The organism is Mesobacillus sp. MER 48 (assembly GCF_023714225.1).
Taxonomy (GTDB): domain Bacteria; phylum Bacillota; class Bacilli; order Bacillales; family Cytobacillaceae; genus Mesobacillus; species Mesobacillus oceanisediminis_A.
In genome coordinates, this window is sequence record NZ_JAMAUR010000012.1 from 1 (window position 1) to 57,671 (window position 57,671).

The 57,671-nt window shown below is 40.4% G+C and carries 53 protein-coding genes, 2 pseudogenes and 2 riboswitches (1 of these 57 running past the window's edge); of the genes and pseudogenes, 17 read left to right on the forward strand and 38 right to left on the reverse strand.

Features of this window, described 5'->3' with window-relative positions; translation table 11 throughout:
- Positions 1-384: 384 nt before the first annotated feature.
- From ptsG to M3593_RS22190, 12 genes are all read right to left on the reverse strand, one after another.
- Positions 385-2,460 (reverse strand): glucose-specific PTS transporter subunit IIBC, encoded by a 2,076-nt coding sequence (ptsG, locus tag M3593_RS22135; RefSeq protein ID WP_251544847.1) that lies wholly within the window; start codon positions 2,458-2,460, stop codon positions 385-387.
- A gap of 184 nt (positions 2,461-2,644) precedes the next feature.
- The gene (gene glcT, locus M3593_RS22140; RefSeq protein WP_251544848.1) at positions 2,645-3,484 is read right to left on the reverse strand and encodes a glucose PTS transporter transcription antiterminator GlcT; all 840 of its coding nucleotides are present in this window, start codon (positions 3,482-3,484) and stop codon (positions 2,645-2,647) included.
- Positions 3,485-3,620: 136 nt separating this feature from the next.
- Entirely contained in the window at positions 3,621-4,952 is a 1,332-nt protein-coding gene (locus tag M3593_RS22145; RefSeq protein ID WP_144481320.1) for an NCS2 family permease, read from the reverse strand.
- Between the two features lie 131 nt (positions 4,953-5,083).
- A riboswitch (purine riboswitch) is annotated at positions 5,084-5,185 on the reverse strand.
- Positions 5,186-5,273: 88 nt separating this feature from the next.
- Positions 5,274-6,821, reverse strand: coding sequence for a glutamine-hydrolyzing GMP synthase (gene guaA, locus M3593_RS22150; protein ID WP_251544849.1), 1,548 nt, complete (start codon positions 6,819-6,821; stop codon positions 5,274-5,276).
- Between the two features lie 136 nt (positions 6,822-6,957).
- A riboswitch (purine riboswitch) is annotated at positions 6,958-7,059 on the reverse strand.
- Between the two features lie 31 nt (positions 7,060-7,090).
- Positions 7,091-9,316, reverse strand: a complete 2,226-nt coding sequence (locus tag M3593_RS22155) for a transglutaminase TgpA family protein (protein WP_144481318.1) — start codon at positions 9,314-9,316, stop codon at positions 7,091-7,093.
- Positions 9,313-10,530, reverse strand: coding sequence for a DUF58 domain-containing protein (locus M3593_RS22160; protein WP_251544850.1), 1,218 nt, complete (start codon positions 10,528-10,530; stop codon positions 9,313-9,315). The genes M3593_RS22155 and M3593_RS22160 overlap by 4 nt, the downstream gene beginning before the upstream one ends.
- 1 nt (position 10,531) lies before the next feature.
- Positions 10,532-11,485 (reverse strand): AAA family ATPase, encoded by a 954-nt coding sequence (locus M3593_RS22165; RefSeq protein WP_251544851.1) that lies wholly within the window; start codon positions 11,483-11,485, stop codon positions 10,532-10,534.
- Positions 11,486-11,700: 215 nt separating this feature from the next.
- Positions 11,701-12,075 carry a hypothetical protein gene (locus M3593_RS22170; protein WP_144481325.1) on the reverse strand — a complete coding sequence of 125 codons (375 nt, stop codon included), beginning with the start codon at positions 12,073-12,075 and terminating at the stop codon, positions 11,701-11,703.
- 192 nt (positions 12,076-12,267) lie between these two features.
- Positions 12,268-13,704 carry an esterase/lipase family protein gene (locus M3593_RS22175; protein ID WP_251544852.1) on the reverse strand — a complete coding sequence of 479 codons (1,437 nt, stop codon included), beginning with the start codon at positions 13,702-13,704 and terminating at the stop codon, positions 12,268-12,270.
- Positions 13,705-13,878: 174 nt separating this feature from the next.
- Positions 13,879-14,874, reverse strand: a complete 996-nt coding sequence (locus tag M3593_RS22180) for an ABC transporter substrate-binding protein (protein ID WP_144481314.1) — start codon at positions 14,872-14,874, stop codon at positions 13,879-13,881.
- A 252-nt stretch (positions 14,875-15,126) separates the two neighbouring features.
- A complete protein-coding gene (locus tag M3593_RS22185; RefSeq protein ID WP_251544853.1) occupies positions 15,127-15,603 on the reverse strand; it encodes a DsrE family protein in 477 nt (158 codons plus the stop codon).
- 34 nt (positions 15,604-15,637) lie between these two features.
- Positions 15,638-17,464, reverse strand: coding sequence for a bifunctional metallophosphatase/5'-nucleotidase (locus M3593_RS22190; protein WP_251544854.1), 1,827 nt, complete (start codon positions 17,462-17,464; stop codon positions 15,638-15,640).
- Between the two features lie 481 nt (positions 17,465-17,945).
- Here M3593_RS22190 and M3593_RS22195 point away from each other — a divergent pair, with 481 nt between their 5' ends.
- The 4 genes from M3593_RS22195 (at position 17,946) to M3593_RS22210 (ending at position 20,439) form a co-directional block, all read left to right on the forward strand.
- Positions 17,946-18,392: a hypothetical protein gene (locus M3593_RS22195; protein ID WP_251544855.1), complete on the forward strand. Its 447-nt coding sequence runs from the start codon at positions 17,946-17,948 to the stop codon at positions 18,390-18,392.
- 37 nt (positions 18,393-18,429) lie between these two features.
- Positions 18,430-18,780: a hypothetical protein gene (locus tag M3593_RS22200; RefSeq protein WP_144481311.1), complete on the forward strand. Its 351-nt coding sequence runs from the start codon at positions 18,430-18,432 to the stop codon at positions 18,778-18,780.
- A 99-nt stretch (positions 18,781-18,879) separates the two neighbouring features.
- Entirely contained in the window at positions 18,880-19,476 is a 597-nt protein-coding gene (locus tag M3593_RS22205) for a hypothetical protein (protein ID WP_251544856.1), read from the forward strand.
- A 438-nt stretch (positions 19,477-19,914) separates the two neighbouring features.
- Positions 19,915-20,439, forward strand: a complete 525-nt coding sequence (locus M3593_RS22210) for an ECF transporter S component (RefSeq protein ID WP_144481309.1) — start codon at positions 19,915-19,917, stop codon at positions 20,437-20,439.
- Positions 20,440-20,740: 301 nt separating this feature from the next.
- Here the strand turns inward: M3593_RS22210 and M3593_RS22215 are convergent, their stop codons facing one another.
- The 13 genes from M3593_RS22215 to M3593_RS22275 all read right to left on the reverse strand — a co-directional run bounded on the left by M3593_RS22215 (position 20,741) and on the right by M3593_RS22275 (position 33,054).
- Entirely contained in the window at positions 20,741-21,442 is a 702-nt protein-coding gene (locus M3593_RS22215; RefSeq protein WP_251544857.1) for an SH3 domain-containing protein, read from the reverse strand.
- 220 nt (positions 21,443-21,662) lie between these two features.
- The gene (locus tag M3593_RS22220) at positions 21,663-22,118 is read right to left on the reverse strand and encodes a hydrogenase maturation protease (protein WP_144481307.1); all 456 of its coding nucleotides are present in this window, start codon (positions 22,116-22,118) and stop codon (positions 21,663-21,665) included.
- Complete coding sequence (locus tag M3593_RS22225; RefSeq protein ID WP_251544858.1) at positions 22,118-23,524, reverse strand: nickel-dependent hydrogenase large subunit; 1,407 nt, start codon at positions 23,522-23,524, stop codon at positions 22,118-22,120. The genes M3593_RS22220 and M3593_RS22225 overlap by 1 nt, the downstream gene beginning before the upstream one ends.
- Positions 23,517-24,422 carry a hydrogenase small subunit gene (locus tag M3593_RS22230; RefSeq protein WP_251544859.1) on the reverse strand — a complete coding sequence of 302 codons (906 nt, stop codon included), beginning with the start codon at positions 24,420-24,422 and terminating at the stop codon, positions 23,517-23,519. The genes M3593_RS22225 and M3593_RS22230 overlap by 8 nt, the downstream gene beginning before the upstream one ends.
- Positions 24,419-24,940 (reverse strand): cytochrome b5 domain-containing protein, encoded by a 522-nt coding sequence (locus M3593_RS22235; protein WP_251544860.1) that lies wholly within the window; start codon positions 24,938-24,940, stop codon positions 24,419-24,421. Before M3593_RS22235 ends, M3593_RS22230 begins: the two co-directional genes overlap by 4 nt.
- Positions 24,941-24,996: 56 nt before the next feature.
- Positions 24,997-26,001, reverse strand: a complete 1,005-nt coding sequence (gene hypE / locus M3593_RS22240) for a hydrogenase expression/formation protein HypE (protein WP_251544861.1) — start codon at positions 25,999-26,001, stop codon at positions 24,997-24,999.
- A gap of 2 nt (positions 26,002-26,003) precedes the next feature.
- On the reverse strand, positions 26,004-27,110 hold the full coding sequence (gene hypD / locus M3593_RS22245) for a hydrogenase formation protein HypD (protein ID WP_144481302.1): 1,107 nt from the start codon (positions 27,108-27,110) through the stop codon (positions 26,004-26,006).
- Positions 27,085-27,318 (reverse strand): HypC/HybG/HupF family hydrogenase formation chaperone, encoded by a 234-nt coding sequence (locus M3593_RS22250; protein ID WP_144481301.1) that lies wholly within the window; start codon positions 27,316-27,318, stop codon positions 27,085-27,087. The genes hypD and M3593_RS22250 overlap by 26 nt, the downstream gene beginning before the upstream one ends.
- Entirely contained in the window at positions 27,281-29,617 is a 2,337-nt protein-coding gene (gene hypF, locus M3593_RS22255) for a carbamoyltransferase HypF (RefSeq protein ID WP_251544862.1), read from the reverse strand. The genes M3593_RS22250 and hypF overlap by 38 nt, the downstream gene beginning before the upstream one ends.
- Positions 29,602-30,261 carry a hydrogenase nickel incorporation protein HypB gene (gene hypB / locus M3593_RS22260; protein ID WP_144481323.1) on the reverse strand — a complete coding sequence of 220 codons (660 nt, stop codon included), beginning with the start codon at positions 30,259-30,261 and terminating at the stop codon, positions 29,602-29,604. Before hypB ends, hypF begins: the two co-directional genes overlap by 16 nt.
- Complete coding sequence (locus M3593_RS22265) at positions 30,251-30,619, reverse strand: hydrogenase maturation nickel metallochaperone HypA/HybF (RefSeq protein WP_251544863.1); 369 nt, start codon at positions 30,617-30,619, stop codon at positions 30,251-30,253. The genes hypB and M3593_RS22265 overlap by 11 nt, the downstream gene beginning before the upstream one ends.
- Positions 30,620-30,760: 141 nt before the next feature.
- A complete protein-coding gene (locus M3593_RS22270; RefSeq protein ID WP_251544864.1) occupies positions 30,761-32,281 on the reverse strand; it encodes a succinyl-CoA:acetate CoA-transferase ScpC in 1,521 nt (506 codons plus the stop codon).
- Positions 32,282-32,409: 128 nt separating this feature from the next.
- Entirely contained in the window at positions 32,410-33,054 is a 645-nt protein-coding gene (locus M3593_RS22275) for a LytTR family DNA-binding domain-containing protein (protein ID WP_251544865.1), read from the reverse strand.
- A gap of 155 nt (positions 33,055-33,209) precedes the next feature.
- Between M3593_RS22275 and M3593_RS22280 the strand changes: the two genes are divergently transcribed.
- Positions 33,210-33,857, forward strand: coding sequence for a hypothetical protein (locus tag M3593_RS22280; protein WP_251544866.1), 648 nt, complete (start codon positions 33,210-33,212; stop codon positions 33,855-33,857).
- Positions 33,858-34,170: 313 nt separating this feature from the next.
- Here M3593_RS22280 and M3593_RS22285 read toward each other — a convergent pair whose 3' ends face one another.
- Both M3593_RS22285 and M3593_RS22290 read right to left on the reverse strand, forming a co-directional pair.
- The gene (locus M3593_RS22285; RefSeq protein ID WP_251544867.1) at positions 34,171-35,196 is read right to left on the reverse strand and encodes an NADP-dependent oxidoreductase; all 1,026 of its coding nucleotides are present in this window, start codon (positions 35,194-35,196) and stop codon (positions 34,171-34,173) included.
- A gap of 788 nt (positions 35,197-35,984) precedes the next feature.
- On the reverse strand, positions 35,985-36,197 hold the full coding sequence (locus tag M3593_RS22290) for a hypothetical protein (protein ID WP_251544868.1): 213 nt from the start codon (positions 36,195-36,197) through the stop codon (positions 35,985-35,987).
- A 151-nt stretch (positions 36,198-36,348) separates the two neighbouring features.
- Between M3593_RS22290 and M3593_RS22295 the strand changes: the two genes are divergently transcribed.
- From M3593_RS22295 to M3593_RS22305, 3 genes are all read left to right on the forward strand, one after another.
- Positions 36,349-37,137, forward strand: a complete 789-nt coding sequence (locus M3593_RS22295) for a hypothetical protein (RefSeq protein WP_251544869.1) — start codon at positions 36,349-36,351, stop codon at positions 37,135-37,137.
- Positions 37,138-37,940: 803 nt separating this feature from the next.
- A complete protein-coding gene (locus M3593_RS22300) occupies positions 37,941-38,414 on the forward strand; it encodes a hypothetical protein (protein ID WP_251544870.1) in 474 nt (157 codons plus the stop codon).
- Positions 38,415-38,425: 11 nt separating this feature from the next.
- Positions 38,426-38,857 (forward strand): terpene synthase, encoded by a 432-nt coding sequence (locus tag M3593_RS22305; protein ID WP_251544871.1) that lies wholly within the window; start codon positions 38,426-38,428, stop codon positions 38,855-38,857.
- 465 nt (positions 38,858-39,322) lie between these two features.
- On the opposite strand, the gene M3593_RS22310 is transcribed toward M3593_RS22305, so the two are convergent.
- Positions 39,323-40,494, reverse strand: a protein-coding gene (locus M3593_RS22310) for an IS3 family transposase (protein ID WP_251544872.1) whose coding sequence is annotated in 2 segments (ribosomal slippage) — positions 39,323-40,206 and positions 40,206-40,494 — 1,173 coding nt in all. Because the reading frame shifts where the segments join, the coding sequence is not laid out codon by codon here.
- 150 nt (positions 40,495-40,644) lie between these two features.
- On the opposite strand from M3593_RS22310, the gene M3593_RS22315 reads away from it, so the two are divergent.
- Both M3593_RS22315 and M3593_RS22320 read left to right on the forward strand, forming a co-directional pair.
- Positions 40,645-41,379 carry a ComEC/Rec2 family competence protein gene (locus M3593_RS22315; RefSeq protein ID WP_251544873.1) on the forward strand — a complete coding sequence of 245 codons (735 nt, stop codon included), beginning with the start codon at positions 40,645-40,647 and terminating at the stop codon, positions 41,377-41,379.
- On the forward strand, positions 41,379-41,591 hold the full coding sequence (locus tag M3593_RS22320) for a DUF3006 domain-containing protein (RefSeq protein ID WP_285848163.1): 213 nt from the start codon (positions 41,379-41,381) through the stop codon (positions 41,589-41,591). Before M3593_RS22315 ends, M3593_RS22320 begins: the two co-directional genes overlap by 1 nt.
- A 778-nt stretch (positions 41,592-42,369) precedes the next feature.
- Here the strand turns inward: M3593_RS22320 and M3593_RS22325 are convergent.
- Positions 42,370-42,615 (reverse strand): hypothetical protein, encoded by a 246-nt coding sequence (locus tag M3593_RS22325; RefSeq protein WP_251665134.1) that lies wholly within the window; start codon positions 42,613-42,615, stop codon positions 42,370-42,372.
- 38 nt (positions 42,616-42,653) lie between these two features.
- On the opposite strand from M3593_RS22325, the gene M3593_RS22330 reads away from it, so the two are divergent.
- Positions 42,654-43,238, forward strand: coding sequence for a site-specific integrase (locus M3593_RS22330; RefSeq protein WP_251665136.1), 585 nt, complete (start codon positions 42,654-42,656; stop codon positions 43,236-43,238).
- 349 nt (positions 43,239-43,587) lie between these two features.
- Entirely contained in the window at positions 43,588-44,991 is a 1,404-nt protein-coding gene (locus tag M3593_RS22335) for a helix-turn-helix domain-containing protein (RefSeq protein ID WP_251544874.1), read from the forward strand.
- A gap of 155 nt (positions 44,992-45,146) precedes the next feature.
- Here M3593_RS22335 and M3593_RS22340 read toward each other — a convergent pair whose 3' ends face one another.
- The 3 genes and pseudogenes from M3593_RS22340 to M3593_RS22350 form a co-directional block, all read right to left on the reverse strand.
- On the reverse strand, positions 45,147-45,395 hold the full coding sequence (locus M3593_RS22340; protein WP_251544875.1) for a hypothetical protein: 249 nt from the start codon (positions 45,393-45,395) through the stop codon (positions 45,147-45,149).
- 495 nt (positions 45,396-45,890) lie between these two features.
- Positions 45,891-47,495: pseudogene (locus tag M3593_RS22345) on the reverse strand (DUF927 domain-containing protein); the annotation flags it as partial.
- 183 nt (positions 47,496-47,678) lie between these two features.
- Positions 47,679-47,981 (reverse strand): annotated as a pseudogene (locus tag M3593_RS22350) (excisionase family DNA-binding protein); the annotation flags it as partial.
- Between the two features lie 235 nt (positions 47,982-48,216).
- Here M3593_RS22350 and M3593_RS22355 point away from each other — a divergent pair.
- Genes M3593_RS22355 through M3593_RS22365 form a run of 3 tightly spaced genes read left to right on the forward strand, consistent with a single transcriptional unit; the run spans position 48,217 to position 50,460 of the window.
- On the forward strand, positions 48,217-48,708 hold the full coding sequence (locus tag M3593_RS22355; protein ID WP_251488221.1) for a helix-turn-helix domain-containing protein: 492 nt from the start codon (positions 48,217-48,219) through the stop codon (positions 48,706-48,708).
- Between the two features lie 8 nt (positions 48,709-48,716).
- Positions 48,717-49,907 carry a site-specific integrase gene (locus M3593_RS22360; RefSeq protein ID WP_251544877.1) on the forward strand — a complete coding sequence of 397 codons (1,191 nt, stop codon included), beginning with the start codon at positions 48,717-48,719 and terminating at the stop codon, positions 49,905-49,907.
- A gap of 43 nt (positions 49,908-49,950) precedes the next feature.
- Complete coding sequence (locus M3593_RS22365; RefSeq protein WP_251544878.1) at positions 49,951-50,460, forward strand: hypothetical protein; 510 nt, start codon at positions 49,951-49,953, stop codon at positions 50,458-50,460.
- Here M3593_RS22365 and M3593_RS22370 read toward each other — a convergent pair.
- The 5 genes from M3593_RS22370 to M3593_RS22390 all read right to left on the reverse strand — a co-directional run bounded on the left by M3593_RS22370 (position 50,457) and on the right by M3593_RS22390 (position 56,005).
- On the reverse strand, positions 50,457-52,562 hold the full coding sequence (locus tag M3593_RS22370; RefSeq protein ID WP_251544879.1) for an AAA family ATPase: 2,106 nt from the start codon (positions 52,560-52,562) through the stop codon (positions 50,457-50,459). The two genes, M3593_RS22365 and M3593_RS22370, sit on opposite strands and share 4 nt — an antisense overlap.
- Before the next feature lie 520 nt (positions 52,563-53,082).
- The gene (gene groL / locus M3593_RS22375) at positions 53,083-54,711 is read right to left on the reverse strand and encodes a chaperonin GroEL (RefSeq protein WP_144481294.1); all 1,629 of its coding nucleotides are present in this window, start codon (positions 54,709-54,711) and stop codon (positions 53,083-53,085) included.
- Between the two features lie 43 nt (positions 54,712-54,754).
- Entirely contained in the window at positions 54,755-54,958 is a 204-nt protein-coding gene (locus tag M3593_RS22380; protein WP_251544880.1) for a hypothetical protein, read from the reverse strand.
- A gap of 50 nt (positions 54,959-55,008) precedes the next feature.
- Positions 55,009-55,293 (reverse strand): co-chaperone GroES, encoded by a 285-nt coding sequence (gene groES / locus M3593_RS22385; RefSeq protein WP_251544881.1) that lies wholly within the window; start codon positions 55,291-55,293, stop codon positions 55,009-55,011.
- A gap of 184 nt (positions 55,294-55,477) precedes the next feature.
- Entirely contained in the window at positions 55,478-56,005 is a 528-nt protein-coding gene (locus M3593_RS22390) for a GNAT family N-acetyltransferase (RefSeq protein ID WP_251544882.1), read from the reverse strand.
- Positions 56,006-56,245: 240 nt separating this feature from the next.
- Between M3593_RS22390 and M3593_RS22395 the strand changes: the two genes are divergently transcribed.
- On the forward strand, positions 56,246-56,977 hold the full coding sequence (locus tag M3593_RS22395; RefSeq protein ID WP_144481292.1) for a CPBP family intramembrane glutamic endopeptidase: 732 nt from the start codon (positions 56,246-56,248) through the stop codon (positions 56,975-56,977).
- A 3-nt stretch (positions 56,978-56,980) separates the two neighbouring features.
- Positions 56,981-57,181: a YdiK family protein gene (locus tag M3593_RS22400; RefSeq protein ID WP_144481291.1), complete on the forward strand. Its 201-nt coding sequence runs from the start codon at positions 56,981-56,983 to the stop codon at positions 57,179-57,181.
- Positions 57,182-57,205: 24 nt separating this feature from the next.
- Here M3593_RS22400 and M3593_RS22405 read toward each other — a convergent pair whose 3' ends face one another.
- Positions 57,206-57,671 carry the 3' portion of a redox-sensing transcriptional repressor Rex gene (locus M3593_RS22405; RefSeq protein ID WP_144481509.1) on the reverse strand. Its footprint extends 191 nt past the window's final position, so only the last 466 of its 657 coding nucleotides appear in the window; the start codon falls outside the window, past its right edge — the gene reads right to left on this strand; the stop codon is at positions 57,206-57,208.

Consider the following 57,671-nt stretch of genomic DNA (forward strand, 5'->3'; position numbering starts at 1 on the left):
ATCAAACTCTCCAAGAAAGAGTTATGAGTTAGCTCATAAGTTAAAACGTTGGCTCATGTCTTCTATTAATAGAAGCATGATAATTTATTGTTTGTTGACGCTTGTTTGTTTAGTTTTCAAAGAGCAAATTGTGTGCGCCGCTCAGAAGCGACTTTAATAATTTATCACATCACAGCGTTGAATGTCAACAGCTTTTTGATTTTATTTTTTCATCACCAAAATGTTGTTAACCTGTTCGCGACTGTTTCTATATACTATCACCCGACATGCGCAGAGTCAATACGATTATACCTTGAAATAATTGGGAAAAGTTTCGATTGTTCACTTTCCTTCTGTATATAAAAACAGCTGATCTCCATCCGGGAGACCAGCTGTTTATTTACCTTATTTAGATATCGTAATGATATTCTCGTCTTTCACATCCACATTACCCTCTTTGTTGATGACAATGCTTTCGCCTTCAGATAGATTAGTGAATACGATTGGAGTAATGATAGACGTTGCGTTTTCCTTGATGTAATCAAGATCCACCTTCAATAACGGCTGTCCTTTTGTGACAGTGTCATTTTCAGAAACAAGTGTTTCGAACCCTTGTCCCTTCAGATTAACCGTATCGATACCCACATGAATAAGGATCTCCCGTCCAGAGTCAGAGAGGATTCCGATTGCATGCTTTGTTGGGAAAAGGTTTACGATCTTTCCGTCGACCGGTGAAACAATTGTACCTTCAGCAGGTACGATTGCAAAACCGTCACCCATCATTTTTCCAGAGAATACCTGGTCAGGGACTTCTGTAATTGGTTTAATCTCCCCTTTAATAGGAGAAACGAATGTTTCAGCTGCGGAATCTGCATCATGATGAGTCTGCAATGCTTCCGGATTCACTTCTTCAATTTGCTGCTCAACCTCTGTTGCCTGGTTCGTTTCTACAGGACGAGGTCTTTTACCGCTCATGATGTCCTTCATCTGACCTTTAATAGTCTCTGAACGCGGTCCGAAAATTGCCTGGATGTTGTTGCCGACTTCAAGGACTCCAGCAGCACCCAGCTTTTTCAAGCGATCTTTATCGACGTTGCCAATATCATTAACAGATACACGAAGTCGTGTGATACATGCATCAAGGTGAGCGATGTTTTCTTTACCGCCCATTGCATCAAGGACTTCATATGGAAGGTCGCTAGCTTGTCCCTTCACTCCGCCTTCTTCCCCATCTTCTTCAACTGCTTCACGGCCTGGTGTCATCAGGTTGAACTTACGGATTGCGAAACGGAACCCGAAGTAGTAGATGACCGCGAAGACTAGGCCTACAGGGATTACAATCCATGCGTTTGTCTGCGGGTTGATCAATCCAAACAGAATGTAGTCAATAAGACCACCAGAGAAAGTCATACCGATTTTTACATTTAATAGATGCATTGTCATGAATGATAGACCAGCAAAAATGGCGTGTACTCCGAAAAGCACTGGTGCTACGAACAAGAATGAGAACTCAAGTGGTTCTGTAATACCTGTTAAGAATGAAGTCAGGGCAGCAGAAACCATTAGACCGCCGACTACCACTTTTCTTTCAGGACGTGCTTCGTGATAAATAGCCAATGCTGCAGCTGGAAGACCGAACATCATGAACGGGAATTTACCTGTCATGAATGTACCTGCAGTAAGATTTTGTACGTTATCAGCAATTTGGGCCATGAAGATACGCTGATCCCCGCGAACAACTTCTCCAGCTTGAGTAGTGTACTGACCAAATTCATACCAGAATGGTGAATAGAAGATATGGTGCAGACCGAAAGGAATTAATGAACGTTCAACCACACCAAAGATAAATGCTGATAAAGTCAAGTTTGCGTGAACCATGTTTTGCGAGAATGCATTCAGGCCGTTTTGGATTGGAGGCCAGATAACCATCATTACCAATCCAAGCAGGATGGCTGTTCCTGCAGTGATAATCGGAACGAAACGCTTTCCTGCGAAGAATCCAAGATAGGATGGCAATTCGATTTCAAAAAACTTATTGTAAAGAGCTGCGGCAATTATACCCACGATGATACCGCCAAATACTCCTGTCTGAAGCGTTGGGACACCTAAGATATTTGCGTAGTTCAGTCCGTTGACATCTTCTGGAGTAATGCCTAAGACAGTACCCATTGTCACGTTCATGATCAGGTATCCGATAATCGCAGCAAGACCGGCAACACCCTCACCGCCCGCTAAACCAACAGCTACACCAACCGCGAATAACAGCGGAAGGTTTCCGAAGACAATATCTCCGGCTTTTTGCATGACAGCAGCAACCAGATCGACGCCGCCGTTATTTAAAAATGGAGCAAGCTCTAACAAAGCAGGGTTTCTAAGCGCAGCACCAAGTGCAAGCAGAATACCAGCTGCCGGGAGAAGTGCAACCGGAAGCATCAGCGCTTTACCTACTTTTTGAAGAACACCAAAAGCTTTCTTAAACATAGGAAGACCTCCTGAAATTTTTTCTCTTAAAGCGGTTACAAACATTAAAAAAACAAATAAAAAAGGCATGAGTAAGGTGTATCGAAAAGAAGCATACGGATATAGTACCCATAAAACTCCAATTCAATTACATTCTTTACTCATGCCTGATCGAATCAGTAACACGTAAGATATAACTGCTTATTTAACTTTTTTTCTGAAGCCTTTGCAGATGCATCGTCAGATACACGGCTTCGGCAACGAATACTTGTTTTTTCAAGGTCTGCTGCATCACTTTAATGAGTTTCCACGAAAGATTGTAACACAGAGGGTATTCCTCTTTCAAGAGGGTTGCAAATTTTTCCGGTTCTTCTACTTTTTCTCCGTTATTGACCCTCTCGATGGTAAAACGTATGTGGCGGACAAGCCTCGTATAGTCTATTCCTTCTTTATCGATTTCGACATCCAGGTTTTCTTCAATCATTTGTACCAGTTTTGTCACAAGCTGTGAGTGTTTGTTCACATCAGACAGATTGCGATTCATGATGGCGCTATGGATATGGAGGGCAACAAAACCGATTTCTCCATCAGGAAGTTCAATTCCGGATCGATCCTTGATAAGCTGAACCACTTCTTTAGCAATCTCAAATTCCATTGGATACAGTGTCTTTGTTTCCACCAAAAATGGATTTTTGAACTCCATCCCCTTTGAAATCCTTGTTACTGCAAACATCAAGTGGTCCGTCAAGGCGACATGGATGTGTTCATTCAGCTGGCCAGCTGTCCGTTTCTTGATTAATTCAATGGAAGATATGATTGCTTCGTGCAGGTCATTTTCAACAAAAGGCAAAAGCTTGATGTAGTTTGCCTGCTCTTTTTCATCCTTGAGGACAAACATTTTCTCCGCCTGGCCCTCTTCGATCAGGTCTCCCTTTTTCCGGTTGAAGCCAATTCCCTTGCCAATCATGATGACTTCCCCGAATGTTGGATGGTCAGCAATCAATACATTATTGTTCAAGCCTTTTTTCACTTCGATTCTGTCCATGCCGTTTCCCCGTTTCAGCTTGTTCTATGGGAATATCGTATATAAGGAGAATTTAGAAGTCAATCTGAAGTGTTTACCTGGCAGTCTTCAAATTTTGCCAAAAAAAGATCCAGCGGCATCCGCTGGACCGAAATGTCTATTCTGTTAAAAACACAAAGTATAGAACGAAGATGACGAAGAACAGGTACATAATCGGATGGACATCTTTTGATTTCCCCTTCACGAGCATGGTGATTGGATAAAAGATGAATCCTGCCGCAATCCCAGTTGCGATGCTGGATGACAATGGCATCGCAATCATTGTAAGGAATGATGGTACTGCGATTTCAAAGCGGCCCCATTCGATTTTCCCAAGTGAAGAAACCATCAGTACACCAACGATGATCAATGCTGGTGCTGTTACGGCTGAAGTGACCACTGAAAGCAGCGGGAAAAAGAATAGCGATAACAGGAAGAATCCTGCTGTTACTAAAGAAGCAAATCCGCTTCGCGCTCCTGAAGCTACACCTGCAGATGATTCAATATACGATGTTGTTGTCGATGTTCCGAAGATGGAACCAACAAGGGATGCGATTGAATCTGCAAATAGCGCACGTCCTGCGCGAGGCAGCTTGTTTTCTTTCATTAAGCCTGCCTGATTGGCAACTGCAACCAGTGTACCTGCATTATCAAAGAAATCGACGAACAGGAAAGTCAAAATGATACCGAGCATCGTTGATGTGTAGAAAGATGGATCGCCGAATGCCGTGAAAACTGCTCCAAAGGTTGGCGCTACGCTTGGTACTGCACCAACTACTTTTTCAGGTGTTTCAATAAGATTAAAAACCATACCAACGATGACGCTGATGATAATTCCGAAGAATACCGCACCGTGAATGCCTCTTGTCAGCATGATGACGGTGATTAACAATCCGAAAAGCGCAAGCAATGTGTTGGCGTTTGTCAGGTCGCCTAACCCAACAAGCGTTGCCGGATTATCGACGATGATACCTGCATTCTTCAATCCGATAAAGGTGATGAACAATCCAATCCCTGCTCCGACTGCGTGCTTTAGTTCAACTGGGATGGCATTGATCAATTTTTCACGCCAGCCTGTAATCGTCAGCAGCAGGAAGAACACACTGGAGATAAACACTGCTGCAAGCGCATGCTGCCATGGTGCACCGTGGCTTAGAACAACTGTGTAAGCAAAGAAGGCATTCAAGCCCATACCCGGCGCCAGGGCAATTGGGTATTTTCCGATCAAACCCATAATGATGGAGCCAATCGCCGCTGCAAGAGCTGTTGCCACGAATACAGCACCAGCATCCATTCTCAATGCTTCCGGAAGATCCTTTATGTCTGACAGTGTGAGTACATTAGGATTTACAATCAGGATATACGCCATTGCAAGGAACGTGGTCATTCCGCCAATGAATTCGCGGCGATAATTCGTGCCAAGCTTATCAAACTCGAAATATTTCTTCATTTTTTCTTTTCCCCCTGAATAGTTTCAGGAAATAAGGCCAAAAAGAAAACGCCACGGGTTACCGGGCGTTGACTAAAGGCAATAGCAGAAATGATGGCCAGGCAATACATTGAAAGTATGACAGATTGCCAGCCATGATTTATATACCTCGTAGTCAAGCCATTTACGGTAGCTCGGTAGAAACTTCTGGGCCATATCCCCAAGATTATACGACGAATTATGACAAATTATTAAGTTCAGTTTCATTCTAACAGGACTTTTGCCCTGAGTCAATAAAAAAAACGAACATTTTCATGTCCGTTTTTAATAATTGTTCGTATTTTATTCCCATTCGATAGTTGCAGGCGGTTTGCTGGTGATATCATAAACGACGCGGTTGACGTGATCGACTTCGTTGACGATCCTTGTGGAGATAATCTCAAGGACATCCCACGGAATCCTTGCCCAATCAGATGTCATTCCATCAATGGATGTTACTGCACGGATGCCAATTGTGTAATCATATGTCCTCGCATCCCCCATGACACCTACGCTGCGAATATCCGGAAGAACGGTGAAATACTGCCAGATTTCACGATCAAGGCCCGCCTTCTTGATTTCGTCCCGAAGAATGGCGTCCGACTCACGGACAATCTCCAATTTTTCTTGAGAAATGGCCCCAAGAACACGGATGCCGAGTCCAGGTCCAGGGAATGGCTGACGCCAGACGATTTCATCAGGAATGCCAAGCTCGGTGCCAAGCGCACGGACTTCATCCTTGAACAATGTATTCAACGGCTCGATCAAACTGAACTGCATATCCTCGGGAAGACCGCCGACATTGTGGTGGGACTTGATTGTCTGTGCCGTTGCAGTGCCGCTTTCGATAATATCGGTATACAATGTTCCCTGTGCCAGGAATTCAATGCCCTTAAGCTTTTCCGCTTCATCATCGAAAACATAGATGAACTCGTTTCCGATGATTTTACGCTTCTGCTCCGGATCGGATACACCCTCGAGCTTACTGAGGAAACGATCCTTGGCATCCACCTTTATAACGTTCATGTTGAAGCCATCAGCAAAAGTCTTCATGACACCTTCTGCTTCATCTTTGCGCAATAATCCATGATCAACGAAAATACATGTCAGCTGATCGCCAATCGCCTTATGGATCAATACGGCCACAACTGAGGAATCAACACCGCCGCTCAATGCGCATAGAACCTTCTTGTCTCCTACCTGCTGGCGGATTTTCTCCATTTCGATTTCAATGAAGTTTTCCATCGACCAGTTGCCTTCGCATCCGCACACCTTGAAGACAAAGTTCTTCAACAGGTCATTCCCATACATGGAGTGGCGAACCTCAGGGTGGAATTGGACCGCGTAAAGCTTACGGCTCTCGTCACTCATTGCTGCAATCGGGCAGGATGGATTGACTCCATCTACAGAAAATCCTGGCGGTGACATGGTGACGAGGTCGCCATGGCTCATCCAGACAACCTGTTCACCCGGAGTCCCTTCGAATAATGTGTTCTGGTTATGGAGAGTCAGCAGGGCTTTTCCGTATTCACGGTTCTTTGCCTTCTCGACCTTCCCGCCGAAATGCATTGTCATAAGCTGCATTCCGTAGCAGATGCCCAAAATCGGCAAGCCCAGCTCGAAAATCTCTTCATCACATCGGAAGGCTCCCTCATCATAAACAGAGTTCGGCCCTCCTGAAAAAATGATTCCCTTTGGGTTCATTTCCTTGATTTCAGCCGCTGTAATCGTGTGCGGATGAAGCTCACTGTAGACGCCAAACTCCCTGATCCGTCTTGTGATCAGCTGGTTATACTGGCTGCCAAAGTCTAATACTATAATCATTTCCTGGTCTTGCAGCTCGTTTTTCATAAATTCACCTCATTTAAAATAGACGCGGTACTTCCATTAGATGGTTATGTAAGTAGTATGGCTTGTTACGCATAAAAAAAGCCAGAATCCTGCCATCCAAAAATAATAGGAAAGCAGAATTCCAGCCCGTTACGAACAAAAAGAAGCCTGCCTTCATAGTCAAATCATTTCCGGTGATTTGGTAGATACTTTCGATCCATATTATCGAGGATATATGAAGGTTGATTCTATATAGTTGCACACATTGTATCAGTATAATATTTTAACGGTCAAGCCCCAGATTTCCGAATCATGTTTTCCCAGTGCTTTTTCACGTCCTGCCACATCTCTTCATTCAATTCGCCGCGATAGAGATATTCTTCATACTTGGAGGTGAGTCTTCTCATATCGCTTGTCGAGAAAAATGAATCCACATAATAGGCGTAATCACGCAATGTCTGGCCATCCTCCCGCCTAAGCCCGTATCGTCCAAGCTGCTTCAACAGGGCAATATAGGCTTTCTCCAGGTACTTGTTTTGCTTTTTATACTTATAGAGAAGGATATACAGTGCCGGAAGCCATTTCCCGCGAAGCCTGTACATGATCGCAGCGAACATAGCAAGAACCAGCATTGTCAGCAGAATTTTCCAGAAATTATCCTTCAGGAACGCACCGGCATTTTTCAGACCTTCTGAAAAGGAAACCTCAGGCTTGCCAACCTGTGCCTGTTCTTCCGGCAGTTCCGGCTTCTTTGGCGCCTCTGGTGCCGTTACGTTTTCATCCTTTTCCTCTGTAGTGGATTCAGTGTTGTTGTCGTTGTTGTATTCGAACTGGACATTATTTGAAAATCCTTGAGTCGGTTCGAATGGAACCCAGCCGACACCGGGAAAATATCCCTCCACCCAGGAGTGGGCGTTATTATTTGTGACCTCGTAAAGCCGGCGGCCGCTATCAAGAGTATCGATATAATCCCCTTCGGTATAGCCTTTTACCCAGCGGGCTGGAATGCCAACAGAACGCATCATGACAACCATCGATGTGGAAAAATTGTCGCAATAGCCCCGCTGTGTATCGAACAGGAACTGATCGACATAGTCCTGGTCATCAGCCGGGACAGCAACATCCGTTTGATCGTAGACAAATTCGTTCGAACGGAAGTATTTTTCAATTGCCTGGGCTTTTTCAAGCCACGTCTGTTTATCCTTCGTAATTTCCTCAGCCAGGTTCACAACCCGCTCTGGAAGCGCTTCTGGCACCTGTGTGTATTTTGCCAGGAAAGCCGCATTCTCCTCTCCTGCAATATCCTCTTTCCCAGCCGCCTTGAGCTTGTCGACACTGTAGACAGGATAATCGAATGTGAGTGAGTACGGGCCGAATGACCCTGATTGTCCATCAGGAAGGGAAGTAATTTTCTCTGTCTCGGGATCGAGCATGAACTGCAATGACGAGTAACCTGCAGAAGCCTTCACTTGTTTCACCCCGAGCGGATAGACAAGGTGTGGGTACCCGATTTTCGGAATGACCCTGCTGTTACGCTCTTCTGTTTTCACACCCGCATCGAAAGGCTGCAGCGGAATTGCCTGTTCTGGTAAAAATTCAACTGGTGTTGCCGCTTCGGATTTTTCTGTGATCCATCCTTTTCCCGTATAGACATCTTTCGTTTCGATCCTCCAGTAATGCCGTCCATCTGCTTCTGAGGTAAAAACAACCCGGTCGTCACCGATGAATGGTCCGCCAAGAGCTGAATCATCTGTTCCATAGCCAACCTTCTTAACGCCGCCGCTGCCTTCCCCGGAATCCTGGTTATAGGAGGTAATGAATGGGACAGGGTCCGGCCAGATCGGGTCAGCTTTAGGGGCGGCATAGCCGATCCCCACACTTAAAACAATCATCGCCACCAAAGGAACCATCCATTTTTTCACGCTGTTGAGGTTCTTCTTCACCACTTCCTTGTCAGCAATCCGGTGGTACGACAGCATTCCCAGCACAGCAAAACCAGCAATGACTGTCCGGACAATCGCCGCATCTGCTTCATATGGAGTGAACGTGTCAAGAACCGTGATGTAAACTAACGTCATGAAGAAAAACACAAAAATCTGTTTTCGGTTGATCAGCCAATATTGAATCAGATAAGCCATCAGCCAGAGCAGAGTAAAGAATAACAATGTCCGAAATACATTAGAAATCTCTGTCCAGTCCGCATTCACTATATAAATGGCATTCGACATCGCCTCGGTGAAAAGCTCGGTGAACCATTTCAAACTGAAAAATGTTCCTTCATAATACATGAAGTGGACTGAGTATAAGATGATGATGATTTTCACAAGTGCTCCCGGAATCACCGGCATGTTGAAGTACGACATCATCAGCGAGACAAATACAAAGCCAAGGAAGACACTCAAATGGCCTGTATCAGTCAGTTCCTTTAATGGCCTCAGCCATTCCCATAACAGCAAAAAGCTGAAGATATACAGCAAGAAGAAGGCTGCATCTTTTTTCGGCTTAGCGATTGTCATCCCTTATTCACCTCCGAGAAGGCTTCCGGGAACTGGCCGTCATGTACCATGACAAGCCGGATTCCCCTTGCATTTGCCGATGACCTTAAGTTTATTTCTGTTTTTGACGGTGATTCCTGGCTATTTTTAATCAGGAAAATACTGACCGCTCCGTTTCTTTGATTGTAGAACGCCGCTTTTTCAATCAACTCTTTCGTGAGTTGGGCGGTAACCAGCATGATTGAATTGTTCTGCTGCGCTAGGAAGGTTTCTGCTTCCAGAACTCGGTCGAATGGGACCGGACTGCCATCCTGGATTTTGGCAAGATGGTAGAGAAGCTGCTGCTGCTGGCTCTCCCCGCCGCGGGCAGGAAAAGCCACACGCTCATTGCTCGATGTCAGCAGTCCGACCTGGGCCCCTTTGCGCAAAATCGCCCTGAGGACGGAAGCGGTAAACGAAACGATCACTTCAAATCGCGGGTCCGGCGCACAGTCCATCAAAAGTGTCACATCATGTGATTGCCTTTGTTCGAATTCCTTTGTCATGATATCATTTCGCCTTGCTGTCGCTTTCCAGTTGATCCAGGAAAACCGATCCCCCGGCTGGTACTCACGAACACCAATGGCCATCGATGTATCTCGCTGGACACGCTCCTTCGAGGCAGTCATGCCCTGGTCAAAATGGTGTGCGACCGGGCGGTAAACCAAATCCTGATAAGCAGGATAGACAAGAATCCGGTTTTCAGCCGGCAGGATTTTTTCTTTTTCAATCAAGCCGAGCAAATCTCCCGTCTTCAGCTTGATACCTGTCAGGACATGTTCGCCCCGGGGCAGGTTCTCGATCGAGTAGTCGAAGCTGAATACCCGATTGAATCCCGGGAATACCATGGTATTCGCCTGTTGCAGATCCCGGTTCCCGGCAAGCGTCTCTCCTGCCTGTTCTTCGGCGATTGCGTAAAACAGCGGGAATGGGATATTTCTTTCAAGGACGATGCTCGCCCTGAACTTTTCGCCAGCGTTGTACTCCTGTTTTGTGTATACTCTCTCCGCCTTTATTTCTTTTAAAGAATATAAAGCAAGACTCAGTGCATACAGCCCGAATGGCACGAAGCTGTAAAAAAGGAACCAGCTGACAAAACCGCCCTGGAACATCGCATACGAAAAAGTAAGCAGAATCAAGAACAGCAAAACGATCAGCTTCCATATTTCTTTGAACTTTTGAAAATATAGTTTCATACTATTTCACGAGCCTTTGGATCGGCACAGGCACTCTCGCCATCACCCTGTTGACGACATCCTCAGCGGTGACCCCTTCAAACCTTGCCTCTGATTTCAAAATGATCCTGTGGGCGAAGACATAGGGTGCCAGATACTGGACATCATCCGGAATGACATAATCCCTTCCGTATATGAAAGCGTACGCCTGGGCCGCCTTCATCAAGGCAATCGATCCACGTGGGCTTACACCAAGATAGACACTTGAATGGCCGCGTGTCCGGCTTGCCAGTTCTACAATATATCGCTTGAGCGTTTCGTCGACGATGACTTCTTTTATGCTCTGCTGCAGGTCGCGTAAATCTTCAAGCGAGACCACCGGCTGCAAATCCTCGATTGGAAGATTGCGCTGCGCCCTGTCAAGCACTTCCATTTCCTCATCAAGCGCCGGGTAGCCCATTTTCATTTTCAGGAGGAAACGGTCCAACTGGGCTTCAGGCAGCGGATACGTTCCCTCATAATCAATCGGGTTCTGTGTCGCCATGACAAAAAACGGCTTGTCGAGAATATGCGTTACGCCATCGACCGTAACGCTATGCTCTTCCATGCCTTCAAGCAGAGCTGATTGAGTTTTCGGAGACGTCCTGTTGATTTCATCAGCCAGGATGATGTTGCCCATGATTGGTCCCGGCCTGAACTCAAATTCCATTTCTTTTGGATTATAAATCGAAACGCCTGTCACATCTGAAGGCAGCAGGTCAGGAGTGAACTGGATCCTTCTGAACTTGGCACTGACAGACTTCGCCAGCGCGCGGACCATCATCGTCTTGCCGACACCCGGCACGTCCTCAAGCAGCACATGTCCTCCAGCGAGCAGCGCAATAAGGCTTAACTCCGCCACGTTCCGCTTGCCTGTCATCACCTTATCGATATTACCCAGAATTCGATCAACCGTTGGATTCATCTGGTCCCTCATTGAAATTTCCCCCTTATATCTATTTATCTACGAAAATACGTTTTATTTTTATTTCCAATAAGTCTATATTCTCTATTTTTCTGTCAAAATCCTGTAATTGCTGTTATGAAAATATTTCTGCTTTGCGATAGACGTGAATTCGTAAAAGAAAGTTTCATAAAAAGAGAAAACGGCCTTCAATTGAGAGGCCGTCAACATTTCATCTATTTATCTATTTAGCTTGCAGCCTTTGGAATCGCACCCATGCCCTCGAGAATGATCCTCGCGTCTGTGTTCAAATACGATTCGATATCGCTCCGCAAAAACAGCAGCGAGTGATCCTTGATGACTACCTTCAAACCTCGCAAGTCAAATTTGGATGCATAGTTGTTCACAGCATTAATGACTGCCATGTCCTTCCTGGTTAGCGGCTGTTGGCCGGCTTCCATGCGTTTTGTCAAAAATTCAAGCAACTCTCTGGCATTCGACTTTAAATGGCTGCGGTTCTCATTAAGGATTTCAATGTTCTCTTCCATATACAATCTCGCAGCAGCAAAATCCAATTCCTCGACACGATTGTTGATCCTGGCAATCAAATCCAAAACGTGCATCACTTTCTCCTCCTGATGTTAAAAACTCTGCTTATCTTCTATATCGGACGGCAACTCCGCCACTCCATCATTTATGTGAAAATTAGTCATTAAGACACAGCATAGATAATGGCAGTAGGCAGAACAGGCTATTAAAAGAATTTCATTCCTGTAAATAAGAAACAGCTGGCCCATGCCAGCCGCCCCCTTTGTTTATCTGTGAATCTTTCCATTTTCGTCAACATAGATCGATTCAACGATCGTCCGTTCGAATGGTTTCCCTTTACTGTCAACTCCGGTGACTTCTGTTGTCAGGTTGTAAACGCCAGGCTGGTCAAAATCCCCATCGGCGATTTTGCCTGCTTTAACACCTTTACCTGCTTCTTTGAGTTTCTTTTCATTGTCATGGTCAAATTTGATCCAGTTTGTTTTATAAGAAGCTTTCATCTTCTGGCTTTGGTCTTTTTTCAATTCAATACTAAGCGGGCTATTGATACCAACTACCATCAAGTAGGCAGCGCCCGGCCCGTTTACCTTCCACATCCCAGCCTTTGGCCGATCGACTTCAAACAGGTGGACCCATGCTCCTTTGAAGAAATCACTGCTGTCCTGCTCGATTTTCATCACGCTGTATTCTTTGCCATCAGGACCTTTCAGCTTGAGTGATGGCAGCTTTTTTTCACTCAGAAAAGCCATCTGGAAACGCTCTGCCCCTTCCTCAATGATGAAGCGGTCATTGATGGCTTTTTCCGATTTCCCGCCTCGGACAATCTGGGTTGTATCAGGCTCCGCCACTGCTTCTTCTGGTGAAAATGTACCGGCAGCGGCTGGCTGTGCTGACATTGTATATGGTTTGAATACTGAAAATGTATATGAGCCTTCCCGGACTGTTGTATGGTTCCAGGCTCCTTCCCGGACGATGGTTCCGCCTGGCAAGCGGGAGCTGGAGACTGTCACAACACCATCATTCGAGCCATAACTGCTTAAATAAAGCCCACCCCAGTACAATGCACTGCCAAAAGAGCCCCATTTATAGCCGCCCAGTGTGTAATAACGGTTCTTGGCTGCATTCGCGTGATTATCGGTAATGCTGCGGAAATAACTCATATTTCCAGTCTGCAGTGACCGTGTAGCATCATTATTGCTTCCAAGCAATGCCGCAAGCCACCAGGCAGAACTGCTGTGAGCCAGGTCTGACAGCTGGGTGCCATGATGCGGCGCGGAGAGGGTGATGACATTTGAAACATACTGGTGGGCGCCATAGTGGACGAGCGCAGTCTGTGTGTCAACCCCGCCTTTACTGTGGCCGACCACGACCAGCTTCTTATTGCCGAAATGCTCATAAATTTGCTTTAGCTTTCCGGCCAGCATCGCTCCATTTTCCCACATGTCCTTTTCGGGGTATAAATCGATAAATGCTGTCTGATAGCCATTGGCCAGTGCATTCTCATACATATCATTGCCGTCCCACCACACGGAGGCCGAACTGTTATATCCATGAATGAAGACGATCGGCGATTTAGCCGGATCAATCCAGGAAGGATCTGCCCCCAGATACCATGTGCCTGGAACCCCGGAGGAACCCCCGCCCAGATCACCTGCTTTAGCGGCAACAGGAACCATCAACAATAAAACCATTAATAATGACATAATCCTTTTGCTCCTTCTCAAACTTTACCCCTCCTCCTTTTTACACACATCATTTAAAAATATTAAAAAGCATGTTGGATTAGAAGGGTACTTTGCTTCATTTTGATTGGGAAGATAGTATTATCTCACTTCTTGAACAAGAAGAACCCGCCAACCCGGCAGGCTCTCAGACTATTATTCTCCTACAACTTTTGCGTCCTTCAGCAACTCATCTGTCAGCGTGATTCCTTCTTCTTCAGCTGCCTTTTTATTAACGACCAACTCAAGCTTTTCAGGGTAACCAACCGGGATGTCAGCCGGCTTTTTTCCTTCAAGGATTTCCACCGCCATTTTTCCAGTGGTATAGCCAAGGTCATGATAATCCAGTCCATAGGATGCGAATGCTCCCCGTTTCACTGAATCACCTTCCCCCGCGAACATAGGAATATCTTTATCATTCGCAACTGTGATTACCGACTCAAGCGCCGCAACGACGGTATTATCCTTTGGAATATACAGGACATCTACACGGCCAACCATCGACTCGGCTGCCTGCTTCACTTCAGAACTTGTCGAAATCGTCGATTCAACGGCTTCCAGTCCTTCAGCCTCCAAAGCTTCCTTAGCGTTTTTAACATTCACCACCGAATTGGGTTCACCATTGTTGTAAATAATTCCGACCTTCTTCGCTCCCGGGACGAACTTTTTGATGGCAGCAATGGTATTCTTGATGGCATCAGGATGTGTGTCAGAGGTTCCAGTCGCATTTCCGCCCGGCTTCTCCATTGACTGGACGAGCTCAGCGCCGACAGGATCCGTGATCGCAGTGAACAGAATCGGGATTTCCTTCGTCGCCTGGACTGCTGCCTGGGCACTCGGTGTCGCAATCGCTAAAATCAGGTCACTTTTATCTGAAACAAACTTTTGGGCAATCGACGCATTGTTATTCATGTCACCCTGGGCATTCTGGTAATCGATCTCCAGGTTCTTGCCTTCTTCATAACCGGCATCCTTAAGGGCAGCGATAAATCCTTCCCTCGCAGCATCAAGAGAAGGGTGCTCCACAATCTGGGTAATCCCGATTTTCACCGTCTTTTCCTTCTTCTCTCCGCTCGCCTGGTTACCACCCCCGCCGCACGCGGCAAGCATCAGCATCGCACCACTCAATAAAACAGCCAAACTCTTTTTCATCCTTCATCCTCCCCAAATTCATAAAAATAGTTATGTATCTTCTTGGTGAATGAAAAAGCTGCCAATCCTCCTTAGGAATGTTTTTCTTATTATTTTTAATATTCTGATATTAACACGTGCTAAAATGTCAGACAATAGTAAATTTAAACTTTATTATTATATAAGCAATAATTTTCGGAAGCAATACAAATTCACTTAACTAAAAGGACCCTCATTGATGAGAGTCCTCCTAATATAAAAAGTTATTAATGATCAAGACTGCATATAAATCCAGCCCTGTCGCTGTTTGCGAATCACTTCTGCTGCTCCTGATGGCACTTGGATTGCTCCCTCGACCATATCTTCCATAACATAGCCGTTTTTCGCCATTGAGTTTGCGCAGGCTGCAAATACCACGCCTCGTTCTTGAAGTTTCCGGATACGCTCTTGAAGCTCTGGAGAACTTTTTTCCTTGCTAAGCATATGGATGCCTGCTCCGAAAGCTACCACTTCAATCTCCATTTTGTCCTCACCGATTTCAGAAAGTGAATTTTCAATATTGTTCAAAACTCCAGCCCAAGTGCTTTCATTTGTTCCAGCAGGATCAGAGACCTGCCAGACAACCTGATAATGTCCCTCCGGCGTCGTACTTGGCCGTCCCGTTTCTCCGTCTGTTTTGGCTGCAGCCCAGGAAAGGCCTGTAGTTAAAAGCAATGCTGTCATTACAATAAAGACTATCTTCTCTCGCATGTTGATCTCTCCTATCTAGTAATGGGTATGAATCTTAGTTTTGAATTGTACCGACTCTTTCAGGCACTCCATTCAGTGGCTGGATTTCCCTATTTCCAAAGGCTGGTTCAGGCAGCTTATGAAGTAGCTTAACTCGCCCCAATTCAGGATCCGCCTGATTTTTAGATAAGTATCTTGCCACTACTTCGGTCGCGTCCAGCGGATTGCCTTCAGGACCATTTACTGTCTGAGCATTATCATTGATCTTAAGTCCAGTTCCAATGTCATCCGGCCGGCCTGGATACCAATACCCGGCAACAGTGTACTGTTTGTCCTTATCAAGAGGCTGCCAGATTCTTTTCTTTTGATCAAATATCTCAATATTACTTGCTTTACCGAAGGCAGGAGCATATGGATCAAGTTCATAACGAACACCGCTGTATGCCTGGACCCATCCTCCTGTCCATTTGAATGGATCCGGATTTAGTGAGCCGTTCAGGCTCCTCTCTATCTGGTCGTGAAGCTGGCTCCCTGTTATCGTTCCCTTCGCAATGAAAGGGGCCACCGGGATAAAGTGATAAATATCCTCCAGACGGATATCGCCAGTTGCAACGTGGGTCCCATAACGAAAACCCCGGATTGTGCCAATGTCGGCTCCAGCTTCTTTCCGGAACACATCTGCCAGGAAGTTATGAGAAGAACCCTCCACTACACCCGGCATTTCATGATCAGAAAAATTCCCTCGATAGAGAGGTTTTTTTGCCTCACCAATAACTGTATCAATAGGTTTATACAAAATTGTCTTATTTATTGGATTTTCGTGTGAGTGAAACCCTTTGCCTTTCACAAACATGGCTCGTTCCTTTTCGACTAGTTTTGAAGTGCCTTCATCCTCTTTTATGCTTTCGTCGATTTTATGTAATTCATAGCGCCAGCCTGTAATGCCCTCTTCTCCTACCTGGAGATCAAGCTGCCCGACAGCTATTCCATCATGGCTCACCTCGGAAACAAGGGTGCCTGACTTTGTCTCAATCAGCCTAGGAGTCTCTTCATGCATATCCGCTGACAGAAGAACGTCTACCCCAGGATAGCGGTTTGCCAGCTGAAGATTCTTGGCCAGACCGAGCTCAGAAATCATGATGATTAAGTCTACCTTTTCTTTTTCACGCAATTCATGAATCATTTCAGGCAATTCTTCACCTTCCCCAGTAAACCGGAAACCTTTTGTCGTGCTTGTTCCAACAGTTGGTCCGCGTTCACTTGTAAAACCTACAATTCCCACACTAAGACCAGCCCGCTTGATTACCCGGTAAGGCGGAAGGACCCGCTCACCAGCCTTGTCGGCGTATGGCTCGCCCTCGTAATATAGATTTGCCGCGACAGCTCCCCAGCGCCCATTCTCGAAAAGATCAAGATAGCGTTCGGTTCCATAAAGAAAATCCCAGTTTCCAGAAGCATACCCATCAATCCGCCATTTATCTAAAATATCTGTCATTGCCTTGCCCTCAGTATAAAGTGCCTCTGCTCCGCCATGGAGTGTGTCCCCTATGTTAAACAACAGGTTTTGGGAAGATTCTTTTCTAATTTCCTTGATTACCGTTGCAATTCGGGCAAGCCCGCCCACAGTCCCTTCAAAGTTTTCGGTATTAAGGTTTTTCCTGGGTATAAGATGCCCATGAAGGTCTCCAAGCTGCATAAGTGTCACCGATTTGTCAGCGCTTTCATCCCAGCCCGACTGTTGAATATGCTCTTCCCCCTCCAAAGGATTTGCATGTCTATTCTCTTTTAATTCGGTCAGGTTTGCATAAGCTGTATACCCAGTGGTTAAAAAAGCGACTGTTATAATACTTGCGGCCACTTTACGATAAATGGAAGTCTTCAACTTTGTATTTCCCCCTCAAAAATTTAAATATATCAAGCAATCTTCAAGTCGCCATCTCAATTCCCCTTTCAACTTGCTTGTCAGTTCAGGATACTATCAGCGGTATTTAATAAAGTCAACGACGATTCTTAATATTCAGTCTTTTTACCTAATAATTCAGTTATCATTAATTTTATAAAAAAGGCTTTATTTATCAATGTTTTGGTGGTCATTACATTCCTGAAAATAGTTATATTTATCCAGAATAGTTATTAACATGAATATCAGTTTGTAATTGTAAGTTATTCCTGCGAAAAACTTGCTGACTTTACTCCAAAACTAAACGGCCTGCCTGCTATTATCTGGCAGCAAATGAAAATCGGGGCTTTACTGATACAAACGTACATTTTACATTTTTAAAAACCAATTAGTTTGTTTGTCCATTCAAAAAAAAGAAACGAAAATATAATGCTAAGGAATCTAGTAAAAAGGAGTGAATGAAATGTATAGAGAGTACAAGAAGTATCCAATGCCGCAGTGGGATTATCCCGAAAAAGACCGCAAAAAATCCAAAAAGAAAGACAAATGCGACAAGAAAGAGGATAAAAAGTGGTATAAGCAGGAGCAGGAACCAGAGCAGATCGCGATTGGCTACATCACTAATGGTGCCATTGCCATCGATGACAGTAATGCATCAGATAACCCAACCAATAGTGCCGTTGCACAGGATTACAGTAATGCTTCTGGCAATCCAGATGACAGTGCTGTTGCACAGGGCCAAAGCAATTCACTGGATGACGGAACGAATAGTTCTGTTTCCCAGGATAAGAGCAGCTCTGCAAACGACACTGATAACAGTGCCCTGGCTCAGGATGACAGCAACGCTTCTGACGATCCATTCGACAGCGCTGTTGCACTGGATGACAGCAAGGCCAAAGAGATTTTTTAAAATGGTTCATTACTAGTAAAAAAAGGAGTGAATTTAGATGTACAAAGATGAAAAAAACAAGTCCCAAAGCTGCAAGCAATTTGCTATTGGCTACATTGAAAATGGAGCCGTTGCATTAAAAGGCAGCAGCGCTTCAGACAACCCCGATACAAGTGCCGTTGCTCAAAGGTTCAGTAATGCTTCAGATAACCCGGTAAGCAGTTCTGTTGCTCAAGGAAAGAGCAATGCAGCTGAAAATCCTGTTGATTCTTCAGTTGCACAGGGTAAGAGCAATTCTGCGGATAATACTCTCGATAGTGCTCTTGCTCAAGACGACAGCAATGCATCCGACAATCCTTTCGACAGCTCTGTCGCCCTCGACGACAGCAAGTCCACGGAAGTTTTTTAAAATAAGAAATAACAATCGATCCCCCACAGCCCCTGTGCAGTGGGGATCGATTGTGTCATTTCCAGCCGCTGAGAAGTATTAGAAAAAGAGGTGAATTTTATGGATAAATGGACTAAGGAACAAATGAAGAAAGAAATCCTGGAGGAGCTGTCTGGTGAATTAACGAAGAAAATCAGGAAAGAATTCAAAAAAATGATAGCTGAATATCTGGAGCCAAGACTGAAGAAGGAAATCAACAAGAACCTTTCGACTCTCATAGAAACGCATTCAGGTCGGGATTTTAACAGCAAGCTGCAGAACATCTTACAGAACTATCCTCTTCAGCTCAATCTCCATCTTAATTTAAGCCAGCATCAAAACCCTGAACAAATCTCCATCGGCCATGTAGACCATTCTGCGGTTGCTGTAAAACACAGTAACGCAGTCGATGACCCGGTTAATAGCGCTGTTGCTCAGGACCACAGCAACGCTGCAGATGATCCTACTAACAGCAGCATTGCACAGGGCGGGAGCAGTTCAGCAAATGCTCCTACGGATAGTGCACTCGCGCAAAATGACAGCAGTGCCATTGATAATGCGACTGACAGCTCTCTTTCCCAGGAAAACAGCAACTCGTCTGATGATCCGGTTGATAGTCAAATTTCTCAGGACCATAGTAAATCTTTCGAAAAAGATGCTGATGCTCCGACTTATTGAGATTATAGAGTCATTATCCCTCTGCGGCATTTTGTTTCTTCCATCCCGCTCCATTCATATTCAAGAGCATCCATTGGGTGCTTTTTTGTTTGTAATCTGGATTTCTTAAGATACATATCTTTTTCAAAAAAACATACATCTCTTGAATGGCAAAATTCGTATATATGCGTTGTTTTAAAACATCCTTTGACCGATTTATACGTTTTTCCGAATTAAAGTTATGGTGCCCGTCATGTGTACGTTCAATGAGTCATAAAAGCGAAATAAATCTTCTAAATCAAAACAAAAGCTTACTTTAAATTTTCAAATATTCGGTATGTGTGTATATTTTTAAGTATTTATTAACTTCCCAATAAGGAGTATGATAGTAATTAAAATAATATTTTCGTATAGAAGGGCATCTTGCGAAAAGGACATCATAAGGAAAGAGGTAATTATATGAATGCAGCATACTCTACATCTACAAGCATGTCTAAAACAAAGACTCTTGTGATTAATGCTCTTTTTATCGCGTTGACCGTGGTAGCGACAATGTTTATCAACATCAAGCTTCCAATCATGGGAAATGGCGGTTTGATCCACCTTGGTAACGTTCCTCTATTCATCGCCGCGTTTGTTTTCGGCAGAAAAACAGGAGCAATTGCAGGAGCTTTCGGAATGGGATTGTTCGACTTGATCTCCGGCTGGGCTGTATGGGCTCCATTCACATTCATCATCGTTGGTTTGATGGGTTATCTGGCAGGCTTGATGGCTGAAAAAATGCCAGGCAAAAAGGTAGTTGTTTATTCGCTCGCAGTGATCGTCGCGATGCTGATCAAGATTGTGGGTTACTATTTTGCAGAAGTCGTCCTTTACGGCAACTGGATCCAGCCATTCGGCTCCATCCCGGGCAACATCATGCAGGTGGTACTCGCAGGATTGATTGTGATCCCTCTTGCAGGACGAATCAAGAAGTTGTTCTAATCAGTAAGATCAGAGTAATAAAGAAATCCCCTATGGTTTCATAGGGGATTTCTATTATGTATAAGGTCATGGTATGAAGCTGATTTTGTCGATACCACTTTAAAAATTTGTAGATATTTCTCGGGAAATTGTTGAATTTTGAAAGTGGATCAAACATTTTCGACTTTATTTGCCATAGCGTATCGTCTGACGATATACAGACAGACACCAGTCCCAATGCTTTTTGTACATTGCTTTATATCGGCTGGCAATATGCGCTTGTGTTTAATAGCATTCTCTTATACTTATAAATACCGCTAATTTATTTCTTGAACAACGAAAATAGCCAGCTCCATTTTCTGTTCCGGATTTCCTCTTCTAAACGTTTGTTAAAATCAATTTGAGAATTCCACTCATTCTTTTGTTCCTCGCGCATTTTCTGCAGCTCTTTTTGCAGGAGTTCACTTCGCTCCCTTTCCTGTTCCAACAAGTCTTCGTATTGGGCATTTTGCTGTTCCAGGATCCTCTCGATTTTCGCATTGGTTCTTTGGGCTGAATTCCCAATACTCGAACTGATCACATGATGATCCTGCTGAAGCTGTGAGACATTCGTTTTCAGCTGGGCCATATCGTTTTTCAGCTGCACATTCATTTCACGCGCCGCTGCCAATTCATTGACAACAAAAAGTAAAACCTCTTTTAACTGATTCGGGTCCTGAGGCAGATTTTCGTATGTATCGTTAAGAGCGATTTCTGTACCGCCCGCTCCTTCCAGCTTCTCTCTTTGCTGTGCCACAAGGTCCTTGGCTGTTTCATCCAGCGGCTTGTCCGTATCGCGTAACGCTACAAGTGCTTGGATATCGGATTGCACGAAGATCCGGCGGTCACCATCTTTCAAAAACTCGTAACCATTTCTCTCCAAAATCTGGCCATACTTTCGGACAGTAGGCGTCGCAATCCCAATCTCTTCCGCCACTTCCTTCGTTGAGAATGCCTGTTCATTCGCTTGTATATCGTGTCGCATATCGCACATGCACCTCCTATTTACCAATATGCTAGGTTTTAACCGTAATTGCAATAGTCATATCGTCTATATTTATATTCTATCAGAAATACCGCTGTCTGCCATGTCGGTTAGTAAGTAATTTTCACCCTATCCATGGCGAATAATGTCGAAAGCCCGGCTCAACAGAAGTTGAAGCCGGGCTTTTAAGCGATATACAACTGGTCACACCCTGATACACTCAATTCTTTCCTATCAATTCGTCTATAGTTTGTGTTACATCCTCCAATATTCTTTCCCATTGATCTTGTAAGGTTTTGCTTAATCCGATATGAAACCTGATTTCATCAGGCTCCACGCCCAAGAGGTATCCCCTGATGGATTCTTTTTGCCCATATAATAGATTAAACAGGTGGAAATCATGCGGGGAAAAAGCCAACTCGCAGTGTTCATGCAAATCAGCAAGCTCATAAACCGTAAGACTGCCTGGTGTCTTCCCTGAAACGGCAGCATCAATAATAATCACTATTGGAGCGCCCATTATTTGCTCCAGGCAATAATCAATATCCGATTCACCAATCAAAAACAAAACATCCGGGTCACAATTCGTCCTGGATAGCTCCTCTACCAAGTAAATACCGATCCCATCATCCATCATCAGCATATTCCCAATGCCTAAAACGATGACCTTCTCCATTAGAACACCTTTATTGTTTTCACTTGTTTTCCGGGAGTGTATACATGAGTCGCACAGGACATGCATGGATCGAAAGAACGCAGGATTCTTCCGATTTCGGCAGGCTTATCCGGATTCTGGATGGGTGTCCCGATCAGCGCTTGTTCAGCGGTCCCTCTGTAGCCATTATCATCCCTTGTTGAAAAATCCCATGTTGAAGGAGTGATGATTTGATAGAATGAGATCTTCTTATCTTTTATCTTAAGCCAGTGTCCCAGGGCTCCTCTTGTTGTATCGACCAATCCCCTTCCAGAAGCTGATTCCGGAAGTTCATATTTTTTCTGCACATCCACTCCCGGGATGATCTGCTGGAGCAATAACTTCATGATCTCAGCGATTTTTTTCGTTTCAAGCGCCCTGGCAATGGTCCGGTCCATAGCGGAGATGCCATTATCATAATTCCCGCTTAGTATCAGTCTTGCCAGCGGCCCCACCTCAAATGGAAGCCCGTTATATCTTGGCGCTTTTACCCAGGAATACGCATTCTTCTTATCCATATCAGGTTCCGGGACGACTTCACCAGGTGAATACGTTTGTTCTGTTGATGTAAAGTAAGAGTAATCAATTTTCTCCAGGATCTTACTTTCGTCAAAAGCCTGCATACCTTCCCCAGTCAATACAAGTGGATCAACATATAAAGTCCCGAGCTCTTTATAGCTATTAAAAGAGCCATATGACAGCAAATTCCCGTATCCGCTGCCCAACTGGTAGTATTCTTGATAATATCGGGCGATATCATATACATCCGGAATCATTTTTTCATCAATGAACGCAGATATCTTCTGTAAAATCGAATCCAGGTGGACCACCTTTTCTGCGGTTGCCTGGGTCGTGATCCCGCCAATGAAAACCCCATGGTTATGTGGGGCTTTTCCTCCGAGGACCGCGAGCATCTGGTGGCCAAGCCTGCTGATTGTCAGAGACTCAAAGTAATGCCTGGATATCCGGTCATTGATTTCAGTTGGCAGCCGGAAGTCATCATGATCGGCTTGGAACAGCGAATTTTGTTCTATTTTCACAAAATCGAGGACTGTATATTGATAAAAGTGGCGTATATGATTTTGCAGAAATTCACAGCAATGAATGATATCCCTTAAGTACTTCCCCTGTTCCATCGGCTCAATCTTCAGGGCATCCTCCAACGCCAAAGAAGAAGCCATCGAATGTGCAGCCGAGCAAATCCCGCAGATCCGCTGGGTAAAATAAACGGAATCAAATGGGCTTCTCCCGATCAGCATTTGCTCAAACCCTCTGAATAAATTGCCTTTTGTTTTTGCCTCGACCACCTGATTGTTTTCTACCGTTACATCAATTTCCATAAAGCCGCTGATCCGTGTTAGTGGGTTTATGACAATTCGCTTACTCATCCTTCACCACCCTTGTCGTGTCATAGCTGATAAACGGAGCCATCGCATCCGGAAAACCAAATTGCGCACAGCCGATGCATGGGGTATCGTCCCCTATCGGCCAGTTCACATGTCCGTTCCATTGCCTGGTCGGGCAATCAATCCTTGTCACCGGCCCGCGGCATCCAAGCTTGAAAAGACATGTTTTATCTCCCAATTTCTCTGCAAATATCCCCCTGTCAAAAAACGGCCTCCGCGGGCAGCGATCATGGATGAGGGTGCTGTAAAACATCAGCGGGCGGCCAAGATTATCCGTTTCTGGTTCTCCGTAAAGGAGCATATGGGCAAGTGTTCCCAAAAACCAGTCAGGATGGACAGGGCACCCTGGCAGTTTAATCATCTTCTTTTCTGGAAGAACAGTTTGCAGGCCCACTGACTCAGATGGATTCGGCCTGGCAGCAGAAACACCGCCATGGGTCGCGCATGCACCAACAGCGAGGATGCCCGCCGCTTTGTCTCCAAGCATCCGGGCAGCCTCAAGACCCGTAAGCGGCTTTCCTTGCCAGCTGCCGATAATATTGTAAAGACCGTTATTTTTTAGAGCGACTGCTCCCTCAACAGCCAATATGAAATCATCATTCATTACCTCCATCAGTTTTGCAATTGCCTGTTCTCCTTCAGCTGCCATAAGGCTGTTGCTGTACCGCAAATCGACCATTGAATTTAACGCATATTCGAAATCAGGATTTTGCCCATTCAATAACGAAATAATATTCCCTGAGCATCCGTTCAATTCCAGGTATACTAAGTTTCTTTTCTTGATCAAACCCCGATCAAGTTGTTTGATAGCTGTATTTGTAAGTCTCTCAGCAATCGCCTCATTCGTTAACGGTTCTGGCGGTAAAATAAACTGGCTCATTGCATTAACCTCCCCACCACTGGCAGCATCGCAAGGATGGATTGCTGTCCGGCATGACAGGAGGCAAATTCCCGGGAATATTCCCTTCCCGAAACCAGACCGAAATGGGTCGCTGCCGCCCAGGCACGATTGTTCGTCACATCATAGACGATGCCATTCACGGCAACATAAGCAGGCATTCCGTTTTTGCCATCGAATGCTGCTAACTCTTGTATCGTAAAAGATCGTTGATTGTTTGTTGTGTTATTTGGATTTGGCAGGGGAGTGAAGGGCGGTATTTGCGGCTGGTTTGTAGTAGCAGGCTGCGGAATCGAATTCTGTATTGGCCCAGAGTTTTTACTTGCCTGATTAGCAAGGAGTTCACTTAAAAAATGAATAGAAGACAGCGAGTCCCATATGCGCTGCAGAATTTGCTGGTTTTTATAGTAATCACTCGTTCTCGAAAGTGAATACAAGTCTTGCCGTGCCTGGGTGATAAGGTGATTCAGCTGTAATCTGATTAACTGGATGTTGTTCATAACTTCCTCTCCTTAAGGCAGCTTTCCTCCTATCCTATGCGGTAGCCCAGGAATAATTAACATATTCTTGGCAGGAGCATGCCAGAGAGACGCTGCAGCCTGCGTGTTGTACCAAAAGGAGTCCTCAACAACAGTTTACCGGACTCCAGCGATGATACCTGGCCAATCACTTCAGCATCCCTGCCGAATTCGTTTTGTTTCATTATTTTCATCGCATTCTCTGCCAAACTCGATTCTACAATCAGCACAATTTTCCCCTCATTGGCTAAATAAAGTGGATCGAATCCTAAAATATCACATGCTCCCTGGACATCCTTCCGTATTGGAATCGAGCCTTCTTCAAGCTCGATCGTCACCTGAAAGTCTTCACATATCTCGACAAGGGTAGTGGCCAGTCCGCCCCTTGTGGGATCCCGCATGATTCGAACCCCTCGTATTTCATCTATGAGTTTTTGAATAAGATGATTCAATGATGAACAATCACTCGTGACATCTGTCATCAGTCCCAGTTCATTTCGGGCGGCAAGAATTGAGACGCCATGATCCCCTATTGTACCGCTTACGATTACCGCGTCCCCTTTTTTCATTTCTTCCGGATTTGGACGGTGCATCTCCTGCAGTTCCCCAATGCCGGTTGTATTGATGAAAAGACCATCCGCACTTCCCTTTTCGACAACCTTTGTATCACCGGCAATAATATGGACACCCGCCCGTTCCGCTTCTTCTGCCATACTCTGGACAATCTTCTTCAGGTCCTTTACCGGAAACCCTTCTTCAAGAATGAAGCCTGCAGTAATAAACCGCGGGATTGCTCCGCAAACAGCTAAATCATTTACGGTCCCTGTTATCGCCAGCTTTCCAATATTGCCTCCAGGGAAAAAGATCGGATTCACGACAAAGCTATCGGTCGTCACAGCCATATTATTGATCATCCCAGGCAGAATAGCGGAATCCAGTTTCGTCAGGACTCCATGGCCAAATGACTTAACAAACACATCCTGAATCAGCAGGTGGGTAAGTTCACCGCCCTCCCCATGCGCTAAACCAATTTTCTGGACCAAGCCTATTCCCCTCTCATATATTGATAATGTGCCGCACAAGTGCCTTCCGTTGAAACCATACAAGGCCCAATCGGATGCGCTGGTGTACACCCTTTATTAAACAAAACACAGCTTTCGGGATTGATTAATCCCCTGATGATTTCACCGCAGCGGCATTTTGTTTTCCTCGGCTCTCCTACAGATACTTCATACCGCTTTTTTGCATCAAATTGTGCGTACTCGTTCTTAAGGACAAGACCGCTTTCTGGAATCGTGCCCATTCCACGCCAATCTTCATCATGGAGCTGCAGATATTGCTTAAGCAATTTTTGTGCGTGAAGATTGCCCTCATCTTTTACAACAGAAGGATAGTCATTTAATACATCCTGCTTATTCTCGAGAAGGAGCTCCAGCAATTTATAGATGCCGCTTAAAAGCTGCACGGGTTCGAATCCGGTTATTACGCCAGAGACCTGGTAATCCTCCACTAAAAAATCAAAGCTCTTTTTTCCTAAGACGACTGAAACATGTCCTGGTAAAATAAAGCCATCCAGCTTGACCTCTCCTGAATCCAGAAGAGCTCTCATAACTGGTTCCACCAATTTCGTTGTCATCCATACACTATAATTCTTCAACTCTTTTCTTTCTGCTTCGCAAATGGCAAGAGTCAAAATAGGGATCGTAGTCTCAAAGCCAATCCCGAGGAGAATGACTTCCTTATTGGGATTTTCCTCGGCGATCTTCACACTGTCCAATGGTGAATAGATCACCCGGATATCCTTGCCGTCCGTTTTTGACTTCATCAGGCTCACCCGGGAACCAGGCACGCGCATCATATCGCCAAACGTACACAGGATCCTGTTGGAACCTTCAGCCAATTGAATCATTGCATCAATTGATTTCTGGTCTGTCACACACACCGGACATCCGGGACCGGCAATCAGCCTGACATGATCCTTCAACCTGGTTTTTAACCCCGATTTGGCAAAAGCCATTGTATGTGAGCCGCATACTTCCATCAATACTGGCACTCTTCCAAATTTCTTTTTAAACTCTCCAGCCAGTTCAATCACGGCCTCCAGTGACTGACGGGCCAGGGCCGGATCAGAGAGCGTCTCCAAACTTTCCATTTATAATATTCCTCCATTCCTCGATGCTTTCGCGTGCAAAGGTCTCGTCTACTACGGTCATCGCCTGTCCGGCATGAAGCAATACATAGTCGCCTTTTTTCACTTCTGGGACAAACAGGATCCCGACATGCATCCTTGACCCCATCACATCCACCAGAGCTTTCTGCTCCTCAATCTCCATCACCTTTGCGGGTACTCCCAGGCACACAGTGATCCACCACCTTACTTTTAATAGCATGAGAAGCTATGATGATTTGCCCTAATGATAAGCCGCCATCATGACAGGGAACGTTTTTATGCGTCTTAACGGCAAACCCTTTTTCCACGAGCCTTGCTTTGATTTCTTTCGTTAAAAATAAATTCTGGAATGAGCCCCCTGACAACATGACCGTCCTGTTCAGGTGCGGGTTTCTTTCTGCTAATCTTTCAATCATCTCCACACAGCAGGAAACAATAGTTGAATGAAAAGTGTGAATGATTTTGGCCGTACTGACGCTGTTGGATTGATCCTGGATGATTTGAGAGAGCATTGGGGAAAGGTCTAGTTGAAGTTGATTTGCCTGGTTTGTTTTTAGATGGAATGGATAAGTGTCAGCTGGATGGTCCATCTCTTTCATCATGTAATCTGATAATCTGATTGCCGCTTCCCCTTCATATGAGGAAGTTAAACAAGTTCCCAGAATCGCACTGACTGCATCAAATATTCTTCCGCAAGTACCTGCCATCGGGGTGTGAATTTGATTCAAGATCATCTTTTTTAGAATGTTGATTTCATTGGCTTTGTCAGGGAATAGCTTCATTGCTATCTCTATTCCGTCTTCTTGCCAGTATTGATAGAGCATTCCGACTGCATTTCTCCATGTTTCTTTCACGGCTTTCTCCCCGCCTGGAAGCGGGGTATATTCCAGATGGCCAAGACGTTCAAAGGAATCGGCATCGCCGTAGAGAAACTCAAATCCCCAGATATTCCCGTCATCGCCATAGCCGGTTCCATCAAGGATGATCCCGAAACAAGGTTCCTCGATGCCGTTATCCTCCATACAGGAAACATGATGGGCATGGTGATGCTGAATGGGTATGATGTTGCAATCATATTCTTTTGCCAGTTCCGTTGATGCGTACAGTGGATGCTGATCAATTGCTATATGCTTCACTTCAACATCCAGCCATTTTTGATAGTGATAGATCTGGTCCTTAAAAAAACGAATCATTTCTTCGTTGTCCAAATCGCCAATATAGGAACTGACCACGATGTCCTTTTCCTTCCCAAGCGCAAAGGTATTTTTTTGATTTCCGCCAAAAGCAAGAATTCCATCAACTTCTGATTGAGTGTGAAAAGGGTCCGGCACAAATCCTCGTGCCCTCCTGTGAAAGAGCATATGCTCACCGTCAAACTGTACGACAGAATCATCAATCGGAAGGTGAATGTCCCGGTTGTGGGTTAATAGAAAATCATATAAATAGCCGTCGATGGTTTCTTCTCTGTAAGGAATCGGCAGTCCTGAAGGGTTGGCACTGGTCATGACCATACTTTCGAGTCCGCTTGTTTCAAATATCCTGTGATGCAAGGGAGTATACGGCAGCATGATTCCAATCGTGGACAATCCTGGTGACAGCACTTCCGGAAGGGTGCTTTCCTTTCTTTTCCGCAACACCACGATAGGCATGACTGTACTGGTGAGCATTGCCTCTTCTTCTTTTGATAAATAACAATGCTTTTTTACTACATCCAGATTCCTTGCCATAATGGCCAGTGGACGGTAGAGACGATTCTTTCTTTTTCTCACTTCCAAGATTGCCCTCTCCTGAAAAGCATCACATGCGAGATGAAAACCGCCGATGCCTTTTATCCCGACAATATGGCCCCTCCTTAATAGTGCACCTGTCTCAAGAAGCGCCTTCTCATCCTGTGCCGCCAACTTCCCTTTTTGATAAAATAAAGCAATGCTTGGGCCACATGCAGAACAGCATATCGGCTGGGCATGATGCCGACGGTTCAACGGGTTTTCATATTCTTCATGGCACTGTTCACACATTGTAAATTCACTCATCGTTGTATATGGCCGATCATAAGGCAGGGCCTGGATGATTGTGTAGCGCGGGCCGCATTGTGTGCAGTTGATGAATGGGTATTGATATCGCCGATTGGATGGATCTTTCATTTCTCGCAGGCAATCCTCACAAATCGCCGCATCCGCAGAAATCCATGGTAAGGAACAGGAATCTATTTTTTTGCTTGGGATGATCGTAAATTCTTGAAAATAGACAGGGGGAATTGGAGTTGCGGTAATTCTATCGATCTTTGCCAGAGGTGGCGGTGAATTTTTTAGTTCTGCTACGGCTTTTTCTAGCTCATCTTCGTTTCCTTCCAGAATCAACATGACATGGTCAAGATTATTCTGGACGGTTCCCGTCAATTGAAATTTTTTCGCAAGGGAATAAACGAATGGCCGAAACCCAACTCCCTGCACCCTTCCCGTCACCCTGATGCTCACTGCTCCGTACATTGCCTGTACGCTTCCTTGATCCAGTTGACCCAGCCTTCAAGACCTTCACCAGTCTTCGCGGACAAAACCATCAGCTCTGCCGCAGGATTAATAGTCTCTAAGTCTCTTTCAGCTTCCTCAACACTGAATGAGACATATGGAAGGAGATCGACCTTATTGATAATCGTCAGATCCGTACGCCTGAACATCACAGGATACTTCGGGATTTTATCATTGCCTTCCGGTACGCTTAATACGACGACTTTATAATCTTGTCCTAAATCATAGCCTGAAGGACAAACCAGGTTCCCTATATTTTCGATGAAGAGAATATCAATGTCTTCCAGGTCAAATTCTGGAAGTGTTTTGGCAATCATCCTCGCATCAAGATGGCAGCCTCCCACTGTGTTAATCTGAATTGTTTTTACCCCTAAAGACCGCAAGCGCTCCGCATCACGGTCCGTGGCCAGATCTCCTTCAATTACGGCCACAGTAAAATCGTGGCGCAATGACTTGATTGTTTCTTCCAGCAGGGTCGTTTTACCGGCACCAGGTGAACTCATGAGATTGATGACAAGTGTTTTGTGATCTTTAAATAGTTTTCTATTATAAACGGCAGCTAGATTGTTATCCTTTAACACATCTGCGCCAAGCTCAATTTTCATCGCCTTCAACCCTTCCTTCATAAGATTCAACCCTGAACGTTTCACCGCTCACCAGCAGGCTGCCGGGAATGCCACACTCCGGACAAAGCGCAATCCTGTAATCAGGCTGAAAATTACACCGGCATTCCGGGCACCAGGCTTTTGCTTCTTCCCGAATAATATGCAGCCTGCTATCTTCGTCAATCAAACTGCCTTCCTGTCTCTGAAAAAAGAGAAACGCCAGCTCAAGGGCATCGGGCAGGACATTGGATAAATCCCCCACTATGACATCAATCTGATCCAGCTTTTTAAAACCTCTTGCAGCAGCGTCCTCTGAAACGATTTCAATGATTTCTGACATAAGTGACATTTCATGCATCCTAACACCACCCAAGATATCCCTCATCTTATTTTTATGCCTGTCTTTTTGGAAAAGACCTGTGAGCCTCCGATAGGAGCTGGAACATAAAAAACTCCCCAACCTCAAGATGGCTGGGGAGTTCACATCTATTGTTAAAAATTAAACTTGAACCGTTTCCGCCGACTTTTCTAACATTGTACCCTTGCTGGCAAAACTGGTATGCCATGATAGAGCTTTTTCCAAAACATGCGGTGTCTGCCCGCCTCTTTGCAGTGCTTCCTGGTAATAGGCGCGCAGCTGCTCGCGGTACATTGGGTGCGCACAGTTTTCAATAATCAGTTGTACTCTTTCCCTTGGTGCGAGGCCTCTCAAGTCTGCATACCCTTGTTCGGTGACAATCACGTCGACATCATGCTCTGTATGGTCCACATGTGAGACGAAAGGCACGATGCTTGAGATATTCCCTCCTTTGGCAATCGATTTAGTGACAAAGATGGCCAGGCGCGCGTTTCTGGCAAAATCGCCGGAACCGCCGATTCCATTCATCATTTTCGTGCCGAGGACATGAGTCGAATTCACATTTCCGTAGATGTCTAATTCCAAAGCTGTATTGATGGAAATCAACCCGAGACGGCGGATGATTTCAGGGTGGTTGGAAATCTCCTGAGGGCGCATCATCAACTTCTCGCGATATTTTTCAAAATTCGAGAACACCTGCTGCATTTTTCCCTCGGAAAGCGTGATTGAACAGCAGGAAGCAAATTTGACCTTCCCCGCATCGATCAGGTCAAACACCGCATCCTGAAGCACCTCTGAATAGACCTCCAAGTTCTCAAACTCTGAATCCAGCATTCCATGCAGAACAGCATTGGCAACAGAACCAATCCCTGATTGTAATGGGGCCAGGTTTTCCGTAAGCCGGCCGCTCTGAACTTCTTTTCGAAGTAATTCGATTAAATGCTGCGCCATCACGACCGTTTCTTCATCCGGAGGAACAATCGTTGAAGGTGAGTCCAGCTGATTCGTGAACACAATCCCTTTAATCTTGTCTACATCGACCGGGATCCCGATGGTTCCAATCCGATCGTCTGGTTTAGTAAGCGGGATAGGCTTCCTTTCACCCTGTTTTCCTGGTTCGTATAAATCGTGCAGTCCCTCGAGTTCTGTTGACTGGGCCGTATTGATCTCAATGATAATCGACTTCGCATTCTGGGCGAATGCCATGGAATTCCCTATTGAAGTCGTCGGAATGACCATGCCGTCTTCACTGATTGCAACCGCTTCCAAAATTGCGACGTCTACTTCCATGACATCCGCGCGAATCAGCTCGGCTGTATGCGATAAATGCTGGTCCACAAATAGAAAGTCTCCCTGATTGATGCCGCGGCGCATTGTCGGATCTGCCTGGAATGGCAATCTTTTGCCGAGGATGCCTGCCTCAGCGAACAGCTTATCTACATCTGAGCCCAGTGAAGCTCCGGTATATACATTAACCTTAAAATTTTCATCTTCATTCACCCTATTAACCAGGGCAAATGGTACCGCTTTCACATCACCCGCACGCGTGAATCCACTTAAGCCTAAAGTCATTCCATTTTCAATGAAGGAAGCTGCCTGTTCAGGAGTCACAACTTTGTCCTTCAGACGCTGATCTCTAATTCGGTCTAATTGCTGTTCCATATCTCGATCCCTCGCTTAATGAATAGTTATAACCATTTTACCCATTAGCACTATCAAGAAATGGTTTTTAGAACACTAGACAAAAGATTCCGACAAAACAGCAAATTTAGGTACCAAAGCAGAAAAACTCAGAATCCCAGCAGTTTTCTAAAATAACTGGAGTAGGATTGGCTGACCGGCACATGCTCACCATTATCCATCGACAACAGAAAAGTGGAATGAGTATCGGGATAAATCGTCTTGATATGGTTCACATTCACAATGAATGAACGATGGCATCGGATAAAGGAATCCTTCGGAAGCAAATATTCAAATTCCTGCAGGGAGTATTTATGTGTTCCCGATATTTCATCAGTATAGACATGGGTCTTCTTATCTTTTGCCTCAATATGGATCACTTTCGAAAAAGGAACCGGGATCCAGCCATCCTGGGTTTTCAGGGTGACAACTGACTTCCCATCGGTCAGCGCCGGATAAATCGCCGTCACACAGCCCTCAAGCTCGCCATTATGTAAAAACGGAACCGCCATGCCATGATAAGGAATGCCAAAAACATCCCGGTTAATAAACTCAGAAACCTTCTGCTTCGACTTCAGCGCCTTATAGGCAATCGTCCCTTCCTTCACAGGATCGCCAGCAGCAATCTTCAAATCCACCCTCTTGCTGGGACGATAATAAATATATTCATTCGTATTCGAAACCGCAATCGAGATTTCATCAGAAAATAACTCCCCGATGACATCCAGCAATGAGCTTAAGGTTATATCCTTCATGCTTTTATCACCTCGATATTATTATACTATTATTATGAAAATTCTTAAGCTGTGCTTTTAAGGAAATACCTTTGCTAACTACTACATTCGTCCACTCAAGTAAGGTGTTATATGCATATCCATATTAAAGAATAAACATAAGGGGTGTTAATAAAATGCCAAAAGAATTTATTAACGAGAAGGGTGAGGTTAAAAACCAGCTCCCACCACTGCCTAAACAGGATGCTGCTGAGTGTTTGGATTTTAATCCAGTTACTCCTGATCAATCTGGTGACCCTCAGTGTGGACCAGTTAATCGAAACGTCAGTTTTTGCTGTGAGGCAGAAATTCCTGAAGGGTTTATGGGCGTGGTTGACGATATAAGGTTAATTTATAATACGAATCAATTAAGAACCTATATAGAGGAATGCGACAAGACTGTTGATACTGACTGTGGTCCTGTAACAGTACCATTATATCAAGTAAGGGTTACAGGATGCATCCCGTTCATTGGAAGCGTATCAGTAATAGGTGATTGCGGAGGATTAGAAACAACAGGAAATGACCCTGCTTGTCAGCCAGCCTTAGATAATTCCGGACTTGGACGTATAAGTTGTTCAGGTAAAGTATGTGTAGACCATGTTATTGGTTGTTCGGCAACTCCACCAACCACTCTCCCTGATTTGAACTGTGACACGATTTCAGTTGCAGCATATGGTGTGTTTAATAATAATCGGCCAGGTGCAGTTTGCGGACTTCAAATTACATGCAGAAGCATAATCTTTGCAGGTGCCTTCCAACTTCCCGCTATTTCCTCCACATAGAATTTAAATCGTGATATGAAAATGGATGCATCTTATTATGAATTTTAATTTGTTATATAAGAGTACAAGCTCTTACACATAAAACTAAACAGGTTCAAAACGTACGATATTCTGATAGATGAAAGGCTTAAAATGAAAATGTTATATGATTGCTTACATGGAAAAAAGGCCACCCATCAGTTTAAAGAACTAAGGATGGCCTTATAACAGGTTTATTTTAAATCGATTTTTTATTGTTGTGAACTGAACAAGTGTCTGCGTATTGATAACTTATTGTCTAACGAACAATAATGAAAAAATCATGTCTGATGCGTTATTTTTCATATTGACGGTCAGCCACTTTTACAAGCAGCTTTCCGGTATTATTACCTTTAAAGAGATCAAGGAATGCATTCGGAATATTTTCAAACCCTTCATGAATCGTTTCTTGATATTTGAGCTTGCCTTCCTGCAGCCATTTCCCAAGCTGCGTTGCACCCTCCTGGAACCTATTTGAAAAATTACCTACTGTAAAACCTTGCATGAGCGCGCTTTTCTTAATAAGCGTGGTTTGCACACGAGGCCCTAAATCCACACTTGCCAGGTTATAAGAAGAAATCGCTCCGCAAACAGGTATGCGTGCATATCGGTTCAGTTTCGTCAGAACTGCATCCGATACCTCTCCGCCAACATTATCAAAATAAACATCAACTCCACCGGGACATGCCTGGCCGATTGCTTCCTTCAAATCCGCAGCTGTTTTATAATTAACCGCTTCATCAAATTGCAGTTGATCCTTCAAGAATGAAATCTTGTCCTCCGCCCCCGCGATTCCAACTACTCTGGCGCCTTTTATTTTGGCAATTTGCCCTACAACAGAGCCGACTGCTCCCGCTGCTCCAGAGACAACGACCGTTTCGCCTTCTTTGGGCTTCCCAATATCCAATAATCCAAAATAAGCGGTTAGCCCCGTCATCCCCAATATCCCTAAATGCGTCGTAATCGGTGCTAACGAAGGGTCGATTTTTCTGATTTCCTTCTCTTTTGCAACATAATGCGTTTGCCAGCCAAACATCCCAATAGCGATATCACCCTGTTGAAAATTTTCAGACTTGGATTCTATCACTTCTCCGATTGAACCGCCTTCAATCACGTTGCCAAGCTGAAAAGGTTCAATATACGATTCTGTATCTTGCATTCTTCCTCTCATATATGGATCAACAGACACATAAAGCGTACGAAGTAAAACTTCCCCTTCCTCAAGCTCTTTCGTGTCCTGTTCTATAAAATGGAAAGTCTCCTCATCGGGCATGCCTTTAGGTCTGTTCGCTAATACAATTTGCCGATTTTTTTCATTCATAGCAAAGCTCCTTTCGTTTTTGATGGATCTTGCTTAATTAGACGATTAGTCTTTTCCGTAGAGATAGTATAGTATCATTAGGTTCTTTTTTTATTGTGGAGGAATCCATATTCTTTTTCAAATAATTCAATTTCAACAAGAAAAAAGAGGCTTCTCAAAAGTTCAATGAACTAATGAGAAGCCTCTTATAAGATGTTAGCATTTTGTTATCAAACCTTTTCAAAGCCCATATATATAAGGCTTCGAGGGGCAGATTACATCATGCCTCCCATTCATCACTTTTTATTAATTGTGCGAAATAGTTAAAACACTAGGATTTTTATTACAAATTTTAGAGAATCAAATATTTTTCTAAATATTACTCAAAAAAAATGCAGACAAATTTTATACTTGGAATTCCTAAATTTAGATTAAGAAAGACTGCTGTATAGGCAGTCTTTTTTCTAATATAAGAAAAGGACTAATAATTTAATTTTTAATCGAGTTTCCCATTTTGTATGCTGGGAGCAATCCTTGAACTCTGGCATACGATTCTGTTTTCATGTCTAAAATGAAGCTTTCCAATGTCTTCATAAAGGCAGACATATTCGAATCAAACAATTCTAATGCTTCCCAATTTTCATTTATTCATGACCATCAAATAAAAAACGTTCAACATGCTTTTTACTAAATGCATAAGCAAACTGTCCTGCAAAGTAATAATTAATACCTTGGTATCGATGTTTTAGGCTGAGTATTAATTCAAAGATATCAAAAACAAGGAACAAGCTCATTTTCAACAAGTATAATCATACTATTGATACTTCATCGATATTTATCGAATACCTTTCTATCTTAGCAATTGATGAATCCCATTCCTTTACCCGATAATCCAAAGGAACAGCTAATTTTATGCCATTATCGTTTAAAAGTGTCTGCAACTGTTTTATTATTTCCTGGCACATAGATTCATATAAGGGTTTAACCAAATCATATTGAGCTTTTAGTTTTTTCTTCACCATATCTTCCTCCATCTAAGTAACTAGATTATGTAAACGTATGGTTGGTTAGGGATTTTCACCTAAGTTGTATATTAAAAAATTCCAATTTTAAAGGTATTTTGCCATAATTTGTAGAAATATACTTACTAAATAAAAATAGGAAGGTGCTTTAATGTTGAAATGGATTACAAAAAAAGATCTAGTCTATTGGTTTTTATTTCTATTATTTACTTGGTTAATAACAAGTCACTATGAAACAACCTTAACTCAATGGAGTTTTGCCGGAACGATAATTTCTATTATATTGGCTGTAATTGCAATTATTTATTCATTCGATCAAAGCTCAACGACTCTTTATTCAACAAGGAAGCTTGAAGAATCGGCTACCAAAATAGAGCATGTAACAAATTTATTAGAATCTACCAGTAACAGAGATATATTCGAAAAATTAGAGCAAAGAATTGAATCTTTAAATACTGTTTTTGATGAAAATATGAAAAAAAACCTTTCTCAACATCAAACTGAATTGACAAAATTATTAAGTGATAAGTTCGATAAGGCTCCAACACAAAAAGATCAAGCTGAATTGCTGACAAAAGAAGAATGGAAGAAAATCATTTTAGGGATTTCACAAAGCGGTGGTCTCCCTATAATTTCATTATTGTATTCATATCTTTCGTTTAAAAACAATCAAGAAATGGAATTTAACGCATTAACTAAGTTTATTTTTGATGATCCTGATTTAAGCGCGGAAGTACTTATTACAATTGCTGATTATATAAGAGGTGGAGTTTACGTCTTCGTCAGTATGAATGCTTATACAGTGGACGATAAAAACACTTTAAATATTAAAGGTGTGTCCCCTTTATTTGAAGAAGCTGTTTTAACATTTATTAATAGCGATAAATTCGTGCCTTTTTTAAACACTATTAGAAGTTTTATGGATTTAAAACATAAATAAATCCATATTCACTAGTTTTATTCTTTTCGTTATAAAAATAAGAAGATACTTTATAATGCGACTTCCAGGTAGCTAATGATTACAGTCAATGAATAACAGACTGATTACCACTCATTCTTTCTGAATAATCAAATATATTAAATCAAGAATTTTATAGTCTTTGCCGTGGTTTGAGATAATCGTCAAAGTAATTCAAGTGAGTGATTTTTTTCCTTCCTCGATGTTATGTTAAATAAAAAAAAACTATCACTTAAAAAAACAAGCTAACTCAACGATATATATTTTAGCTTAAACAACTTTTTTAAGGAGAGATATATTTTGATTTCTAAGGATATAAGAAATATGATATTAGCATTTTTATTTTTAACGATTGTAATAATAATTGGATTGTTATTACGATACTATAACGTTCCTAAAACCGGAATATTTTATTACTTAGGTAATAAAATAAGCACCCCATTTAAATAATGGGGTGCTTATTAATTATTTAGGAGTAAAACCAGCTATAGAAAAATTTTTTATGTTTTTTAACTTATTACAAGCTTTTTTATATATACCATTTTTGCAAATTCTATCAGCAACACTATTAGTTACAAATATAACTACAACACCTATAAAAATTTCTAGCAGGTTAGCCTATATAGCAACCTACATGTAGTAAATTTTATCTATTTTTATAGATATATTTAATGCCTAAAGTTAAAATACGGAAATAAATTAATATTTTTTAACTATTTTTAATTAAATTTCAAATGATAATATGTTATTATATTGAAGTAATTCAAATTTTTGGGAGGTTTAATGTGAAAAAAAATTTCGTTTTATTAATGGTATTGGTTTTATTCTTTTCAACTATGGTTTTAAGTGTTGGACCTATTGATGCTTCAGCTGCTACTATGAAAGACGTGCCGGGTTCTGCTGGTTGGAAATACCGTGTTGAAAAGCCTCATATTGATGGCGTGAATAATGATTGGCATGTACATGTGGAAAAGGGAAAAATTAAAGGAGCTGAAAGAGTTACTGGAGGGAAAAGTCATAATAAAACCTTAGATTCCTCTGGTGTTCCAAAAACAGTGCAAAATAACGTGAAAAAGACAGAAGATTTTAAAAAAGGGGTAGAAAAACAAAAAAAATTAGATGCAGAACGTAAAAAGGTTAGTAAAATGTCTTGGAAAGATATAATATTAAGTCCTGTAACATTTTTAACAACAATAGCAGTTTTAGTAGGTGTAACTGTAGCAACTTTATTATCGCAACCTAAATTAATATTTGGGTAGGAGGAAACTAGATGATATCACTTCAGAGAATTTTAAAATTGCGTGATTTAGAAATATTTCATGCATTAAAAGACGGAAATATTTTAGCATATGCAGTAATTGAGGATACTAGAAGTCCTTTTACAGAAGAAGATAAAAAAATGGACCCTTTATGTTATATGGATGAAGAAGACATTAATGAAGTTCTAAATGTTTTTAGAATATCATTAATTAATGATGAAGCTCTAACAAAAGAAGATTCAATTACTTTGAGAACGTTTTTTTCAGACTTTGTGAATACTTCAGAATTGACGAATTTCATTATTAAGGAATATATTCAAAAAGACTTATATGATTATGAGGACAATATAGAGTTTTTCAATAAGATTTTAAAAAATATAGGTTCAACTTATATTATTAAAGAATTTGATGAAAAAAAATGGATTTATTTATCTCAAGATTAAAATTTTAGTGCGCAACAAAAGGACAAATTTATTACTGATCTTGAAATGAATAGAGGCTAGTCGCCCTTTCTTCTGATATGAGAAACCGCCGATCCGACCAAGGATAGAGCGGTTTTTCTCATTGAGAGTACCGCCAGGAATACTATCTGTATATAAATCAATCCCCCCGTCATCTCTTTATTATTACCTATAAGAACACCGAGTTCTTCCAATATAATTGACTTTGTATCCACTTCTCTACCATAAACATTTATTTCATCAGATTCATTATTTTCGTTTACCAGTTCCGTTTTAAATTAAGTTAAACCAGTTGTATTTCACATAGAAATTTAATAAGGAAAAATAATTTTTTTGTATATCTAATTAACTACCCATATGTTAAATTTTTGAATATAAGGAGATAAAATGAAAAAACGAAAATAATTCTGAACTGACCTATCGATTTGAGACACAAGAAAAAAACACCTATGCTACCTGTTCTCTATATTCAATTGGGGACAGGTAGTTTAATTTTGCCATGAGTCGTATTTGATTATAATATTGGATGAAATTTTTAACCTTTTCCACTACAATAGGATTTGTAAGATACTCTCGTGGCTGAGAGTAGAATTCTTCTGACTTTAAGGTAGAGTGGAAGGATTCAATCACGGCGTTATCCAAGCAGTTGCCTTTCCGAGACATGCTTGTGATAATGCCTTTTTCTTTTGCTAGCGATTGAAAAGCTCTAGATGTATATTGTGCACCTTGATCACTGTGTATTATTACATTTTCAACGTTTCGATTCTGAACAGCGTCTTTTAAGGTGTTCAATACAAGTGTTACGTCCTGGCTCAAACTTATTCGGTAAGCAATTATTTCATTATTATAAAGGTCCATAATGCTAGATAGGTACATCATGGATTGTCCGAATGGAAGATATGTTATATCTGTAACCCATTTTTCATTTGGTTTAGATGCTTTAAAATTACGTTCCAAACGATTCGGAACCACAATATGGCTCTCTCCTGAGAATTCAACCTTCTTCTTTGGTTTTACTCGGCATTGCAGGTTATATTTTTGCATTACTTTTTGAACAGTATTCCGGTTAACTTCCACTTTAAAATCTTTTTTAAGCCATGCCTTAACAGTCCGATGACCTATACGAAACTTATGTTTTTCACAAATCTCTTTAATTTGAAGTTCTAATTCACTTGGTTTACAAGCTCCTCGTTTCTTCCAACGGTAATAGGTGGCACGTGGAACCCCTATGCAATCACAGATGGTAGAAATGGTATATTTTCTTTTTAAGTCCTCTACAAGCTCTAAAACAACCTCTGGTACCAACTCCTTTCGATCTCCTTGTACTTTTTTAATATCTCCAGGTGAATCTGTAAATGCTGGTTCTCTTTCTTTAGCTGCTCAACTTCAGTCAATCCCTCGGGTCCTTTTCCAAAGCTATACTGTTTACCAATAGGTTGAGAATGAGAAAAACGATACATTTCTCCCTTTCTGTACCACATCATCCAAATCCTGATCTGAGAGTCATTTACAATCCCCAACTCCTCCATTATTTCACGATTGGAATATTGCCCTGACATTTTCAGTTCAATTGCTTTCATTTTTGTCTCATATGAGTAAAAATTATTGTTCTTCCCCATAAGAAAAACACCCCCTGTATGTCATAGAATAATTACGACTTAAGGGGTGTTTTTTCCTTTGTCTCATTTACCTAGGTCTCTTCATTCTTACAATCATTTTATTGTTCGGTTTAGTAGCTGTACACCCTTCTAATACAGCTACCAAAAGAGATGAAAGTTCACTTTATTAATGTTGGACAAGGTGATGCTATATACATAAAAGCACCTATCGGGGAAGATGTCATCATTGATGCTGGTAACATAGACGGCAGTGATGTCGTTGCATATCTAAAGAAGCAAAAAGTAGGTGATATTGAAATTATGATCGCCACTCATCCAGATGCAGATCATCTTGGTGGTTTGGATGAGGTACTCAAAGCCTACAAAGTAAAATCTGTTTATTCCCCTAAAGTAAGCCATACAACACTAGCTTATAAAGAATTTTTATCCGCCGTTAAACGTGAAGGTTTAAGTATTAAAACAGCATCAAAAGGCGTTAGGATTCCTCTTAAAGGGATAACGAGAAGCTTTGTTGCACCACTAAAATCCTATATTGCTAGTGACTTAAATAATTGGAGCGCCGTATTAAAGCTTGTATATAATAAAAAGTCATTCCTATTTACTGGTGATGCAGAAAGTAAATCCGAAACAGACATGATTACCTCAAAACAAAATTTAACCGCGAATGTTTTGAAAGTGGATCATCATGGCGCTAGTACATCATCAAGTAGCAACTTCTTAAAAGCAGTGAAGCCACAATACGCAGTAATATCTGTTGACAAAAACAGCTATGGGCATCCTACAAGTACCATTTTGAGTAGACTTAAATCGGCTAAGGTAACTACGTATAGAACAGATAAAAGTGGTCATATCATCTTCACGACAAACGGTACTACAGTGAGATAATGCGTGGAATTATTGATCGATTTGAGGGAGAGATTGCTGTAGTTGAAATTGGTGGTACCACAAAGGACTTCCCTAAAGAATTGTTTCCAAAGTTCGCAAAAACAGGTGATGTAGTGGAAATAAATGAAGATAAAGTTACAGTTTTAAAAAAACAAACTGAAAAACTCAGAAAAGAAATTGAAGATCTAATGAACGAAGTTTGGGAAGATTAAATAAAAAGCCCCTCTTGGGTAGGGCTTTTTACATTAAACTATTAACTCCGTACAGGAAACACAACAAAAAACTTTACTTTTCTGGTAAGTGGTTAGATATCTCTTCAAGTTCTATTTACAATTATACTTCTTTACAATTAAGATCCTTGGTGAAGTAAGTAAAGCATTTGGGGATGCGATAAGGAAACTCCTTGAAAAAGCATTAGGTATAGGAGCGGCCCTCGGGAGTTTTTATATCCTAAAACTTAAAAGACCGAATTTAGATATTGAATATAAAACAGAATAAATTATTTTAAAGATGACCGCTACATATATGTAGGAGGGATAAAAAAAATTAAGAGATTCAGAGAAAGTACCTGGAAATTAATCAGTACTTTTTTAAACAAGAGGTATTATAATACAAGTAGTCGGTTGATATGACATAAAAGTGAATTGCCGTATTGCGAGCAACTCATTTTAAACTTTAAACACAAAATTAGTGCAAATTAAAAGTTTAATCCAGTATTCCACCAGTCATTATAATCTTTTAGAAACTTTTGTTTGGCTTGTACTTCGATTATCTTGGTAATCATAAAAGCATCTTTACCAAAAGAATTTAGAGAGGTTCCTAAGTGCCACACTTCATTACTATCTAAAATAATAAATCTATCGTGGCAGCGATTATTTTTCTTTGCGTTTACATTCTCCCTATTAATAGCAAAGGGTCCAAAAAGTCTTTTAAAACTCTTCGTTTCATATAAGGCAAGTAAATTTATTTCTATATCGTCTGGAAGATCTTCTAAAATTCCAAAACTTCATAGTCCAAATACTTATCTATGATTGATACAGACTTTTTTGCCGGTCTAATCGTTTTGATTAAAAACATTTTTGATTCATATATTTCACCAGGTGAAAAATAGAACTGTGTTTTAATAGATTTTTCTGGTTTTAAAAAGTTAGGTGAGTTTTTTTGAGCCTCTTTTTGCATATTTGAATTGAAAGGATCAATATTAGTTGGATTAATTTTTTCTGTTATATCAGACACCGTTTCGAATGTTTCGTGGCTATTATAGAAGTTTACCTTTGATATTAGCCCTCGCTTTTTTACCAACCTCATCATATACTGGAATGCGTATAGGGGAACTGCTTGCTCTTAAATGGGCAGATGTTGATTTGGAACAAAGTAAATTAAGAGTTACCAAAACTCTTTATAATCCTAATAATAATTACCGAGAATATCAACTTTTGACCCCAAACACAACTGGTTCAGTCCGAACTATTAAAATTGATGAAATGCTAGTAAGCATGCTCAGAAAACATAGAATTGTGCAAAGAGAATCTAAAATGAAAAACAGACAAATATACAATGATAAGGGTTTTATCTTTGCAAGGAGTGATGGACACCCTCAACTAAGGAAGGTTATTGAAGTGAGGATTAAACGACTTCTTAAGAAAGCTGAGATAAATAAGAATATTACACCTCATTCATTCCGCCATACCCATACTTCCTTGTTAATAGAAGCAGGAGTGGGGATAAAAGAGATTCAACAACGCCTTGGGTATTCAGATATAAATACCACAATGAACATATATGCTCATATGACCGCCAATATGGAAGAAAAGGCCTCTCATCAGTTTAGTAAACTAATGAAAGACCTTCTCTTATAGACGGTAATTATTTAATTTTAGCCGTGTATTTTTACTTGTGCGGACAAACGCGCGGACAAATTGACAATTACAGCTTTTAAAACGTTGATATAACAGGAATTCAATCCCCTTATTACATCATTCCGCCCATTTATTAACCCTATAAATATTTAAAGACATATGCCAAAAAGCCTTATAAATCAACGTTTTAAATTCCACACACTTTATGAAAACTATTAATAACAAACCCTACCGGATACTAATCGGATACTAAATATTAGACAGCCCATCAAAGAATAAGGATTTTTCATTGTAGAATGATTTACTAATCCAAATTATGTATACACTGGTAATTAGGGGTGTTTACAAGATGAAAAATGTTCTAGCAATGTACAATTGTTCTTATTTTATCAATGAAATCAGTGAAGAACTAGAAATATCTCTAAAGAATATTCTTAATATTCTTGAAAATCATGTAGCAGGGTTTCAATACAATGGAGCAAAAACATTTTCTCAATCCCATATAAAAAAGATATTAATTGAATATGTGGATTATGGTATAAGTTCTAAAGTAATCGCAAAAAAGTACGGACATTGTTATAAGACAATATTAAAAATATTACACGAAAACAAAATAGCCTTAAGGCCAAAAGGAACACAAAAGATTTTTGAAGATGATGAGCCCATCATCTTAAAGATGTATTTAGAAAATATCCCTACGAAAACTATTGCTGCACATTTTAATGTTAGTTCAGGAGCTATAATACGACTCTTACATAAGAATGAGGTAGAAATCAAAGAATATCAGCCAACTATTGAATCAAGACAGGATCATCGTAAGTATACTTGTAATGTGAATTACTTCTCAATACTCGATACTGCAGATAAGGTTTATTTCTTGGGTTTATTTGCATCAGACGGAGGTTTTTTAAAAAAAGCGGTAACCGGCGATTTAATAGGCATCAGTATAGGGTTAAAAGCATCATCTTATAGAATTCTAGAATCTTTTTTATTCCATATAGAAAGTACTGATATCCTTAGACTCGATTCAAGAATATACACCTATAAAGGAAGAACACGTATTTTGTATCAAAATAAGGCTGTAGTGTATTCAAAAATTTTTGCAGAGTTTGTTCGAATTCAATTAGAACTACCCCAATCTTTTAATAAAACCTTTGATATTATTTATCCAAGCACAATCCCTTTAGAATTTGCACGACATTTCTGTAGAGGTATTTTTTGTGGTGACGGTACAATAGATACTTATAGTAATAAGATAGTTTTTTATGGAACCAAAAGCCTCTTGGAAGGTATTCGTAAAGTAATTTGTAACCATTGTGCAGTAAGCTTCATTGAATTAAAACCCAAGGTAACAAAAACATCAAAAAGTGAAGATCATCTCTACGAGTTAGCCTGGAGTGGAAAAAGACAAATTTTAGCTATTTTAGATTGGCTATACATCGACACTAATTTATACATTGAGGAAAAATACCTAAAATATAAATCCCTGGATAGAGAAAAAGCAATAATTAATATAACTGACTTGATTAGCATTGAGGATATAGTTGACAAGCGTAAAAAACTTGGCATGAGCCAACTAGCCTTGGCTAGAGCAACTGCTTGCTCTGGGGCTGTTATAAGTGATCTTGAAAGGAACATAAGAACAACGATGACTACATCGATAGCAAAAAAATTACTAGAAGTCCTTTCAATTGACTATGATCCCAATGTTTTTCTTTATAGCATAGATCAATATGATCAATTAAATATATAACCTCCAAATATATATGGGTTTTTAATATCCAAACTCAATTACTAATAAGAACTGCACTTATTAATCATAGTATAGGTGCAGTCTTTACTTATTAAATTCACCTGCTTTTAAATAAAAAAGAGCTGCGTTAAACAGCTCTTGGACTCATTCTGTTTTCATTTGTTTATTAGTGACCAAATGAACCTTTGTCTTCTTCTTCTTTTCTCTGGAGTTGTAATCCATGGCTTTTCCTTTTCATAGAATTCTATATCACTTTCTAAATACAAAGCCGTTCTTCCTTTTGAGACATATTGTACGGGATTTGGAAAATCTTTTTCTAGCTTTTTTTCGTGTATACTTTGTCGTGGCATTTTCCATCTTGTAGTTAAATCTGATATCGTTAGTAGTTTTGGAAATTCACTCATTGTTTTATCCTCCTTTTCCCGAAGGTTATTCAGCAAGCTGAACGTACCTTTTTCGTTTACGAAAAAACCCATTGCACTGACTGACAGCTGTCAGTGTATAAATGGGCACTCCGTCTTCTTAACGACTTCGTGATCAATCAATAATCACGTTTTTCACACCTTCAAATAATTTGAAAGAAATCATTTCGCACAACCTTCCTTCACAATATTAAACCGATAAAATGTTACAAAAGATACAAGACTAAAAAATATACGTAACCTAGATTCCCTTTGATTTATCAACTGTTTGCTCTTTTTTGGTTACAAAGTTACACATTTTTTTAAGATTAATTTTTATATCTTATAACAATCTTTTTAAGTACATTTATTAAGACTGTATTTATTTTTATGTAACTTTGTAACCTCTGCTTCTCAAGCTTATACTATTCCATATATTTATCGGGTTACAATTTCCAAATCTTCTTGTAACCCATTGTAACCACGAAAAAAACAGGGTTACCTTTGGTATTTATTATCATTAAAATCGAATCCTAATTTATTTACATAATCCATATTTATTTCAACGACTCGGTAGGTCTGTCCTTCATGCTTAATTGACTTGTAATCAACAAAAGAGCCATTTTCTGATTTACCTACCGTTAATCCTCGTTTTAACCATTCCTTTCTTATTTGTCTTTCTTCTACACCTAACATGCTCTTAATATACTTTGGATGTAAATATAGAGTTTTGTTTCTATAAATAGCATTCATCATATTAGGTTTGTAAGAGCCTGGGTAATAAATACTTAATCGATTACTATCTAAATCTGTTAATATTTCTTCAAAAAACTGCATTGGCATGTCAATTGATTTATTTTCGTATGCTATTTCTTCAAATAAATATAACAGTGCTTCTAAATTCACATTGATTCCAAGATATTTTTTTAATATACTTCCCGTAAAGTACACAGCTGCATAATACCCAGCCAACCTATTTAGTACTTCATTTCTTTTTGCTCTATTTATAAAGTGCATTCTAACCTTATGATATTCAGGTATTAATTCTTTTTTTTCTTTCAACCATAGTATTAAAAAATCAATACCGATTGCCCCATAATTATTTCTTACTCCCTCCACTAATTGCATAATATCTGCGTGGTTACTTTTTAATGGTTGGTCTACTAGCGGAATCACCCTGGCTGCTACACCGCCCTGATTTTTAGCATACTCGTTTAATGAAACCTCTCCTGTACTCAATAAAATATTGTTCCAGGTATACTCTTTTTGATTTCCATTCAAACTACCTCTTCCCTTAGACTTCCCTCCCGAAAATTGATAAATAATTATGTTCAATACTTTATCATCTGCCTTTCTCGTATCATCCATAAGTAATGGAAAGCTATTTAAATAGGCAGCTTTACGTTCTATTGACACCTTAGTCGCATTCCATTCATTTATTAACCCATCATTACCCCAAACGCTAGCTGCTACCTTTAAAGTAGTTGTCTTACCTTGTGACGTAGCACCACTTAAATCAACTATAAATGGTTGAATACCTAAGTCTTTAATAATTACACTTGCAAAGCTAGCCAGTACAAAAAAAACCGCCTTTGGATAATTTTTTATTCGTTCGAACACTTCTAATTTCCAACTATTGCTCGTTCCTTTAATTTCGAATCCATCTTTAAGCTGATAGTCTCCCTCATCCCCCGCTACGACTTCAATATCATTTCTTAACAAGGGATGAACAAAGTGATTCTTTATCAAACCCAATCTTTCAACCGCAGCATACTGTTCTATTACATTACAGTTTAAAAAGAGATCTAAGTATTCAATTAGCGGTTTAGCATTGTTTTCATTAACTGAAAAGCCTTTTAAGCTTAATTCTAATAATTCTTTCTTAATTGCTATTGTAGATGCCGGTACAATTTCCTTAACTTTTTTATTGCGTTCATTCCATTCAATTTCATACATTACATGTGGTTTTTCAATATTTAGAAATTCCTTTGTAATAGTAGGTACTTTACGAGAAATCATTTTTAAAGTTTCTTCTCTTTTTATCTCTCTTTTGTAAAGTGATCCATTCACAATAACAAATGGTTTAGGGATTTTCATGCCTTCTTCTGAATCAAAATCTTCTTGATTTTTCGTTTCCACTAGTAAAGAATTCAGTTTTTTCTCATCTTGTAAAATAGCAGCCTGCAATAATCACACCTCCAACTGCTTATACTCCATACATTAAAGTGCTAAGCTACTAAATGTAGTTCTTTTCTCAGCAGAAGACCCTTTTTTTTCTCCAGTAGTACTTTCTACTAACTTATTGAAAAATTTTATATCTCTATTAGTTGTAGTCATCATAGCGGTCATATTATCTAAAAAATCATCTATTTCATCTCTTTTGAATAGATATTTACTTCCTACCCTGTAATAGGGAAGGCCGCTTTTTATTAACCTCTCCTCAATAATTGGTTTGCTAATATTTAAATATGAGGATAACTCATTATAGGTAAGAAAATACTTTTGTTTTACTATCTCATCTACTCGATCACTAATTGCCTTTTCAACTAACATTTTAATAGTGTTTTCATCAACTTTAATATCTAACATTCCACCTTACCCCCCCAATTAGTAATTCATGGTTTACATATTTTTTAAAAAATAAAAGGTGTAAACCTTATTCATTCTTCGATTAGAGTATTGTATACAATTTAAATATGCCCATCCTCCTCCTTTTTGTTAACCATGATTTACAAATATCTGAAACTAATGTACAATGAACTTGGCTTCTTTGTCAACCATGATGTACAATAAGGGTATCGATTCTTATGAAAAGGGGGATAAAATGAATTACCTTGGTGATTTTTTAAAGGATTTACGCGGAAATCTTTCCTTAAGAGAGGTTCAAGAAGGAACAGGTATAAGCCATACTTACTTAAGTACATTAGAAAAAGGTTATGATCCCAGAACAAAAAAACAAAGAAAGCCGAATCCAGAAGTTCTACAAAAACTTGCAAGATTTTATAAGGTTAGTTATTCCGACCTGATGTTTTTAGCAGGTTATTTAGAAAATGAAGATAAGCCTTCAGATGAATCCTTCCAGGAAAAAGCAGAGAAAATAAAAGAATATAGCTTCACTTTAAAAGAATTAGATGAACAAAGAGCACAACTAAAATCTTTAAAGAACATCAAATCTTCTAGTCCCATTTCAAATAAGGATCATATTGACTTACATTTACTTATTGAATCAGATATAGATTTATTTTACAAAGACAGAGTACTCTCTATACAAGATAAAGAAAAAATTAAAACATTACTAAAAACTTTTTTTGAATAGGTGAAGGAATGGCTCGAATATACAAGAAAAAAACTAAAAAAGGAATTAGCTGGGGATATCGAGTTTATGTAGGTACCGATCCTATAACAGGGAAAGATATACGGAAAAGTAAAGAAGGGTTCTCTACACAAAAAGATGCAAAACTTGCTGCAGCTTTATTTGAAAGGCAGATACACCAGAACGAATATATCCAACCTTCAAAAATGCTGTTTGAAGAGGTTTGTAATGACTGGGAAGGGCATTATAGCCAAGATGCAAAAGAGAGCAGCTTAAGAGCAAGACGTATTGCATTAAAACATATAATTAAGGAGTATGGGCAAATCCCCATCCAAAAGATCACTAAGAAATCATATCAAGATACAATCGATAAACTTTCAAATCAATTTAGTTCTAATTATATTTCAAGTATCCATACGTCAGCAAACATGGTCTTTGAATACGCATCTTCCCTTAAATTGATTAGTGAAATACCCACCAAAGAAATCAAATTACCCAAGAAAAAAATAAATGTTTCTGACCTCGAAAAAGGGGATTCATTATTCGATAAGTTTCTTGAAAAAGAAGAGCTAGAAGAATTTCTTACGGTAACAAAGAATGATGGCCTAGAAGGTGACTTATTAGCTTTTACAATGTTAGCATATACAGGGTTAAGGATTGGAGAAATGATCGCATTAAAATGGTCTGATATCGATTTCGAAAATCATACATTAAGGGTTATTAAAACTTATTATAATCCAACGAACAACAAATCAAAATTCAAATTATTGACACCCAAAACTCTAGGTTCTATTCGGACAATAACCATCGATATTTTACTCGTCAACTTGCTCAAAAAGCATAAAAAAGAACAAGAAAAGGTAATGAAAGATAAAAAGCATTTTTATAACGACAATGGTTTTATATTTGCCAATAATGAAGGATATCCTAAAACAATTAAGCATCTATCAATTAGAATGCAACGAATTCTTAAGAAGACATCAATTAATAAGCAAGTTACACCACATTCATTTAGACATACACACACTTCCTTATTGATTGAAGCTAATGTTCATATTAAGGAGATACAAGAAAGGCTAGGACATAGTGATATTAATACTACTATGGATATTTATGCCCATATGACAAAAAACATAAAGAAAGAGGCTTCTAATAGGTTTAGTAACCTAATGAAAGACCTCTCTTTACATCTCATAAATTAACACAAAGTATTACTATACAATGGACTTATAACAGGAGATTATCATGAATACATCTATTAGTATAAAAACAAAAACATTAATATCAGAACGTCAGCAAATAGCTTATGGGTTAATTCTTCTAATTGTTTGGATAACCACTTTAATTAATTTCATATTGTATTTTCCTGAACTACTACACGGAATATCTTTATCTATGGTAATCTTTTTGTTTTTTCATTTATTCAACATAAGAATACATGAATACTCTCACCATTATGCTGGTAAAATAGTTAGGATTAATTCAACAGTATTATTAAAAGAAAAGATTTGTATCCCCAAAGGAATCAATCACAAAAATAACTTGATATTGATGGCTTTAGGGCCAATTATTGTAGAAACTTTTATTTTCTTTATTATTTTTTGGGCAAATCCTCTCCCGTCTTTTCTTTATTTACTTCAGTGTTTGTTTGGATGGCAAGGAGACATCTATTTAATTTATATGTTAGTAAAGACAAGAGGAAATACTTATTTTAGCTTTGATGTTAATCAAAAACAATTTCTATCAAAAATTTAAACTAATTCTCCTGTTAACTCCTTTATATCTTTAGAGCATTCATCAATAATGTATTGTGGCACAATTTGATATTTACATGGATTCAACTGATACAAATAGTCATTTTCTATATGAAAGGTTTCATTTACAAACTTTTTTATAACATCATTTTGGCTATTCTCCATATTTATTATTCTATAGATCTGAAGTTTTTCGTAATTGTTTGATGTTTTAATATATAATCTAATCATGTTTTCTATATCGACTACTAAGTCATAGTAAGTTTGATAATTAAATCCATTAACAAATTCAGCAATATATGAAGTACCAACTGTGATTTCTTCTTCCGTCATTACTCTCGGCACTCCATCAGTAATGAATAATGGGTCCTTTCTCTTTTTAAATAAATTTGATAATAGCTGATAAGCCTCTGACTTATCGTCGTTTATTTCCAGAAATCTTCTTAAATAAATCAATTTATTTATATCTTCATCTAGACTGGCTATATTTTCTCTCGCTATTTCTAAGAAAGTTTTAATATCTGATTTCATTATCGTCTTTTCAGTTAAAATTCCATTTGCGTTTTCTAAAAAACACCCTTCGGGTAAAACAGTTTCAAAGTTACGCGGGAAGTGGTATATCATATCTACTATTGGATCAAAATCATGAGTTAGCATTAACACAGTTTTTCCTTTAAGACTGTTATCCCCTCTAAATAACATATCGATAATCGCATACTTTTTATTCTTATCAAATGAAGATATTGGATCATCTAAAATAATTAAGTCGGGATTGCTCTTAATAACTTCATACATAAACAAAACTAATGCAAAAGCATTTTTTTCTCCATAACTAAGAAAAAGTTTTGCATTTTCAACGTTATCTTCAACAAAATCATTGTGTTTAAGTTTTAATTTATAAGTGTGATGTTCATCTTCTTCAAGATTAACCTGATATTTATACCCTGCATATTTTAAGAAGTTATTTATCTCATTTTTATATTCTTTAATAGTCTTCTCAATATGCTTTCTTTGTTTATTTATTTCCCCCTGCAAAATTCCGGCTTTAAGGAGAATTTCATCTAGGGATCCATTGATAGCAGAAATTTTTTCTGATGTTAACGTTGAATTCAAATGACTAATAAATTCTAAATCTATTTTATATTTGTTAATAACCTCTGTAACTTTATCAAATTCCTTTAGTGTTTGGAAACCTAATGATTTTATACTATTTAGTTTACTGTATAGAACTATAATTTGTTCTCTTACTTCTAATAAGTACTTTTCATGTTCATCTTTTAATCCATCAACACTTTGGGTTATTTTAATAATTTTCTCATATGTATCTTCTGTAAAATAAGCACTTAAACGATGAACAACATCAATTACTTTGTTCAGATGTTCTATTAACTTAGAATTATATTCTTTTTTCACTGCAAGTATTGTATCCTTTTTCTTTTCAATTTCCGAAGTACAATATGGACATGCATTAGAAATTTCTAAATAATCACTCCCATTCATCTGCCATTTTAACCACTTAACATTTTCTTGATGTTGTATAAAATCTTTATATACAGTCAATTCTTCTGGGATATTTTTGATTTTGTTTCCAGTTCCTATTCCTTTATATAAACTACTTGATTTAGCTAAACCTTTAGAATTACCAAAGCAGGAAATTAATTCACTTAAATCATATAACAGCGTATCAATTTCTTCGTTATCCTTAAACGTGTCTCCTATAACCTTTATCAGTTGATTGATTTGAACCATACCTTGTTCATATTTATCATCACGAATAAATATATCAAAACTATCCTTCAATAAATCATCTGCCAAAAAAACATATTTATCCACATAGTCTTCATTAAATACAGCTACAGTATTTATAGAATCCAATCCATTAATTTCAGGGTTATTATTTTCTTTATCTCCTCTATATTTGAATGGTTTCAAATTCATTAGGTGGTTGGTTGAAGACTTCCTATCATTAATATATAAATCAATGGCTTTTGAAATAGTAGTTTTTCCTGTACCGTTAATGGCATACTTAATATTAACTTTATTTTCAATAATTGATATTTCACCAGTCTCAATACTATTACAATTCTTAAGGTTAATGTCCACTTTATCCCACCTTTTATAAATATGTTTATAATAATTTTAACACCAAAACCACAATATACCAATAAATTCATATTATTTCCAAATTATAATCAAACTGAAAGAATTTATTATGAAAGTTTAAAAAAAGATTATAACTTAAAACAGTTCTCAAACACCTTCTAATTCGTTTTTTAGACTCTTGCTTATTCCAGAAAAATATTGTTTGAGGGCTAATTAGATTAAGGAATAGGAAATTCACACGTTGAATTGGTGTTTTATGAGTGGGGATGGTTTCGAATGAACTATTTTACAAACGATGATCATTGGAATTTACATGGTTAAACAAAAAAACTAGAGAAGTTATTGACCATCTTATTTGATGAAACAAATGAAGAATAAAAAAAGAGGCGCTCCCATAAGTACAAAGACTTAAAGGAGCACCTCTATAAATATTAACAACCTGTTATCGGTCACTTTTTCGGACACCATGAAGTTTACGAATGCTTACAAACCCTTAATTAAAAGAGGTTTTAAGTCTATATTACATCATGCCGCCCATTCCGCCCATTCCGCTCATGTCAGGCATTCCAGCACCAGCTGGTTCTGGGATGTCAGCAACTACTGCTTCAGTAGTCAAGAACATTGCAGATACAGATGCAGCGTTTTGAAGTGCGGAACGAGTAACCTTAGTTGGGTCAACGATACCAGCTTCGATCATGTTTACCCACTCGCCAGTTGCTGCGTTGAAGCCTGTGCCGACTTCTTCGCGCTTCAGGCGCTCAACGATGACCGATCCTTCAAGGCCAGCGTTGTGAGCGATTTGGCGAACTGGTTCTTCCATAGCGCGAAGGACGATGTTCACACCTGTAGCTTCGTCGCCTTCAGCCTGGATTCCAGCAACTTTGTTGTATACGTTAAGAAGCGCTACGCCACCGCCTGATACGATACCTTCTTCAACTGCAGCGCGAGTTGAGTTAAGAGCATCTTCAATGCGAAGCTTGCGTTCTTTCAATTCAGTTTCAGTAGCAGCACCAACCTTGATGACTGCGACACCGCCAGCTAGCTTAGCAAGGCGCTCTTGAAGCTTTTCACGGTCAAATTCAGAAGTTGTTTCTTCCATTTGAACACGGATCTGGTTTACGCGGCTTTCGATTTGAGCGCTGTCTCCAGCACCTTCAACGATTGTTGTGTTTTCTTTTGTAACCACAACTTTAGAAGCGCGTCCAAGAGATGTGATTGTAGCAGACTTAAGGTCGCGTCCAAGCTCTTCAGTGATTACTTCACCGCCAGTCAATGCAGCGATGTCTTCAAGCATAGCCTTACGGCGGTCACCGAAACCAGGAGCTTTAACAGCCACTGCGTTGAATGTTCCGCGAAGCTTGTTGACTACCAATGTAGCAAGTGCTTCACCTTCAACATCTTCAGCAACAAGCAATAATGGCTTGCCTTGCTGTACAACTTGCTCAAGGACAGGAAGGATTTCCTGGATGCTGCCGATTTTCTTGTCAGTGATCAGGATATATGGATTTTCAAGAACTGCTTCCATCTTGTCAGAATCAGTTACCATGTAAGGAGATGCATATCCGCGGTCGAACTGCATACCTTCAACAACATCCAATTCTGTAGTGAAGCCTTTAGATTCTTCGATTGTGATAACGCCGTCGTTGCCAACGCGCTCCATTGCTTCAGCGATCAATTGGCCAACTTCTTCGTCAGCAGAAGAGATTGCCGCAACTTGTGCGATAGAAGCTTTGCCTTCGATTGGCTTAGAAATAGCCTTAAGCTCTTCAACAGCTGTAATAACAGCCTTTTCCATACCTTTGCGGATACCCATTGGGTTAGCGCCGGCGGTTACGTTCTTAAGACCTTCACGGATCATCGCCTGTGCAAGAACGGTTGCAGTAGTAGTACCGTCACCAGCAACGTCATTTGTCTTGCTTGCTACTTCAGCAACAAGCTTAGCACCCATGTTTTCGAATGCATCTTCAAGTTCGATTTCTTTTGCGATTGTTACACCATCGTTTGTGATAAGAGGCGAACCGAATTTCTTCTCAAGAACCACGTTGCGTCCTTTTGGTCCAAGAGTTACTTTTACTGCATTTGCAAGAGAATCTACTCCGCGAAGCATCGCGCGGCGTGCTTCTTCACTGAACTTAATTTCTTTTGCCATTGTAGAAAAACCTCCTCAGAATTTTAATGAATATGTTAACCCACTACATTTTTGTTAGTGTCCAGATCCAGCGCCTAGTCCCTCGAGACGATTGTTTAGTGTCGCCTCCTAGAAACTCCGAAACTTCAACTCCGCCGGCAGAAGCAAAAAGCGCTTCTTTGTCTGAGTCTCCAGTTTCTGCGTTTCTGAACAGTCGGCTATACATATCGATTTCGGTCCTGGCAATGAAGTCAAAGAGCGACTTCACTTCCAGGCCCTCCAGCGCTTGTCGGGCCTGACCAAGGCGCTTCCGCTATTCTATTCCACTATTGCTAGAATGTCGTTTTCACGTAGGATCAGGTACTCAGTTCCCTGGTACTTCACTTCTGTTCCTGCGTATTTTGAGAAGATAATGCGGTTTCCGACTTCAACTTCAAGAGCAACGCGCTCACCGTTTTCAAGTACACGGCCAGTTCCAACAGCTACGACTTTACCTTCTTGAGGTTTTTCTTTCGCTGTGTCGGGTAAAACGATACCGCTTGCAGTTTTTTCTTCAGACTCAACAAGCTCGATAATAATGCGATCTCCTAGTGGCTTGATCAAGTGAAACAACCTCCTCAAATTATATGTAGATTTTTTTTATTAGCACTCGCCTCAATAGAGTGCTAACACAATTTATATAATAATGAATCTCTATTTTTTTTGCAAGCGTGAAGCTAAAATTTTTCATGAAAATTCACGAGGGTCCTGATGGTGTCGAATGCTGGTGAAATCTCTGCTGACGGCGTCACTTCCTGGTTTGGTAGAGGACGTGCTTCTTCAGCGGACTATCCTGATCCACTCTTGGGTGAAGAAATGTTTTAACAGGTTTCATGCCGATTTTTTTCATGACATTGACAGAGGGTTTATTGATTTCTGCTGTAAAACTGACGACCTCGCTAAAGCCCAGGTTCTTGAATCCATATTCCAAACAGGCCCTGGCACCTTCTGTTGCATAACCTTGGCCCCAGGCATTTTTCTTCAGCCTCCAGCCAATTTCGATGCACGGGGTAAAATCTGATTCGAATGTTGCCCTGTGAAACCCTATGAATCCAATGAACTCTTTTGTTCTCTTCTCTTCAACCGCATATAACCCAAAGCCGTATTCTTTGAACTCGGCAAGAATCGCCTGATAAAATCTCTCAGTTTCTGCCGAGGATAAAACACGAGGAAAATAATTCATCACATCCGGGTCTGCATTCATTTTGCAAAAGTGCTCTAAATCTGCGCTTAACCAGTCGCGCAAAATCAGTCGGGATGTTTCCAAATAAATCATTTGGACCTCCAATCATTTTTAATTCACCTTAACAAGTATCTGGTAGTCAGGGAATACTAAGTTCGAACAACCAACTTTTTCATCCTGACCCTACAATTTGAACTTTCAAATCATTTACTAGTAGAATATAGAGAGTGTATAGATAAGCAAAGCTATCCCCGTATTTTATTTTACAGGCCAGCATATTATTACGTAAAATTTCAGAACATACATTTCTGCATTATTAAGGAGTTTTTTCGATTGAAAAAAGAATACTGGTACGTCATTATTGCCTATATTGTTATGCAGCTTTCAAGCCTGGTCGGTGTCCCAATCATTGCTTTCATCGGTGCTGCGATGGGAAAAAGCCTTGATGAAATGCAAACCCTTGCGATTCCATACTGGCTTGTGATCAGCTTTTCACTGACTCTTCTGATCATCCTGCTGATTTTAAGGAAGGAAAGAACCATAAATGCTGATTTGCGTGAAGTATCTTCGCCGGCAAGTTCGGCTGCCTGGGCTTTCGCCGGGGTATTCCTGGCCTTGTTCGCGCAGTCGATTGCAGGCAGCATCGAAAGCATGCTTGGAATTGAGATGGGCTCGGAGAATACTCAGGAAATCATCAAACTGATTGAAAGGTTTCCGGTTGTGATTCTCGTCAGCTCGATCATCGGTCCGATTTTGGAGGAAATCGTCTTCAGGAAGATTATTTTTGGCAGTCTGCACAGGAAAATGAACTTTTTCTTAGCAGCCTTGATCAGTTCCGTCATATTCGCACTGGCCCATATGGAGCCGGAGCATGTGATCCTATACTCTGCGATGGGCTTTACGTTTGCCTTCCTTTATGTAAAAACAAAGCGGATCATCGTGCCGATCATCGCCCATGTTACAATGAATACAATGGTTGTACTGCTTCAATCCGTATTCAGGGAAGACATTGAGAGAATGATAAAAGAAGCAGAGAAAATACAAAGCTTTATTGGGGGATTTTAAGTCATGAAGCAATCGCCTATGTTTTCAGGCATTGTCTACATCTTGTTAGGCAGCTTATTCACCTATTTCGCCATCCAAAATGTCAACGATACAGGCTGGGGATTTTTCAGTTATTTGCTCGTCCTGCTCGCAACGTTCGATTTCGGTTCCGGCATCAGAATGATCCTGTTCCATTTCAAACTGAAACAAATGGATAAAAAATAGCTCCTTCATCGAAGGAGCCATTTTTTATTCTTCAGAATCACTGTCTGTCGGATAATGCTTCAAGAAATAAATCAATGATTGCAATTCTACTGCCAGATCAATATGATGGATCCTGATTGAAGACGGTACATTCAGCCTCGCGGGCGTAAAATTCAGGATCCCCTTCACATTCGCCTGTACCAGTCTGTCCGTAATCGGCTGTGCTACCGCTGACGGCACGGTCAGGATCGCCACCTGGATGCCTTCCTCGACAACAACTTTATCGAGGTCATCCATGTGATAGACAGGTACATCGCCAATCTGCGTCCCAACCTTATCCAGGTCGACATCGAAGGCAATTTGAATTTTTGTATTATTGTTTTTGGAAAAATTATAATTCAAAAACGCCGTTCCTAAATTACCAACACCGATCAGCGCAACCTTCGTGAGTTCATCCTGGTCGAGCGTCTTTCGGAAAAAAGTCAGCAGGTAATTCACATTGTAGCCGTAA

Bases quoted from the DNA above. Each gene is read 5' to 3' on its own strand.
- M3593_RS22290 (WP_251544868.1), bottom strand. From the start codon at position 36,197: ATGGTGAAGAAAAAACTAAAAGCTCAATATGATTTGGTTAAACCCTTA.
- guaA (WP_251544849.1), bottom strand. From the start codon at position 6,821: ATGAAAAACGAGCTGCAAGACCAGGAAATGATTATAGTATTAGACTTT.
- M3593_RS22280 (WP_251544866.1), top strand. From the start codon at position 33,210: ATGCCAAAAGAATTTATTAACGAGAAGGGTGAGGTTAAAAACCAGCTC.
- M3593_RS22220 (WP_144481307.1), bottom strand. From the start codon at position 22,118: ATGGAGAAGGTCATCGTTTTAGGCATTGGGAATATGCTGATGATGGAT.
- M3593_RS22195 (WP_251544855.1), top strand. From the start codon at position 17,946: ATGTATAGAGAGTACAAGAAGTATCCAATGCCGCAGTGGGATTATCCC.
- M3593_RS22210 (WP_144481309.1), top strand. From the start codon at position 19,915: ATGAATGCAGCATACTCTACATCTACAAGCATGTCTAAAACAAAGACT.
- M3593_RS22340 (WP_251544875.1), bottom strand. From the start codon at position 45,395: ATGAGTGAATTTCCAAAACTACTAACGATATCAGATTTAACTACAAGA.
- ptsG (WP_251544847.1), bottom strand. From the start codon at position 2,460: ATGTTTAAGAAAGCTTTTGGTGTTCTTCAAAAAGTAGGTAAAGCGCTG.
- hypF (WP_251544862.1), bottom strand. From the start codon at position 29,617: ATGTACGGAGCAGTGAGCATCAGGGTGACGGGAAGGGTGCAGGGAGTT.
- M3593_RS22265 (WP_251544863.1), bottom strand. From the start codon at position 30,619: ATGCATGAAATGTCACTTATGTCAGAAATCATTGAAATCGTTTCAGAG.
- M3593_RS22225 (WP_251544858.1), bottom strand. From the start codon at position 23,524: ATGAGTAAGCGAATTGTCATAAACCCACTAACACGGATCAGCGGCTTT.
- M3593_RS22320 (WP_285848163.1), top strand. From the start codon at position 41,379: ATGCGTGGAATTATTGATCGATTTGAGGGAGAGATTGCTGTAGTTGAA.
- M3593_RS22230 (WP_251544859.1), bottom strand. From the start codon at position 24,422: ATGAGCCAGTTTATTTTACCGCCAGAACCGTTAACGAATGAGGCGATT.
- M3593_RS22360 (WP_251544877.1), top strand. From the start codon at position 48,717: ATGGCTCGAATATACAAGAAAAAAACTAAAAAAGGAATTAGCTGGGGA.
- hypB (WP_144481323.1), bottom strand. From the start codon at position 30,261: ATGAAAATTGAGCTTGGCGCAGATGTGTTAAAGGATAACAATCTAGCT.
- M3593_RS22175 (WP_251544852.1), bottom strand. From the start codon at position 13,704: ATGTCATTATTAATGGTTTTATTGTTGATGGTTCCTGTTGCCGCTAAA.
- M3593_RS22165 (WP_251544851.1), bottom strand. From the start codon at position 11,485: ATGAGGGACCAGATGAATCCAACGGTTGATCGAATTCTGGGTAATATC.
- M3593_RS22155 (WP_144481318.1), bottom strand. From the start codon at position 9,316: ATGACAATCGCTAAGCCGAAAAAAGATGCAGCCTTCTTCTTGCTGTAT.
- M3593_RS22270 (WP_251544864.1), bottom strand. From the start codon at position 32,281: ATGGAACAGCAATTAGACCGAATTAGAGATCAGCGTCTGAAGGACAAA.
- M3593_RS22215 (WP_251544857.1), bottom strand. From the start codon at position 21,442: ATGCGACACGATATACAAGCGAATGAACAGGCATTCTCAACGAAGGAA.
- M3593_RS22315 (WP_251544873.1), top strand. From the start codon at position 40,645: ATGAAAGTTCACTTTATTAATGTTGGACAAGGTGATGCTATATACATA.
- M3593_RS22200 (WP_144481311.1), top strand. From the start codon at position 18,430: ATGTACAAAGATGAAAAAAACAAGTCCCAAAGCTGCAAGCAATTTGCT.
- glcT (WP_251544848.1), bottom strand. From the start codon at position 3,484: ATGGACAGAATCGAAGTGAAAAAAGGCTTGAACAATAATGTATTGATT.
- M3593_RS22305 (WP_251544871.1), top strand. From the start codon at position 38,426: ATGATATCACTTCAGAGAATTTTAAAATTGCGTGATTTAGAAATATTT.
- groL (WP_144481294.1), bottom strand. From the start codon at position 54,711: ATGGCAAAAGAAATTAAGTTCAGTGAAGAAGCACGCCGCGCGATGCTT.
- M3593_RS22355 (WP_251488221.1), top strand. From the start codon at position 48,217: ATGAATTACCTTGGTGATTTTTTAAAGGATTTACGCGGAAATCTTTCC.
- M3593_RS22235 (WP_251544860.1), bottom strand. From the start codon at position 24,940: ATGAACAACATCCAGTTAATCAGATTACAGCTGAATCACCTTATCACC.
- M3593_RS22400 (WP_144481291.1), top strand. From the start codon at position 56,981: ATGAAGCAATCGCCTATGTTTTCAGGCATTGTCTACATCTTGTTAGGC.
- M3593_RS22335 (WP_251544874.1), top strand. From the start codon at position 43,588: ATGAAAAATGTTCTAGCAATGTACAATTGTTCTTATTTTATCAATGAA.
- M3593_RS22160 (WP_251544850.1), bottom strand. From the start codon at position 10,530: ATGAAACTATATTTTCAAAAGTTCAAAGAAATATGGAAGCTGATCGTT.
- M3593_RS22275 (WP_251544865.1), bottom strand. From the start codon at position 33,054: ATGAAGGATATAACCTTAAGCTCATTGCTGGATGTCATCGGGGAGTTA.
- M3593_RS22205 (WP_251544856.1), top strand. From the start codon at position 18,880: ATGGATAAATGGACTAAGGAACAAATGAAGAAAGAAATCCTGGAGGAG.
- M3593_RS22295 (WP_251544869.1), top strand. From the start codon at position 36,349: ATGTTGAAATGGATTACAAAAAAAGATCTAGTCTATTGGTTTTTATTT.
- M3593_RS22390 (WP_251544882.1), bottom strand. From the start codon at position 56,005: ATGATTTATTTGGAAACATCCCGACTGATTTTGCGCGACTGGTTAAGC.
- M3593_RS22180 (WP_144481314.1), bottom strand. From the start codon at position 14,874: ATGAAAAAGAGTTTGGCTGTTTTATTGAGTGGTGCGATGCTGATGCTT.
- M3593_RS22170 (WP_144481325.1), bottom strand. From the start codon at position 12,075: ATGCACGTTTTGGATTTGATTGCCAGGATCAACAATCGTGTCGAGGAA.
- M3593_RS22145 (WP_144481320.1), bottom strand. From the start codon at position 4,952: ATGAAGAAATATTTCGAGTTTGATAAGCTTGGCACGAATTATCGCCGC.
- M3593_RS22185 (WP_251544853.1), bottom strand. From the start codon at position 15,603: ATGCGAGAGAAGATAGTCTTTATTGTAATGACAGCATTGCTTTTAACT.
- M3593_RS22365 (WP_251544878.1), top strand. From the start codon at position 49,951: ATGAATACATCTATTAGTATAAAAACAAAAACATTAATATCAGAACGT.
- hypD (WP_144481302.1), bottom strand. From the start codon at position 27,110: ATGGAAAGTTTGGAGACGCTCTCTGATCCGGCCCTGGCCCGTCAGTCA.
- M3593_RS22285 (WP_251544867.1), bottom strand. From the start codon at position 35,196: ATGAATGAAAAAAATCGGCAAATTGTATTAGCGAACAGACCTAAAGGC.